Source organism: Micromonospora sp. NPDC049274, from assembly GCF_040678875.1.
Taxonomy (GTDB): domain Bacteria; phylum Actinomycetota; class Actinomycetes; order Mycobacteriales; family Micromonosporaceae; genus Micromonospora.
The window spans coordinates 79,269-135,173 of the sequence record NZ_JBFAQS010000001.1 but is presented as its reverse complement, the minus strand read 5'-3'; the positions used below and the strand labels follow the sequence as shown (position 1 = coordinate 135,173).

Here is a 55,905-nt window from a genome sequence, read left to right as displayed (position 1 = left end):
CCGGCCGGGCTGCGGGCCGGCTCGGAAGGTCTGCCCCTGCACGTCGACCTCGCGCTCCTTGGTGAGCTGCCCGACGCCCCGCGCGGCGGCCAGCGCCGGCACCTCGGGGCCGGGATCGATGCCCAGCGCGGTCCGCGCCGCCCGGATGTACGCCAGTCCCTCCAGCGCGGTCTCCCGAGCGAGCGCGAACTGGTGCGGCGTACGCGCCTGCTCCAACTGCGAACCCGCCGCGTTGTACCGCTCACCGGCGTCGGCCAGCGCCTGGCGGACCGCCGGCTCGTCGCCCTGGAGGGTCAACAGCTGACCACCGAGCCGCTCGTACCAGCGGTGCGCCTCCGCCCGGGCGTCGCCCAGCTCGGTGCGCCGACGGGCGGTGGACTGGGAGCGGATGAGCGCCGCGGCGCCCAGCGCCCCGATCACCACGATGGCGAGGCACAGCACAAGTTCCATGCCATCGAACGTACCCCCGGGTGTCTCGTCGTAGCCGTCTGGCAAGCTCCGGTGATGGACGTCTCGACGTTGCTGGTGGTGATCGTGTGCCTTGGTGCCGGCGGGGCGGTGGGCTGGCTCGCGGCCCGGTCCCGGTCAGCGGCCGACATCGCCCGGCTGGATGCCACCCTGACCGCGACCCGGGAGGGCGAGGGGCGGCTGGAGCAGTCCATGCGGGCGCTGAGCTACGAGGCCACCGCGCAGTCGCAGGAGGCGGTGGCCCGTGCCGTGGCGCCGCTGCACGACAGCCTGCGCCGGTACGAGCAGCGGGTCGCCGAACTGGAGCACGACCGCGTCGACGCGTACGCCGAGCTGCGCGAGCAGGTCCGCTCGATGAACGCGGTCTCCGGGGAGCTGCGCACCGAGACCAAGCAGCTGGTCGCCGCGCTGCGCGCGCCGCAGGTGCGGGGCCGCTGGGGCGAGCACCAACTGCGCCGGATCGTCGAGGCCGCCGGCATGCTGGAGCACTGCGACTTCTCCGAGCAGGTCACCGCCGCCACCGACGACCAGGTCGTCCGCCCGGATCTGGTGGTCCGCCTGCACGGCGGCCGGTCGGTGGTGGTGGACGCGAAGGCGCCCTTCGACGCGTACCTCACCGCCATGGAGGCCCGCGACGAGCGCGGCCGGGACACCCATCTCGATGCGCACGCCCGACACCTGCGGGGGCACGTCGACGCCCTGGCCGCCAAGTCGTACTGGACCGCATTCGACAGCTCGCCCGAGTTCGTCGTCCTGTTCGTGCCCGCCGATCCGTTCCTCGACGTCGCGCTCCAACGCGACCCGACGCTGCTGGAGCACGCGTTCGCCCGCAACGTGGTGCTGGCCACGCCGGCCACCCTGGTCGCCCTGCTCCGTACGGTGGCCTACTCGTGGCGCCAGGAGGCGCTGGCCCGCAACGCGGTGGCGGTGCACACCCTCGCCCGGGAGCTGTACGGCCGGCTCTCCACCCTCGGCGACCACGTGGGCAAGCTCGGCTCGTCGCTGGCCGGCGCGGTGACCGCGTACAACAGGGCGGTCGGCTCCCTGGAGGCGCGGGTGCTGGTCAGCGCCCGCAAGCTGGCCGAGATGGGCGTCTCGGACGACGACCTGGCGACCCCGGCCCAGATCGAGCTGACCCCCCGCCAGCCGCAGGCCCCCGAACTGCTGGACGACGCCGACCGCTGACCGCTGCGGGGCCGCGGAGGTCGTCAGCCGCGGTGGGCGCCCTCCACGACGAAGGGCGTGCCCTGCTGGCAGGTGGTCATCAGGCCCGTCTCCACTCGGCCGGTCACGGTGACCCGAGCGCCGGCGGCCAGCACGTCCCGGGGGCCACCCACCAGCAGGTACCCGTCGAGCAGCAGGCAGTTCGGCTCCACACCGGCGGTGATCGTGCCGCTGAGTTCGGTGGCGCCGACAGGCGGCGGGACGGTGGGCCCGCCCGGCGGCTTGAGCGGCGAGGAGGGCGTGGCCGCCGGGGCGGGGGTGCTCGGCGAGGCCGAGGTGGGCTGCCCGCTCGTTGTCGACGGCGTGTCGGGGGTGGCGGGGCCGTCCGTCCCACCGCAGGCGCTCAGCGCCGCGCAGACGACCAGGGCGGGGACGACGAGCCGAAAGGTCCTCATGCCGCCTTCGACGCACCGGGCCGGCACGGCGTTCCCACCCTGGCGCTCTCAGCCGCGGTTCGCGGCGGCCTTCATGTCGCGCTTCAGCTCCTGGGGCAGCGAGAAGACGAGCCGCTCGTTGGCGGTGGTGATCTCCTCGACGTCGCCGAAACCGCGTGCGGCCAGGTGCGCCAGCACGTCGTGGACCAGGTCCTCCGGGACGCTGGCGCCGGAGGACACCCCGACCGTGCGGGCGTCGGTGAGCCAGGCGTCGTCGATCTCGTGGGCGAAGTCGACCAGGTGACCAGCGCGGGCACCGGCGTCCAGGGCAACCTCGACCAGCCGGACCGAGTTGGAGGAGTTCGTCGAGCCGACGACGATCACCACGTCGCACTCGGGGGCGATCTCCTTGACCACGTGCTGCCGGTTGGACGTGGCGTAGCAGATGTCGTCGCTGGGCGGGGACTGGAGCAGCGGCAGCCGAGTCTTGAGCCGGGCGACTGTCTCCAGCGTCTCGTCCACCGAGAGCGTGGTCTGGGAGAGCCAGACGACCTTCTCCGGGTCACGGACGGTGATCTTGTCGACGCCGTCCGGACCGTCCACGAGCTGGATGTGCGCGGGCGCCTCGCCGGCGGTGCCGATGACCTCCTCGTGCCCCTCGTGGCCGATCAGCAGGATGTCGTAGTCCTCGGCGGCGAAGCGCTTCGCCTCCTGGTGCACCTTGGTGACCAGCGGGCAGGTCGCGTCGATGGCCTTCAACGAGCGTTCCCGGGCCTGCTCGTAGACCTCGGGCGCCACACCGTGGGCGGAGAAGATGACTGTGGCGCCCTCGGGCACCTCCTCGTTCTCCTCCACGAAGATCGCGCCCTGGGCCTCCAGGGTCTGCACGACGTGCTTGTTGTGCACGATCTGCTTGCGGACGTAGATCGGGGCGCCGTAGAGCTTCAGCGCCTCCTCGACGGTCTGCACGGCGCGATCCACACCTGCGCAGTAGCCGCGGGGCTTGGCCAGGAGCACGCGCTTGCCGGTCCGGAGATCAGTCACCCCCCCATCGTACGTGCCGCCTCTCCGACCGCACCCGGCCCAGCGCCCCGCCGAACCCCGTTGATCATGAAGTTGTTGCCGCGACACGCCGCCGCCCAGCGCAATAACTTCATGATCGACGGGGTCTGGTGGGGGTGGTCGTAGGGTGGGCGCGTGAGTGGGGTTGGTGGGAGCAGCAGTAGCGCGGAGGAGCCCTGGCCGGTTCGGGTTGTCTCGCAGAAGGTCGGGGCGTGGATCGCCAAGCTGGGCTGGGTGTGGGTGGACGGTCAGGTGGCGCAGATCAGCCGCCGCCCCGGAGCCACCACCGTCTTCCTGACCCTGCGTGACCCGTCCGCCGACCTGAGCCTGACCGTCACCACCAACCGCGACGTGTTGGACGCCGGCGCGCCCGAGCTGCGTGAGGGCGCCCGCGTGGTGCTGCACGCCAAGCCGGAGTTCTACGCCGCGCGGGGCACGTTGAGCCTGCGGGCCGACGAGATCCGGCAGGTGGGGCTCGGTGAGCTGCTGGCCCGGCTGGAGAAGCTCAAGAAGCTGCTCGCCGCCGAAGGGCTGTTCGACCGGGCTCGCAAGCGGCGACTGCCGTTCCTCCCGGGCCGGATCGGGCTGATCACCGGCCGCGCGTCGGCCGCCGAGCGGGACGTGCTGACCAACGCCCGGCGGCGCTGGCCCGCCGTGGAGTTCCGGACGGTGAACGTCGCCGTGCAGGGCCCGTCCGCCGTGCCGCAGATCATCGACGCGCTCAAGGTGCTGGACGCCGATCCGAGCATCGACGTGATCATCATCGCCCGGGGCGGTGGCGGCATCGAGGACCTGCTGCCCTTCTCCGACGAGGCGCTCTGCCGGGCCGTCTTCGCCTGCCGTACGCCTGTGGTCAGCGCGATCGGCCACGAGACGGACGCGCCGCTCATCGACTACGTCGCCGACCTGCGCGCCTCCACCCCGACCGACGCGGCCAAGCGCGTGGTCCCCGACCTCACCGAGGAGGTACGCCTCATCGGCCAGGCCCGGCACCGCCTCCAACGGGCGGTCCACAACCTCGTCGACCGGGAGTCCCACCGTCTCGACAGCCTGCGATCCCGGCCGGTGCTGGCCCGCCCGCAGGTGATGGTCGAGCACCGCGCGACCGAGCTGACCGCGCTGCGCCAGCGGGCCGGACGCTGCCTGGACCACCGGCTCGCCGGTGCCGACGACGACCTGCGGCACACGGTGGCCCGGCTGCGCGCCCTCTCCCCCGCCGCCACCCTCGACCGGGGGTACGCCATCGTGCAGCGCGCCGACGGGCACGTCGTGCGGGCGGCGGCCGAGGTGGGCAAGGGCGACCCGCTGCGGGTACGCCTCGCCGACGGTGAGCTGGCCGCCACCGTCGACAGCGAAGTGGCGACGCGGTGACCCGGACACGGATGTGCTGAGATGGACGCGATGACTGACGAGACGAAGGCCGGGCCGGACGAACGGCTCAGCTACGAGCAGGCCCGCGCCGAACTGGCCTCGGTGGTCGAGAGGCTGGAGGCCGGCGGCACGTCCCTGGAGGAGTCGCTGGCGCTCTGGGAGCGCGGCGAGGCGCTGGCGGTGATCTGCCAACGCTGGCTGGACGGCGCGCGGGCGCGGATCGACGCCGCCCGCCAGGACCCGGCGTCCTGATCGCCGACGCCCCTACCGATCCCACCCCGGCCGGAACCGTCGGTGGGGCGACCGGAGCCACCCCACCGACGTACGACGATCAGTTGAACAGGCTGTAGAGCTCGGCCGGCGCCTCGACGACCTGGTCCGCCGGCGGCTTCTGCGCGGCGGTGGCGGCGCCGTAGTCGGAGTACGTCATCTTGATCTCCTGGGCGGTGGTCTGCCCGCCGGCCGGGAGCTGCAACACCAACTCGCTGAGCCGGCCCTGCGGGTCGACCTTCGCGGTGAACGGGACGGTCTTCGCCTGGGTGCCAAGCGCCGCGATGGTGGCGGCGTTCAGCGAGCCGGCCTCGGCTGCCTTGGTGACGTCGATGGTGCCGGCGTACGTGCCGGTGCCGGTGCTGCGGACCTCGGTGATGCCCTGGGTCAGCACCGCGCTGCCGGCCGGGTCGACCTTCTCGAAGTCGAAGCCGAGGTTCTTGTTGCCCTTGATGCGGGCCTGGTCGAGGTGCTGGTACTTGCCGAGGTTGAGCTGCTTGATGGCCGGCAGGCTGTCGGCGGTGGGGCCGGTCAGCTCCAGCTTCACCCAGCTGTCCGGCTTGGCGTGGATGACGTCGAGCTTCATGGCGAGGTCGGAGGAGGGGCCGCCGATGGAGAACTTCATCGCGGCGCTCTGGCTCGGCTGGTGCACCTGCCCCTCGGCGGTGGAGCCGGCGCCGGAGAGCGTGAACCGGAAGTTGCCGTTGCTGATCTCCTTGGTGGAGTCGAGCAGCGCCTGCTTGGCATCGCCCGACACCGGTGCACCGCTGGGCGCGCCGGACGCGCTCACCGTCGGGGACGCGGTCGATCCGGCGGTGCCGGTCGTGCCGCCCGCGCAGGCGGCCAGGGCGGGCGTGAACAGGGCGGCGGCTACCAGGCCGGCACCGAGTCGTCGGACAGTCATACGTGTCTCCCAAGGGGGTCACCCGACGACCTGGTCGGCGCCGGAAACCGGGCGACGCGGCAGCCCGTCGGCCACGTCGCGCGATCCGGGCCGAGCAACGCGCCCGAATCACTCCCTCTCTGTTCCCTGTCGACGGGTCGGACAATCACCCGTCTGTCCGGTTGCCGTGGCGACCGATGCCGGAAAGTCAGGACCGGGGCGACCTGAGGCCGCCCCGGTCCGCCGTGACGGCCTACTTGAACAGCTCGTACGTTTCCGCGGGAGCCTCGACGATCTTGTCCGCCGGCGGCTTCTTCGCGCCGGTACCGGCGCCGTAGCCCGCGTAGGCGATCTTGATCTCGTGCGCGGCGGCCTCGCCGGCGGCCGGCACCGGGATGACCAGCTCGGTGAGGCGGCCCTGCGGGTCCAGCTTGGCCGTGAACGGCAGCGCCTTGGCCTGCGCGCCCAGCGCCTTGACGACATCCTCGTCGAGGGCTACCGAATCGGTGGAGGCGCTGATGTCGATCTTGCCGCTGTAGGTGCCCTCGCCGGTCTTCTGCACCTCGGTAACGCCCTTGACCAGGGTCTCGCTGTCGACCGGGTCGAGCGTCTCCGGGTCGAGCTGGAGATCCTTGAGGTCCTTGATCTTGGTCTTGTCCAGGTGCTGGTACTTGCCCTTGTTCTTCGTCCCGCCGGGGATCATGGCGGCTACAGCCCCGCCGAGGTCCATCTTCACCCAGCTCTCCGAGTCGATGTAGATCAGATCCATCTCCATCGACACGTCCTCGGAGGCGTCGCCCAGCTTCATGGTGAGCTGCGCGCTGTTGCTCGGCTTGTGCACCAGGCCGCCGCCGGTCATGTCGGCGCCGGTAACGGTGAAGGTGAAGTCGCCCTTGGCCATCTCCTTGGTGGAGGCGAGCAGTGCCTCCTTCGGATCGGCAGGCACGGCCGGGGCGGACGAGCTCGGGGCGGCGGCCGGCTCGGCAGCGTCGGACGAGCACGCGGCCAGGCCGGGGACGAGCAGGGTGGCGGCGAGGAAGCCGAAGCTCCACCGTCGAATGTTCACTGGGATCTCACTTCATGAAGATGGACATGGCCCGGCCGCGAGCGCGGACCGGACCGAGCCGAGGGAGCCTAACGGATACGTCCGTCAGCGGAGGTCCATCGATGCGAAATCGATCAGTGCAGCGCGCCGGCGAGATCGCGCAGCTCGTTGTCGCGGGCATCGCCGACGACGAGCACCGTGCGGGTCGGCTCCAACAGGACCAGCGCCTGCTGGTTTCCCCGGGCCGTGTAGCGCTGCCAGGTGCGCCCGCCCAGCTCCGTCGGGCCCTGTGGCTGGCTCTGGTCGGTCAGCTCGGCCGGCAGCAACCGCTCCGCCGGCACGTTGCTCTGCAGCAGTTGAACGCCCCGTCCCTCCGGCGTGAGGTAACCGATCCGTAGGTTCGCCCCGCCATCGACGGTCTGGTAGCGGGCGCTGACCGTACGCCAGCCGGAGCCGAGCCCCTGCGGCTCGCTCACCGGGAAGGTGTTCGCCGAGCGCGCCTGCTCGATCGCCGGGGCCGCGTCGACAGTCGTGGCCTGATCGCCGCCGAGGAAGCCCCGGTAGAACGCCAGCAGCAGCGCGATCGGGATCAGCAGCACCAGCAGCGAGATCGCCATGTCCTTGGGCGACCGTTCGGCCTTGGGCGCCGCGGCCGCCACACGCGGCGGCGGCGCGGGCCGCTCACCGGCGGCCGGAGTCGGCTCACCGGCGACACGGGCCGGCTCGCCGGCTGCCGGGGGCGTCGGGCCCGTCGCGGTGGGCTCGGCGCCGGCGGGGAGGCCGGCCGGCGGCTGCCCGTCGGGCGGCGTGCGGTCGGCGGGGACGCGGTCGGCAGGCTGTGCGGGTTCCACCCTGTCATCTTCGCAGCTTCCCGACCGGCGGTATCCGGCCCATCACCGCCCCGCACCGACGCCCGTTCGGCCATCGTGTGAGGATCAGCGACAAAGCCGGCAGCGGGGCGCTCCGCCGCCGGCCGTCCCCGCACCGTCGCGAGGAGGAGCAGCCGTCATGACGAACACCAGGACGCGGATCCCACAGGATCTCGACCGTAACCTGGCCCTCGACCTGGTCCGGGTCACCGAGGCCGCGGCGATGGCCGCCGGCCGCTGGGTCGGCCGGGGCGACAAGGAGGGTGGCGACGGCGCCGCCGTCGACGCCATGCGCAAGCTGATCAACTCGATCCAGATGCGTGGCATCGTCGTGATCGGCGAGGGCGAGAAGGACAACGCCCCGATGCTCTTCAACGGTGAGCACGTCGGCGACGGCACCGGCCCGGAGGTGGACGTCGCGGTCGACCCGGTCGACGGCACCACCCTGATGAGCAAGGGCATGCCGAACGCGGTGGCGGTGCTCGCCGTCTCCGAGCGGGGTGCGATGTTCGATCCGAGCGCGGTCTTCTACATGGAGAAGCTCGCCGTCGGTCCCGCGTACGCCGACGTGATCGACATCAACGCCGGGGTGGCCGAGAACCTGCGCCGGATCGCCAAGGTCAAGGGCACCGACGTGTCCGAGGTGACGGTCTGCGTGCTGGACCGCAGCCGCCACGACGACCTGGTCACCCAGATCCGCCGGACCGGGGCGGGCATCCGGTTCATCTCCGACGGCGACATCGCCGGCACCATCGCGGCGGCCCGCGGCGAGTCGGACGTCGACGTGCTGATGGGCATCGGCGGCACGCCGGAGGGCATCATCTCGGCCTGCGCGCTGAAGTGCATGGGCGGGGCGATGCAGGCCAAGCTCTGGCCGCGCGACGACGAGGAGCGGGAGAAGGCGCTCGCCGCCGGGCACGACCTGGACCGGGTGCTCGGCACCGACGACCTGGTCACCGGGGACAACTGCTTCTTCGTGGCGACCGGGGTCACCTCGGGGGATCTGCTGCGCGGGGTGCGGTACCGGGCCGGCGGCGCGTACACCCAGTCGATCGTGATGCGTTCGAAGAGCGGCACCATCCGGGTGATCGACTCGTACCACCGGTTGGAGAAGCTGGCTCTCTACTCCGCTGTCGACTTCGACGGTCGTCCGCTGGCCGAGCAGGAGTGACAGCCGCCGACACGGCGGCCCCGCAGACCCTGTCGGCCGCCCGCCGCATCCTCGGTGTCGCGCTGGCATCGGTCTCCGGGGTCGCGGTGGCGGTGCAGTCTCGGATCAACGGCGAGCTGGGCGTACGCCTGGCCGACGGGTTCGCCGCCGCGGTGGTCTCGTTCGGCGTGGGTCTGGTGGTGCTGCTGGTGCTGGTACCCGCCACCCCCGGCGGACGACGGGGGCTGAGCGCGCTACGTCGCGCCCTCGCGGCCGGCGCGCTCCGGCCCTGGCAGTGCCTGGGCGGCATGTGCGGCGCGTTCCTGGTGGCCTCCCAGGGCCTCACCATCGGCACGTTGGGCGTGGCGGTCTTCACCGTGGCCGTGGTCGCCGGCCAGTCCGGCAGCAGCCTCGCCGTGGACCGGGCCGGCATCGGTCCGACCGGCCGGCAGCCGGTGACCCGACAACGGCTGGCCGGCGCGGTCCTCACCGTGCTCGCGGTGGGCCTGGCCGTCGGTGACCGGCTCGGCGCTCCGGGCACGCTGGCGCTGGCCCTGCTGCCACTGGTCGCCGGGGTGGGCACGGCCTGGCAACAGGCGGTCAACGGGCGGGTCCGGGGGGCGGCAGACAGCGCGTTGACCGCCACACTCGTCAACTTCGCCGTCGGCACGGTCACCCTGCTCGTGGCGTTCGCCATCGACCTCGCGGTACGAGGTTGGCCGACCGGCCACCTGCCGAGCGAGCCGTGGCTCTATCTGGGCGGACCGATCGGCATCGTGTTCATCGCGATCGCCGCCGCGATCGTCCGGTTCACAGGTGTGCTGCTGCTCGGCCTGGCCACCATCGCCGGCCAGATCGTGGGGGCGGTCCTACTTGACCTGGTGCTGCCCACGGCGGCCTCCCACCCCGGCGTGAACACCCTGCTCGGGGCGGCGCTGACCATGGTGGCCGTACTGATCGCCGCGCTCGCGCCACCCGCCCGCCGCTGACCGGCCGCACACCCCCGAACGCTCAGCGCGGTGGCGGCTGCTGCGGGTAGGGCGGCTCGGGCAGCGTCGGTGGGCCCGGAGGGTAGAACCCGTACGGATAGAGCGGGCGGGGCGCATGCCGGCGGGCGTACGCGCGAGCCGGATCGACCAACCGGGAGATCCGGATCGCCAGCAGGACGCCCGGCACGGTGCCCAACAGGGCGAGCGCCACAGCGAACCGGGTCCGCAACGGCATGCCGTAGAGCCAGCCGATCAGCGGCACCGCGGTCAGCAGAACGGTGAGCGCGAAACCGCCCAGCGCCCAACCGCCCCACCTGGTGGTCGCACCCTGGTAGCGGGCACCGATGAACAGCACGACCGCCGTGACGGCGCCCAAGGGCATGACGATCATCAGGAGCACCGGCACGGTGGCGAAGTCGTCGTCACGGCGCCAGAGCAACACCAGCGGGCCGGCGGCGAACAGCATCGAGGCCCCACCGGCGAGCCCCCACCAGGGCCCGCCGCCACTGCGGCGGACCGCCAGATGAGCGGCGAACACGAGGACTGTGACGCCGAGGGAGAAGGCGAGCACGACGGCGAGCAGCAGGTCCGTCTGGCGTTCGCCGGGGCTGCCGCCGTCGACCCGCGGCGGCTCGTCCCAGTCGATGGCGGAGTTGCCCTGTTCGAAGAGGAACCCGGCACGCCGCCACCCACCGTCGGGCAGCCGGCGCAGGAAGCCGTCCCGCCCGTTGGCGACAAGCACCTCGTGGCCACCGCCGGCGGTGCTGTAGACGATCAGGTCGCGGGACGCGAAGTGCTGGCCGACGTTGCCCGGGTTCGGGGATCTGCGGGCCAGCTCCTCCCGTCGCGCGTCCGACACCTCCCAAGACGCCTGCCAGGTCGCGCCCGCGTCGTCGCTCTGCTCCACCCGCAGGTGACCGGTCACCACCCGGTAGCAGCGTCGAGGGGCGTCGGGTACACACGCCTGCCGTTGCCCGGGACCCTGCTGCGCGAGGCGCGACCCCTCGGTCTCGGTGGCGGGTCGCCAGGTGGTCGCGGCGTCGCCACTTACCGCCCATTCTCCGTCGGACGGCTCGGTCGGCCAGGAGGTGTAGCCGGAACCCACCGAGATCGCGGGCTGCCCGTCGAGCGTCGTGGTGCCCAGCGCGTAGGGGTAGTAGACCGCGCTGGTGGCCGCCACCCCCAACACCGCCGGCGGGAGCACCACCAGCAGCCGGACCAGCCGAGCGGTCCGGTGACGCACCGGCCGCGTCCGGGCCCGCGTCCAACTCCACCAGGCCAGACCGAGCGCCGGCAGCGTGAGGAGGTCGGTCCAATCGGCCCGGACCAGCGACGGCCCCGCCAGCGCGGTCCAGCCCGAGGAGGCCAGCTCGGCGGCGTACCCGCTGGATTTGACGGCCGCGAACCCGGCGCCCACCGCGAACAGGCCGACCAGCGCGGCCATCCGGGCCGGCAGCCGCGGCACCAGCAGCGTCAGCAGCACCGCGACCAGCGGTGGGGCGAGCACCAGGCCCGCGACGTCGCTCAGCTTGCCGGTCAGCGGGCCGGGGAAGGCCGGCTTCAGCACGTGGTCGTTGACCAGCAGCACGGCAAGGGCGAGCAGGGTGACGGGATGACAGAGCCAGGACAACGTCACGGGTGCGCCGTCGTGCGTCTTCTCCGACCCCGTCATTGCCTCAGGATCGACCGGGCGTGTCTCGGTCCGGACACGCATCGGTGTGTGTCCGATACCGACTGTCAACCGGCGTCGGAGGAGTGCCCGGGGAACAGGTGGGCGTCGGGGTCGATGGCCACCGCCGCGTTGTTGACAGCGGTCGCGGCCTCGCCGAAGCCGGTGGCGATGAGCCGGACCTTGCCCGGGTACTCGGTGATGTCGCCGGCCGCGAAGACCCGGGGCAGGTTCGTGGCCATGGCGCTGTCCACCAGGATGTGCCGGCGGTCCAGCCGGAGACCCCACTCGGCGAGCGGGCCCAGGTCGGCGGTGAAGCCGAGGGCGGCGACCACCGTGTCCACCGGCAGTGTCTCGGCCGCGCCGCCGCGCACGGTCACCTCGGCGGCGGTCACCGTGGCGTCCCCGATCAGGCGGGTGACCTCGGCGTTGACCACCACCCGCACCGGCAGCGACAGCACCCGGGCGACGGTCGAGGCGTGCGCCCGGAACTTCTCCCGCCGGTGCACCAGGGTCACCGAGCGGGCCAGCGGTTGCAGGGCCAGCGCCCAGTCGAAGGCGGAGTCGCCGCCGCCGACGATGAGCACGTCCCGGTCGGCCAGCTCGGCCGGGTCGGTGACGAAGTAGACGATGCCGGTGCCGGGGGCGCCGTCCGCGCAGGGCAGTGGGCGTGGGCTGAAGCTGCCGAGCCCGCCGGTGACCACTACCGCGCCGCAGCCGAGCTGCTCGCCGCCGGCCAGGCCGAGCACCGGCCGGTCATCGGTGTACGACAGCTTCTCGGCCCGCGTGCCGAGCAGGTACTGCGGGCCGAACGGCGCTGCCTGGGCGACCAGATTGGCGACCAGGTCGCGGCCCTTCACGGCCGGGAAGCCGGCGACGTCGAGGATGAGCTTCTCCGGGTACATGGCGGTGACCTGGCCGCCCGGTTCCGGAAGCGCGTCGATCACCGCAACCGACAACCCTCGGAATCCGGCGTAGTACGCGGCGAACAGGCCGGCGGGACCGGCCCCGATCACGGCGACATCGACCTCGCGCATGGCGTACCGTCGCTTTCCGCTCACGGATCAACGCGTGCTGATCTCGACGGTAGGCGGGGCGTAGCGGTCGGGCAAGCATGTCCCAGGCGCGCCGAGCAGCGGGTCAGGGCAGGCTGAGGGGGGAACCCGAGTAGTCCGAGCCGTCCACGGTCGGCCGGCGGCGGCGGAACAGGATCGCCGCCACCACGCCACCGAGCAGGCCGAACAGGTGCCCCTGCCAGGAGATCCGCTCGTCGGTGGGGAGGATGCCGACCAACTGCCAGCCGTAGAGCAGACCGACCAGCAGGAAGACGGCGAAGTTCCACCAACTGCGCTCGACGATGCCCCGGGTGAGCAGGATGCCCAGGTAGCCGAAGATGACGCCGCTGGCGCCGACGACTACCGAGTTGGGCGAGCCGGTGAACCAGACCCCGAGCCCGCTGACCAGGATGATGATCAGGGTCGACCAGAGGAACCGGCGGGCGCCGGCGGCCAGCACGAAGGTGCCCAGCAGGATCAGCGGGATGCTGTTGCTGTAGAGGTGGTCGAAGCCGTGGTGCAGGAACGGCGAGAAGAAGACCCCGTCCAGGCCGTCGATACGGTGCGGGATGATGCCGGCGGTCGCGTCCAGGCCGAACGCGAGCCCCTGGTCGACCGCCTCGATGAGGAAGAGGAACGGGACCACCGCGCACATGGCGACGAAGGCCCGGCCGAGCGCGGCGTAGAACGCCTCGGTGCCGAACCGGTAGGGGTCGCCGCTTGGCGGCTGCAGGCTCACCCCCCAACTGCTATCAGCAAAAGGGGCCTACCGCCACTCACGTCCCGCTCGATCGCCGGTACGCGCGACGGCGGGGCGGGTGGTCGTCCACCCGCCCCGCCGTCGACGGACTCAGTAGTTGCCGTTGTTCTGGAAGTTGCTCCAGGCGCCACAGGGCGTCTTGTACCTGCCCTTGATGTAGCCCAGCCCCCACTTGATCTGGGTGGCCGGGTTCGTCCGCCAGTCGTCGGCGATCGAGCCCATCTTGCTGCCCGGCAGCGACTGCGGAATGCCGTACGCGCCGGAGGAGGAGTTGCTGGCCTTGTGGTTCCAGCCGCTCTCCTTGTTCCACAGCTTGTCCAGGCAGGGGAACTGGTCGATGGCGAAACCCGCCTCGAGCATCAGCGCACAGCCGATCTTGCGATTGCCGCTGTACTCCGAGCACGACGCCGGGATCGGCCCCTCGTACGGCTTGGCGACCTCCTTGGCAGCGGCCTCGCGCTCGCGCTTGCGCGACGCCGCGGCGGCCTCGGCCCTGCGGGCCCGCTCGGCGGCCTCCTTGGCGACCTGCGCCGCCCGCAGCTTCGCCTGGTATTCGGCGGCCCGCTGCCGCGCGAACGCGACCTGGTGGCTGGCCTGGCGCTCGCGCTGGTAGGCGAAGTCGATCCGGTCGACCTCGACGCTTGCCTGCGCGGTCAGGCCCTGTTGCTGGGTTTCCCGATCTTCGCCCAGGTAGAAACCACCGGCAACGCCCACGGAGAGCAGCGCGACAGCGGCCGTACGGGCGCTCAACCGGCTCCACAGCCGACTCACGAAGTGTCCCTTCGTCGGGGGCATGGACACGGCGCGGCGCAGGCCACGTGGGCCCTCAGCCGTGCCGTGAGCGCCCCGACCGGTGAGCCGGTCGCGCCGACGCACCGACCGTCACCGATGCCGCCCAGACCTCGGACGAACGATCACCAACGATGCCTGTGGTGCGTGGGCGCTCGTGGGACACGATCGCGCACAGTGAGGCTGATGGGAAACCAACCGGCACGTTTGTGATTTGCGCCACGTCGAAAAGGTAGCCGAAAGCCTACAAAAGCCCCATCACAGCGGGATGTCCTCCAGAAGGTCGGTCACCATCGCGGCGATCGGCGACCGCTCGGACCGGCTGAGCGTGACGTGGGCGAAGAGAGGATGCCCCTTCAACGCCTCGATCACCGCCGTCACGCCGTCGTGCCGGCCGACCCGCAGATTGTCCCGCTGGGCGACGTCGTGAGTGAGCACCACCCGGGAGCCCTGCCCGATCCGGGAGAGCACGGTCAGCAGCACGCCGCGCTCCAGCGACTGGGCCTCGTCCACGATCACGAAGGCGTCGTGCAGGCTGCGCCCCCGGATGTGGGTCAGCGGCAGCACCTCGAGGATGCCGCGCGAGGTGACCTCCTCCAGGACGTTCTCGTGCACCACCGCGCCGAGCGTGTCGAAGACCGCCTGCGCCCACGGCGACATCTTCTCCGACTCCGACCCGGGCAGATAGCCCAGCTCCTGACCGCCGACGGCGTACAGGGGACGGAAGACGATCACCTTCTTGTGCCGGCGACGCTCCATCACCGCCTCCAGGCCGGCGCAGAGCGCCAACGCCGACTTGCCGGTGCCGGCCCGCCCACCCAGCGAGACGATCCCGATCGTCTCGTCGAGCAGCAGGTCGAGGGCGACCCGCTGCTCGGCCGAGCGGCCGTGCAGACCGAACGCCTCCCGGTCGCCCCGGACCAGCCGGACGGACTTGTCCGGCAGCACCCGACCCAGCGCGGAACCGCGCCCCGAGTGCAGCACCAGGCCGGTGTGGCAGGACAGACCCGCCGCCTCGTCGAGGTCGAGCGTGTCGCCGGCGTACAGCGCGGAGATCTGCTCCTCGCTCAGATCCAGCTCGGACATGCCCGTCCAGGTGGGGTCACCGGCCTGACCGTGCCGGTACTCGTCGGCGCGCAGACCCACCGAGGCGGCCTTGACCCGCAGCGGCATGTCCTTGCTGACAAGCGTGACGTCCCGGCCCTCGGCGGCGAGGTTGAGCGCCACGGAGAGGATCCGGGCGTCGTTGCTCTCGGTGCGGAACCCGGGCGGCAGCACACCGTCGTCGGTGTGGTTCAGCTCGACCCGCAGCGTGCCGCCCGCGTCGTTGGCGGGCACCGGCGTGTCCAGTCGACCGTGCTGGATCCGCAGTTCGTCGAGCATCCGCAGCGACTGTCGGGCGAACCAGCCCAGCTCCGGATGGTGCCGCTTGCCCTCCAACTCGGTGATGACCACCAGCGGCAGCACCACCTCGTGCTCGGCGAAGCGGTGGAACGCCGCCGGGTCGGACAGCAGCACTGACGTGTCCAGAACGAACGCCTGGCCCGCTGGTCGCGGCTCCTTGGGGTCGGCCGGCGCGGTTGCCGCAGTACGGCGGCTCCGGGGGGCACGGCGGGTCGTGGCAGTCGCGGCCGGGTTCTGGTCGGCACCGGCGGTGGTACGGCGAGTCGTCACAGGCCTGCTCCGACGGATGGGCACCCGGCCACCCGTGTTCCGCCTCGTCCGGTGCCCGGGGACACGGGGTCGGATGCGGAACCCCGTGTGCGAGGTCGCAGATCCGGGCGGGCCGGCTGGCTCGGGAGAACCCCGTGCCATGCCTAGACGCTAGCGGCGGCGGACCGTCCCGGCTAGGGGCGATCGTGGATCTCCGGGAACGGCCGCGTGAACACCGCCCGGTCGGATGACCCGGCAGATCGTCACCACGGCCGATCCGGCGCCTGGACGGCACGACACCGGCGACCGCGACCCGCGGAGCCGGCGACGCGGCGAGCCGGCCGGGATGCATGCCCCCTGCGCGCATCCCGGCCGGCGGGGCCACCGTCACCGGTCTGACGTGGCCCCGACGGTGCGTGTCCGCCGCGGACGACGCACCGCGTTTCTCCGCGCCGGTCGGCGGGACCGCCCGCGGCGGCCCGCCGGCCGGCTCAGCCGGTCCGTCGAACGAGCGTGCCGGTCGGGTGCCGCCCGGTGATCGGGGCGGCCGGCGCGGTGAACGACGAGCCGGTGTACGTGGTGCCGGGGCGGGCCACCGTGCCGGTGGAGCGGACGGCCCCCGCCGAGGAGACCGACAGGGCGGAGGCGATCGCCGCCTGGGCGTCGCGTCGACGCCGGTTCCAGGCGCCCCGGTCACCGTCGAAGTAGCCCTGCCGATAGCCGAAGCGGTAGCCGATGCGGTAGCTGAGCTGCCCGTGCAGGCGACCGGCCGCGTAGCTGGTGGCACCCAGCACCAGGACGAGGAAGACCACGAGGAACGGGCTCATCGGGCGGCCCCGGCCCGACCCGGATGCCGGATCATCGTTCCTCCGGCTCGACAGTGGTGGGGTCGGCGGTGGGATCCGCGACCAGCAGCCGGTCCAGGTCGTCGGTGCTGACCTCCTCGACCAGCTCGACGCTGATCCGGCAGCCGTCCAGCACGACCTCGGCCACGGAGGACCGGCGGATCTCCCCGCCGGCGTCGTAGACCCGGACGCTCAACTCGGGGCAGCCGAGATGGGTACGCCAGGCGTTCCACTCGGTGCGGTCGCCCACGCTCAGCGACAGGTATCGGCAGCCTCGGGCGAGGTAGAGGCGCCAGGGGGCGCTCAGCCCCGCGGCCACTCCCTCGGCGATCAGCCCGAAGGCCTGGGCTCGGGTGGCGAGCTCGGTCACCACACCCCCTCGGCACCGGGGGCGTGACGCATGTGAGCACCAATCGTCTCATGCACGTGACACACCGTAGATTGTCCCATGAGCGTGACAGTATCAGCTTTTCGTCCGCTTACATTCGCCACTACGGGCATCTATTCTGCCCGGGTGACACCCCTCCAGAGCGGCACTGGATCGTTTACCGCAAATCCGAGAGTGCCGTCACGTCCGCGTGACAGCAGCGCGCCTGGGCATACACCCGGGCCCGGCTGGCCGTACCGTCACGGGGTGACCGAGACGGCCAATGCGCGAAAAATCGCCTTCGCCACCTTCGTCCGGCGCGCCCTCGACGAGGCGCGAGCGACGCGGGCCTGGAGCGGCACCGAGGTGTCCCGGCGCACCGGCGTCTCGCGGCAGACGATCAATCGGTGGGTCCGCGGGGACTGGGCCAGCGATCCCGAGGCCGAACGCGTCGTCGCCTTCTGTGAGGGTCTGGGCCTGAACCCCGCCGCCGCCTTCGCCGCGCTCGGCTGGGACCGCACCGCCAGCGGCCCCCGCGCCGGCCAGCCGGCCCCGCCGATGGACCCGGACGTGGAGGCTCTACTGCGCCGCCTGGTCGACCCGAACGTGTCGGACGCGGAGAAGTTCCACATCCGCGAAACCATTAGATACCTCGCATATCGCCCAACGTTGCCGGTCGATGTCCGAAATAGAGGTAATCAAGCGGGGTAGTTCCTCAGATGGCGAAAGAACGCCTGGTCAGGTTCATTCGTTTCGCTCCGGGGCCACAACGGGCACGCTAGCGTCCCTACTCGTACTGCTTGGGCTCGTCATCGGCGGGGGGACGGGACAAGGCCGAACCCAGCCCTGCGGGACAAAAGGAGGGGTCTGTCCATGACCCTGAAGTGGTGGGCAGTCGTGGTCGCCACGGTGTCAATGACACTGTGGGCGACCGGCAACGTGGTGACCCTCGCGGTCAACGGTGGGCAGCTGCCGCTGCTCGTCAACCTTCTCGCGCTCACCAGCGCCGGTACGGCGGTCATCCTGGCCGTCGTCGCCGAGCTGCACGAGCGACTCGACGACCGGATCAGCGCCCTGACCGAGTTCCTGGTGGCACGGCTCAACGAGATCGAGACCCACACCGGGGACCGCAACACCGGCTTCGTGGAGGGCTACCTGCTCAGCCACGGTCAGGACGCGGCGGTGGTGCCATTCGGACGCCGCGGACGAGGAGCCGCCGAACGCTGACCGTGCGCCGCCGAGCGGTGGTGCTCGGCCAGGAATGAGCCCTCAACGCCGGGGTACGCTGACGCGCGTGCCGCCGTTGAATCTGGGCAACCACCAGCCGAGAACCCCGTTGAACGCCGACCAGGCATGGCAGGTCACTGCCGGCCGGGCGGGCGGAACCGTGCTCTTCTTCGACTTCGACGGCACACTCGCGCCCGTCGACGACGACCCGACGGCGGTGCGCCCCGCGCCGAACGCCCTGGCCGCGATCGAGGCGCTGGCTCCGGTGGTGCAGCGGATCGCGATTGTCTCCGCGCGGCCCGTGGAGTTCCTCCGGGATCGCCTCGGCGAGCTGAGCGGCGTCGACCTCTACGGTCTCTACGGGCTGGAGCACAGCCACTCCGGTGGGGAGACCGTCACCGAGCCCACCGCCCTGCCGTGGGTGCCCACCATGGCCGAGCTGGCCGACCTGGCCCGGGCGGAGCTGCCACCGGGCACGCTCGTCGAGTACAAGCGGCTCTCGGTCGCGTTGCACTGGCGTACCGCGCCGCAGCTCGGCGGCATCGTGCAGCAGTGGGGGCAGGCGCAGGCCGACCGGCTGGGGCTGCGGGTGCAGGCCGGCCGGATGGTGCTGGAGCTCAAGCCGCCCGTCGACCGGGACAAGGGCATGGTGATCGGCGAGGTGGTCCAGGGCGCTACCGGCGCCTGGTACTTCGGCGACGACGTGTCCGACATCAAGGCGTTCGCCGCGCTGCGCGCCCGCGCCGCGGCCGACCCGGACTTCTTCGGCGTCTGCGTGGCCGTCGCCAACCCGGAGACCGGTCAGGAGGTGGCCAACGCCGCCGACCTGACCATCGAGTCCCCGGCCGCACTGGGTGACTTCCTCACCCGGGCCCTGACCCGGCTGCCCTGACCCCGCCTGGCTCCCGCCCCGGCGGGGCTCACGCCCCGTAGCGGCGCTGACGTGTCGCGTACGAGCGCAGCGCGCGCAGGAAGTCGATGTGCCGGAAATCCGGCCAGTTGAGCTCGCAGAAGTAGAACTCCGAGTGCGCGGACTGCCAGAGCATGAAGCCGGACAGCCGCTGCTCCCCGCTGGTGCGGATGACCAGGTCGGGGTCGGGCTGGCCGCGAGTGTAGAGGTGCTCGGCGATGTGCTCGACGTCCAGCACCTCGGCCAGCTCCTCGATGGTGCCACCGGAGGCGGCGTGCTCCAGCAGCAGCGAACGGACCGCGTCGGTGATCTCCCGCCGGCCGCCATAGCCGACGGCGATGTTGACCTCAGCGCCGCCGCTGCGGTCCCGGGTGCGCTCCTCGGCGCCCTTGAGCGCCGCCGCCGTCTGCGCGGGCAGCAGGTCCAGTGCGCCGACGATGCGCAGCCGCCAGGGGTTGCCCTCCTCGGCCAGCTCCACCACCAGGTCCTCGATGATCTGCAGCAGCGGATCCAGCTCGCTGGCCGGGCGGCGCAGATTGTCGGTGGCCAGCAGGTAGAGGGTCACGTGGCCGATGCCGGCCTGGTCACACCAGCCGAGGACGTGCTTGATCTTCGCCGCGCCGACCCGGTGCCCGTCGTTGGGGTCGACGTAGCCCATCTCCCTCGCCCACCGGCGGTTTCCGTCGCACATCACCCCGACGTGTCGGGGCACCGGCTTGCCCGCGAGCTTCGCCGTGAGCCGGCGCTCGTACACGGAGTAGATAAGGTTCCGCAGCGTCATCACCTAGCAGCGTAGCGACCCGCCGGCAGGATCACCCCTTCGGAGGGCGATCCCCGCCGGACAGTTCGATTCCGATCATGCCCAGCGTGCGGGCCGTGAGCCGCCCGTCGCCGAGCCCCAGCTCGACCACATCGTCGAAGACGCGGTCGTCTCGGCGGGCCGCCCGGACGGCCGCGTCGACCACTCGCCGCCGTCGCGCCAGCCACGCGGCCACCGAGCTGTGCCGCAGGTGGGTGCCGAGACGACGACGCAGACCCACGGCGTAGCGACGTGCGGCCGCCTCGGGCGAACGGGCCGCCGCGGCCCCGGCCAGCGCACCGGAGAGCAGCGCGTAGAAGATGCCCTCCCCGGTGAACGGGTTGATCAGCGACAGGGCGTCGCCGGCCAGCAGGGTGCGGTCCCGACCCGGCGCCGGGCGGTGCGTGGACAGCGGCAGGTGGTGGGCACGCAGCGCGGTCACCGTCGACAGGTCGGTGCCGGGCAGCAACGCGGCCAGCCGATCCAGCAGGTACGCCCGGCTCAGCGGCTCGCCGCGCAGGACCTCCCCGTACCCGACGTTCGCCCGCCCGTCGCCGATCGGGAACGACCAGGCGTACGCCGGCCAGCGCGCCTTCGACGTGACGATGAGCTGCTCGGGCGGGCCGGGCAGCGCCGGAGCGTACCCCCGGATGGCAAGCGCCAGGTGCCGGTCGGGGTTCACCTCGTGGCCGAGGGCGCGGCGCACCACCGACCCGGCGCCGTCCGCGCCCACCACCACCCGCCCGGACAGCTCCCCGTCGAGCACCACCCGGTCGGCGCGCGGCTGGACCCGGCGGACGTTGTGCCGCCGCAACTGCGCCCCGGCGGCCACCGCCGCCGCCACCAGCCGCGCGTCGAAGACCTCCCGAGGCACTGTGTACGCGGGCCGGGGCAGCGCCCGAGCGACCGCCTGGCCGCCCGGCGACACCATCCGCAGCGCGGGCAGCGGGGCGTACCCGGCGACCGCCTCGGTGACGCCCAGCTCGGCGAGCACGTCCACCGAGTGCGCGGCGATCCCGTCGCCGCAGGCCTTGTCCCGGGGGAAGTCGGCCCGGTCCAGCAGCAACACGCTGGCGCCCGCCCGCCGGGCCGTGAGCGCGGCAGCCGCCCCGGCCGGTCCCGCTCCCACCACCACCACGTCGAACTCGTCGCTCACGGCGCGCCTCCCTCCGTTCGGTGGGCGGCCCGCTCCTGCCCCGCCCGGCGGTCCGCCCGCGTCGCCGACGTCAGCCGCTGTGACCGACGCCATCCGCCATCCTGCCCCCTGCCGGCGCTGCCGGACCGATGCCGCACGGCCGAGCCGCGCCGAAGCGCGACCTGCGCGGGGGCCGGAGGACCGGGGAGCGCCTGTCGAGCTGCCCCACAACCGGGGCACCGGCGCGGACGGGCACAGCTTTCGCGGGGGGAGGTCGACGCCGGATCTGGAGAGAGCGAACGGTGGTTTCCCGCGCGGCGGAAGCCGCCCCACGACTGGGGCAGCTCTACAGCATCCGCGAAGGGCCCGACCCACTCGCCTCAGGGCACGGTCGGACGCCCTGCGCGACCCTCAGACCGGGGCGGCTGCGTCCGGGGCGCGGGCCGCGCGGCGCAGGCCGTACAGGGCCAGGCCGGCGGCGGCGACCAGAGGGGCGCCGTCGCGCACCAGGCCGTCCAGGCCCAGCAGCCACCAGCACAGCGGCAGGTCCACGGCGAGGACGGCGAGCGTGACGACGACCAGCAGGCCACGCGCCCAGTGCTTGCCGCGCATCAGGAACGCGGTGCAGAACAGCACCGCGTAGCTGGCCGCGATGCCCGCGCCGAACCAGAACAGCACGGCAGGTACGGCGGACAGACGATCGTCCAGGATGGCGCCTGTCGCCACCAGGGCCGGCACCAGCATCAGCGGGCTGTAGGTGAACGCGGCCACCCGGCTGGTCAGCAGCCAACCGCTGGCCTGCGGTCGGCGCGGCGGGGTCTCCCGCCAGGAGATGCCGGCCTTGTCGATGACCAGCCGGGGTCGGTGCCGGACGAGATGTCCGGCGAGCGCCGACGAGCGGTAGAGCAGCCAGACCACAGTCACACAGAGCGCGGTCAGGACGGCGAAGCCGAGCAGTCCGGGCAGCGGCGGCACCCCCTGCCGGGGCACGATCAGCCGGCCGACGGCGAAGATCGTGGTGACCGCGAGGATCAACCCGAACGGGCGGGCCACCGTGCGGCCCCGGCGGACGTGCCCGATCAGCAGCAGGAAACCGAACGAGCGCAGCATCGCCCAGCCGGTGCGAACGGCCAGTCCGAAACCCTGCTCCGGGGCGTACCACCAGTTGAGGAGCTCGACCACGACGGTGGCCGCCGCCGTCGTCGCGAGCAGGAAGGTGAGCACCCGGACGGCGGACGGCCGCCGGACCTCGGTCTCGGCGGCCGTCCTCATGGGATCCGTTGTTGCCCGCGGTGGGCGCTCTTCACACCTGGCGCGTCGGTGCGGCGTCCAGGCGGGCGCGCAGCGCGTCCAACTCGGCCCAGAGCACGCCGGGCAGCTTGTCACCGAACTTCTCGAACCACTCGGTGATCATCGGCAGTTCGTTGCGCCACTCGTCCGGGTCGACCTTCAGCGCGATCCGCACGTCCTCCGGGGTCATGTCCAGGCCCTCGACGTCCAGCGAGTCGGGCGTCGGCACCATGCCCACCGGGGTCTCGACCGCGTCGGCCGTGCCCTCGATCCGCTCGACGACCCACTTGAGCACCCGGGAGTTCTCCCCGAAGCCAGGCCACAGGAACGAGCCGTCCGGGTCCTTACGGAACCAGTTCACGTAGTAGATCTTCGGCAGCTTGGCCTCGTCGCCGTCGGTGCCCTTGCCCATCTCGATCCAGTGCCGGAAGTAGTCACCCGCGTGGTAGCCGATGAACGGCAGCATCGCCATCGGGTCGCGGCGGACCACGCCCACCGCACCGGACGCGGCGGCGGTGGTCTCCGAGGAGAGCGTCGCGCCCATGTAGACGCCGTGCACCCAGTCGCGAGCCTCGGTGACCAGCGGGATGGTGTCCTTGCGGCGACCACCGAAGAGGATCGCGTCGATCGGCACGCCGTTCGGGTCGAAGTACTCGTCGGCGAGGATCGGGCACTGGGTGATCGGGGTGCAGAACCGGCTGTTCGCGTGCGAGGAGAGGCCGTCGCTCTCCGGCGTCCAGTCGTTGCCCTTCCAGTCGATCAGGTGCGCCGGGGGCTCGCCCATGCCCTCCCACCAGACGTCACCGTCGTCGGTGAGGCCGACGTTCGTGAAGACGGAGTTGCCCCGGTCCAGCGTCCGCATGGCGTTGGCGTTGGTCTTCCAGTCGGTGCCGGGCGCCACGCCGAAGAGGCCGTACTCCGGGTTGACCGCGTAGAGCCGGCCGTCCGGGCCGAACCGCATCCAGGCGATGTCGTCGCCGATCGTCTCGACCTTCCACCCCGGGATGGTCGGCTCCACCATCGCCAGGTTGGTCTTGCCGCAGGCGGACGGGAAGGCGCCGGCGATGTGGTGGACCTTGCCCTCCGGCGAGGTGATCTTGAGGATGAGCATGTGCTCGGCGAGCCAGCCCTCGTCCCGGCCCATCACGCTGGCGATCCGCAGCGAGTAGCACTTCTTGCCGAGCAGCGAGTTGCCGCCGTACCCGGACCCGTACGACCAGATCTCCCGGGTCTCCGGGAAGTGCGAGATGTACTTGGTCTCGTTGCACGGCCACGCCACGTCCTGCTGGCCCGGGGCGAGCGGGGCGCCGATCGAGTGCAGCGCGTGCACGAAGTCGGCGTCGTCGCCCATCGCCTCGAGGACGCGCGTGCCCATCCGGGTCATGATGCGCATCGAGGCGACCACGTACGGGCTGTCGGTGATCTCGACACCGAACATGGGGCTCGCGGCCTCGACCGGGCCCATCACGAACGGGATGACGTACATGGTGCGACCGCGCATCGAACCGCGGTAAAGCTCGGTCATCGTCCGCTTCATCTCGGCCGGCGCCATCCAGTTGTTGGTGGGGCCGGCGTCCGCCTCGTCGACGGAGCAGATGTAGGTGCGCTCCTCGACCCGGGCGACATCCGTCGGGTCGGTGCGCGCGTAGAACGAGTTCGGCTTCTTCTCCGGGTTCAGCCGGATGAGGGTGCCGGCCTCGACCAGCTCATCGGTGAGGCGACGCCACTCCTCGTCCGACCCGTCCACCCACACGACCCGGTCGGGGGTGGTCAGTTCCGCGACCTCACGGACCCAGGCAAGCAGTTTCGGATGGGACGTCGGGGCCTGATCGATACCCCGCACTACAGCCGGAGCAACCATGACACATCTCCTTGTGGTCGACGCTGACCGATCTATGGGATGCACGAGTCTCAGCGACGCCGCGCGCCGCCTTCGTGGAAACCTGGGATTGGCCTCAGCGTAAACCGGGCAGCCTTCCTAGACAGTGGGACGGGTTGTGAAGAACTGCACAAGATACGGCCACGCTGCGGCATCACGATCTGATACCCGCTTTCCTGCGCAGTTTCACGCAAATCTTGTTGTGCACCCCGGTCGACGCGCGTTCCGGTCGGACCGTCAACCCCCCGGCCGACCGGTGCGGGGATTCCCGTTCCGAGGCGCATCAGTCCTCCCCTGTGGTTACGCTGCGTTCAACTGCGGCGTACTGGACGAAAGGGCCGGCACGAGCGACGATGTCCGGTCGCCGTTGCTACCCCGCCGACTGGCCGACAGCCGGTAGGCTCGCCCCGTGGCCGCCACGATGACCGGGGAGCAACCGGGTCCCCGGCAGACCCGCCCGGGTCTGATCCGCGGACTCTTCGACCGTTTCGGTCACCTCGTACGCGAGCTGAGCAAGTTCGCCACCGTGGGCGGGATCGCCTTCCTCATCGACTTCGCGCTCTTCAACTACCTGACGACCGCGCGGGGCATGGAACAGGTCACCGCGAAGACGATCTCGACAGTGATCGCGGCGACCTTCGCCTTCATCGGCAACCGGTTCTGGACCTGGCGGCACCGCCAGCGCAGCAACCCCGCGCGGGAGTACGCGCTGTTCTTCTTCTTCAACGCCGTCGGCCTCGGCATCGCGGTGGCCTGTCTCGCGATCAGCCGCTACGGGCTCGGCAGCATCTGGCCGGCCGTGTTCCAGACGCAGCTCGCCGACAACATCGCCAGCTTCATCGTCGGCACGGGCCTCGGGACGCTGTTCCGATTCTGGTCCTACCGGCGGTTCGTCTTTGTCGAAGCGGGAACTCCGATCGTTCCGCAGGTGGAGCACGACCGGGATCACGGGGCGTGACCTGCCGCCCACCTCGTCCGGCCGGTGATCGCCGGCTTCACCGACTGCCCTAAGGTGTTTCGCATGCGTCTTGTCCGTCTGCTACCTGAGCGCTGGCAGAAGTTCATCCACGAGGCGCTCAAATTCGGCATCGTCGGCGGCGTCAACACCGTCATCAATTACGCGGTGTTCAATGCCCTTGCACTTACCGTTTTCGTCAACGGCCAGTTGAAGGCGAACGTGATCGCGACACTCGTCGCAACGATCACGTCGTACCTGATGAATCGTCATTGGACGTACCGGGATCGTCCGAAATCGGCGCTTCGTCGGGAATACCTCCTATTCTTCCTTTTCAACGGGGCCGGACTGCTCATCGAACTGGGCGCCGTGGCTGCGGCAAAGTACGGGCTCGGCGTGCACGGCCTGCTGGCGCTGAACGTGGCGAAGACCGCAGGCGTCCTGCTGGGCACGCTGTTCCGGTTCTGGTCGTACCGGACCTTCGTCTTCCAACCCGTCTCGCCGGCCGAGGACAAGACGAAGGCCGAGCCGACCTGGCACGACATCCCGCGCGACGAGTGGGACACCCTCGCCGAGATGGACCCGGTCGCCGAGCTGGCCGAATCCGTCTCCGAGCTGGAAGAGGCGCAGTCGGGTGACCGACCCGACCCGACCGGCGCTGCTCCCACCCAGCAACGGCCCACACCGATGACCGCCGGCCTCCACGCCGACCTGGACGCGGAACTCGCCGCGGAGCTGCACGCCGGCACCCGTCGCGCGCCCCGCCGGTGACGCCTCCCGCCACCCGCTCCGGCACCGGAGCGCCCGCCGAGCTGTTCTTCGAGGATCTCGTCCCGGGGCTCACCGTCGACCTCGGGACGGTAACCGTGGACGGCGACGAGATGTTGGCCTTCGCCCGTCGCTTCGACCCGCAGTGGTATCACCTCGACCCGCAGCTGGCCGAGGCCAGTAGGCACGGCGGCGTGATCGCCAGCGGCTTCTACACGGTCAGCCTGTTCATGCGGGCGTACGTCGATCACCTGCTGTCGCGCGCGGCGGCGGACGCCTCCCCCGGTCTGGAGGAGTTGCGGTGGCTCGCCCCGGTACGCGCCGGTGACCGCCTCGCCGTCCGGGTGGACGTGATGGGTGCCCGCCCGTCGGCCGCCCGCCCCGGGCTCGGCACCGTCATCCTCACCGGCACCATGCTCCGCCTCGGCCCGGACAACCGTCCCGAGCAGGAGGTGCTGCGGACCCGCTTCCGTGGCTGGTTCGCGCTCCGCCCGGTCGAGACGAATCCGGACGCCGCACCGACCGAGGGCGACTCACAGGCAGAGGGCGGCCCGCCTGAGGCCGGACCAGCCGAGACCAGCTCGTCGGAGAGCGGCCCCGCCGGAACCGGACCGTCGGAGAGCGACCCCGCCGAGAGCGGGCCGCCCGGGGCCGGGGCGCAGCCCACGCCGCCCGAGGCCGCGGTGCCCGAGGCCGAACAGCGCGCCTGACCGTCCCGCCCGGCGCTCGGGCCGGGACGGTCAGGGATCGCGATCAGCTCGTCGTGTCGCGCAGCGGCTTGCCCTCGCGCATGTCGGCGAGGATGTCGCGCATCTCCCCGTCGCCGAGCGAGTGCTTGTCGTGCTGCGCCTCGACCAACTCGTAGAGGGTGGTCTGCACCCGGCTGACACCCGGCACGTCGGCGAGCACCGACTGGCCGCGCTCGCCTGCGGACTCGATCGTGAGGGTGCCGCAGCCGAGCAGCCGCTCGAGGAAGTGCTGGTTCATCGAGTGGTCGTTGATCCGGGTGAGCGGAAGGTCCCGCCGGTCCCGCGAGAAGACACCCTGCTGCAACAGCACGCGCTCGTTGGTGAACAGGTAGTGGGTGGTACGCCAGACCAGGAACGGCCACAGACCGAGCCAGAGGACGGCGATCAGGGCGATCGCTCCGATCACGGCCAGCGCGATCGAACCACCGCTGCTCTCGGGCAGCAGGAGCACGCCGACCACCACCGCGGCGATGGCCAGCACCAGCACCGCGATCGGCCGGATCAGCGCCTTCCAGTGCGGGTGCAGGTGCAGCACGACGTGCTCGTCCTTCGTGAGCACGTCTTCGGGAAACGCCACGACAACCTCCAACGCCAGTTACTCGACGCGCCGACCGTAAACCCCCCGAGCCCCGCCCCGACATCCGCCACGCGGCCCCACCCGCTGTCCGTGATCTTGCACTTGTGCGGCGTCAGCGCAGATGCAGGACGTCGCCGGCGGCCAGGGCACGCTCACCCGTTGCGGTGGTGACCAGGAGTTGGCCGTCGGGGTCCACGCCGGTGGCGGTGCCGGTCAGGTCGTCGCCGCCGGGAAGCAGGACACGCACCTCGCGGCCGACAGTCGCGCAGGCCGCCAGGTAGGCGTCGCGCAGGCCGCTGGCCACGGCGTCCCCACCGGCGGAACGCCAGCGGTCGTACCACTCGGCGAGGGCCCGCAGCAGGGCCCGCAGCAGCGGGTCCCGGTCGGTGGCCGCCGCACCGGCCAGTTGCAGCGAGGTGGCCGGCAGCCCGGTCGGGTTGACCGGCAACTCGTCGGCGCGCAGGGTCACGTTGAGCCCGATGCCGAGGACGATGGCCGGCGGTTGTGCCGGGGAGCGGCCGGGCACCGCCTCGGCCAGCACGCCGGCGCACTTGGCGTCGCCGATGAGCAGGTCGTTGGGCCACTTGAGGGTGGCCTCCAACTCGGCCAACCGGGCGACCGCCTCGACCAGCGCGACACCGGCGAGCAGGGGCAACCAGCCGTACCCGGTGGGGGGCACCGCCGGCCAGTCGCGGTCCGGCGCGGCCTCGCCGGGCCGGAGCAGGACGCTTGTGGTGATTCCCGCCCGCGGCGGCGACTGCCACACCCGACCGCGCCGGCCACGGCCGGCGGCCTGCCGCTCGGCCACCACGACCAGGCCCTCCGGCTCACCGGCCGCGGCGGCCTCGGCCACGTCCGCGTTTGTCGAGCCGGTCTCGGCGTACAGCTCCAGGCGGGCCCACGGCCCGTTCGGCGCGACAAGCGCGCGCCGCAGCCGGGCCGCCGACAGCGGCGGTCGGTCGAGATCGGTGTACGGGGAGCCCGGCATCCTGTCAGCCTACGGCGGTGATCGTGGGAGGCACTGAGGCGTACTGCACAGACGCGCCGACCTGAACCATCGTTATATTCCCTGGGTGACTACCGAGACCGGGACCAACATCCACAGCACCGCGGGCAAGCTGGCGGACCTGGAGCGCAGGGTCGACGAGGCGGTGCACGCCGGGTCGGCGCGGGCGGTCGAGAAGCAGCACGCGCGGGGCAAGAAGACCGCTCGCGAGCGGATCGAGATGCTGCTCGACGAGGGCTCCTTCGTCGAGCTGGACGAGCTGGCCCGGCACCGGTCCACGGCCTTCGGGCTGGAGCGCAACCGCCCGTACGGCGACGGCGTGGTGACCGGCTACGGCACGGTGGACGGCCGGCAGGTGTGCGTGTTCGCGCAGGACTTCACGGTCTTCGGTGGCTCGCTCGGCGAGGTCTTCGGCGAGAAGATCGTCAAGGTGATGGACCTCGCCATGAAGATCGGCTGCCCGGTGGTCGGTATCAACGACTCCGGCGGCGCGCGCATCCAGGAGGGCGTCGTCTCGCTCGGCCTCTACGGGGAGATCTTCTTCCGCAACGTCCGGGCCTCCGGGGTCATCCCGCAGATCTCGCTGGTGATGGGCCCCTGCGCCGGCGGCGCGGTCTACTCCCCGGCGGTCACCGACTTCACGGTGATGGTCGACCAGACCTCGCACATGTTCATCACCGGCCCCGACGTGATCAAGACGGTGACCGGCGAGGACGTCGGCATGGAGGAGCTGGGCGGGGCCCGCACGCACAACACACGCAGCGGCAACGCGCACTACCTCGCCAGCGACGAGGACGACGCGGTCGACTACGTCAAGGCCCTGCTGTCGTACCTGCCGTCGAACAACCTCGACGAGCCTGTCGTCTTCGACGCCCCCGCGGACCTGACCATCACCGACGAGGACCGCGAGCTGGACACGCTGGTCCCGGACTCGGCGAACCAGCCGTACGACATCCACACCGTCATCGAGCACGTCCTCGACGACGGGGAGTTCCTCGAGGTCCAGCCGCTCTACGCGCAGAACATCGTGGTCGGCTACGGCCGGGTGGAGGGCCGGCCGGTCGGTGTGGTGGCCAACCAGCCCATGCACTTCGCCGGCACGCTGGACATCGCCGCCTCCGAGAAGGCGGCCCGGTTCGTGCGCACCTGCGACGCGTTCAACATCCCGGTGCTGACCTTCGTGGACGTGCCCGGCTTCCTGCCCGGCACCGGCCAGGAGTGGGACGGCATCATCCGCCGGGGCGCGAAGCTCATCTACGCGTACGCCGAGGCGACGGTCCCGAAGGTCACCGTGATCACCCGCAAGGCGTACGGCGGAGCGTACGACGTGATGGGTTCCAAGCACCTCGGCGCGGACCTGAACTTCGCCTGGCCGACCGCACAGATCGCCGTGATGGGCGCGCAGGGCGCGGTGAACATCCTCTACCGCTCCGAGCTGGCCGGCGCCGAGGACCCGGCCGCGGTCCGGGCCGAGAAGATCGCCGAGTACGAGGACACCCTGGCCAACCCGTACGTGGCGGCCGAGCGCGGGTACGTCGACTCGGTGATCCCGCCGCACGAGACGCGCACCCAGATCGTCCGGGCTCTGCGCGTCCTGCGCACCAAGCGCGAGACCCTGCCCCCGAAGAAGCACGGCAACATCCCGCTCTGATCTCGCGGGCCCCCAGATCCGCGCAACCTCGGGGAAAGTGCTTCTTCCCGGCACCGGGAGGCAGCAAAATCCCCGATGGTGCGCGGACCAGGGAGGGTCAGCAGGGCGAGTGGGCGGCGGGGCACAGTCGCCGGGCGGCCGCGCGGCCCAGCGCTTCAAGGTCGCCGTACCCCAGGCTGGATCCGGTGCCGTCGGCCCGGTCCCTGGCGACGCCTGGGCCGGGTACCAGCACCGTGACCAGGTCGCCCACCCGGACAACGACGGACATCTCGGCCGGTACGGCGGACCCCGACGCCCGTCCGTCGCCCGAGCCGGGCGTCGTGCTCGATTCGTGGCGCACGACCATCGACTCGTCGCCCGCGAAGTTGGTCGCCGGCACCGCCCAGGAATGCACGGTCTCGAGCGGCACCGACTCGCGGGATGCGACGGTGGTGTCGAGGTCCCGCCACTCACGGCAGGCGTCGAGCACCATCCTGAGCTGACCGACGAACTGCCTGCCCACCGCCGGGTCGACCCGGTAGACGTCCTGACTGAGCACCGCCGTCACCGAGGTGCGGCCGGCGTCGGCTGGCGACAGCAGGGTCAACGACCGGCTGTAGCGGGAATACGAGTCGACCACCGGCAGGCCCCGCTCGCCGCCACACCTTCGTAGCAGCGGGTCCAATGGCATGACCTCGCCGAGACCAGCATCGCCGAGCTGGACACCGCTCTTCACCGGCACGTCGGTGGCCCTCAGTAGGGAGTCCAATGGGATATCCGCTCGGGCGGGGCTGGCGTCGACCGGCACCCGCGTGGCCGCCGTGGGCGGAGGTTCCGGCCGGTCCTTCATGGCGTACGCCGGGCCGGTCATCGCCGCGAGCACCGCGATCGCCGCAAACGTGGCCGTGCGACGCCGACGCCTGCGGGCCATCGCCCGGATCTCCCCCGGCTCCGGCCATGTGACGTCGCGCAGGTCCCGGTGGACCCGTTCGACGAATGCCAGATCGTCCTCACGCATCGGTGGCCTCCTCCAGGTCAGAGACGGCGAGCAGGCCGGCGAGCGCCGTCCGCCCGCGGGAGAGCCGGGCCTTGACCGTGCCCACCGGGGCGGCGGTCTCCCGCGCCACCTCGGCGACAGGCATGCCCATCAGGTAGTACAGGGCGATGGCGGTGCGCTGCTCCTCGGGCAGTCGGCGCAGCGCGGCCACCACCTCGACCGTGTCGGTGCCCGGCCCGGGAACGGTCTCGGTGACCCCGTGCCGCAGGTACGCGCGGGCGCGACTGCGCAGGCTGCGCCAGCGGCTGACCGCGATCCGGCTGGCAACCACCCGCACCCACGCCTCCGGGTCGTCGTACCCGCTGATCGTCGACCAGCGCTGCCAGGCACGGATGTACGCCTCCTGCACCGCGTCCTGGGCCTCGACCCGGTCGCCGGTGAGGGCGTAGACGAAACCGAGCAGCCGCTGTCGGCTCCCCCGGTAGAACTCGTCGAACCCGTCGACGTCCGGCACCCGCTACCTCCCCGTGTCGGTCGCAGGGAACACGCGCCGGGCGGGGCCGTCGGTTGCCCGGTCAGGCGATCATCTTCTCCAGCTCGGCGAGCGGGAACGCGCCGGCCGCCATCCGTTCCCGGACCGCCCGGCGTACCGCCCGCTGCACGGCCACGTTTGCCGGTGTCGGTACGCCGTGCAGCCGCCCGAGCAGCGCGACCTCGCCGTTGAGGTGGTCGACCTCGGTCGAGCCGGTGCCCCGGGCGAGGCTCTGCCAGGTGGAGCCGCCGGAACGGTCGGCGCCGTCGACCGGGCGCTGCTGGACCAGATCGCCGCGTTCGGCCGCCTCCTCCTCCGGGGAGGTGTGCGGGATGCCCGCGGCGGCGAGCGCGGCGAGACCCTCGGCGCGTACCCGCTCGGCCAGCGCGTCCGGGATGTCCCGCCCGAGCAGCGCCTGGAGGCCGTTGCCGAGGTTGCTGAGCAGCTTGCCGTACTTCCAGCGCAGCACGTCCTCCCGTACCGGCGCGACGAAGCCGGCGGCGGTCAGGTCGGCGGCGATCGCCCGGTCGGTGTCGTCGGCGCCGCCCGGGTAGCGGCCGACGTGGAGCATCCCGGGGTGCGGATGCCCGTTGGCCACCACCACGCCCGGGTCCAGGTGGGTGGCGGGCAGCCAGACGCAGACCGCGTGCACGTCGGCGAAGAGCCGCAGTGCGGCCCGCTCGTTCGCCACCCCGTTCTGCGCGGTCACCAGCGGCAGCCGTTCGCCGGCAGTGCCACCACCGGCGACCGGCGCGTCCACCCACGTCGCCAACGCGGCCTCGGTGTCCTGCGACTTGACGGTGAGCACCAGCACCGTGTCGGCCGGCAGCGGCCGGTTGCCCGGACCGTCCACGGCGGCGAGCCGGGCGGTCACGTCACCGTCGGGCTGTCGCAGCGTCAGGCCACGATCCCGGATCGCGTCCAGGTGCGCGCCGCGCGCCGCCACTGTCACGTCCCGGTCGGCCTCCGCCAGTCGTACGCCGATGGTTCCGCCGACCGCGCCCGCGCCGATGATCACGTATCGCATGACCTCATTGTGCCCGCCTCGGCCGTTGTCGACCCGCGGCCGTGCCCGGCCCGCCCGGCCCGGTCGGCGCGGTCGGCCCGCCCGGCCCGCTCCGCGCGGTCAGAGCGTCAGGCCGGCGTCGGTGAGGATCGAGCCGGTGAGGAGAAGCGCGCCGGCGACCAGGGCGGCCAGGTTGACCAGGGCGAAGAGGACCACCCAGAAGAACGCCGGGAACGGGGTCAGCCCGGCGAGCTGGTCGGCGTCGGAGGCGGGCATCCGGCCGCGTGAGCGCAGCCGTTGCAGCTCCACCACCGGTCGCACCCCGCCCAGCAGCAGGAACCACACTCCGGCGTACGCGAAGGCCGCCTGCACCTGCGGCGTGGCGTACCACGAGACGGCGAGCACCACCGCCCCGGTCACCAGCAGCGACACCACGCCGAAGGCATTGCGGATCATGACGAGCATGGCGAGCAGCAGCACCACCGCCACCCAGAGCAGCAGCGTGATCCGGTTGCCGCCGAGCAGCCAGGCGCCGGCCAACCCGACCAGCGGCGGGGCGACGTAGCCGGCGAGCAGCGTGAGGATCATGCCCGGTCCGGTGGGCCGACCGGCGGAGAGCGTCAGCCCGGAGGTGTCCGAGTGCAGCCGGATGCCGCGCAGCTTGCGGCCGGTGAGCAGGGCGACCAGGGCGTGCCCGCCCTCGTGCGCGATGGTGATGGCATTACGGGCGATCCGCCACGGCAGCCGGGTGGACACCACCACCAGCGCGACTGCTGCGGTTATCAGCACCAGCAGCGGGGGCGGGTCCGGCTGCGCGCCGAACAGCGTGTCCCACTTCTCGCCCAGCCCGTCGATCGACATCATGGGGCGCGAGCCTACCGGCGGCGTTCCGTGTCGCTCCCGAGGCACCGGCACGCGACCCGTGAGACTGAGCGGGAACTGAGGTGATGGCAGATGAGACCGGTTCCTCTGGAACACCACATCGGCCCCTGGACCGAGGCCGACTACTTCGCTCTCGGTGAGACGCCGGACCGGATCGAACTGCTCGACGGGAGCCTGCTCCTCAGCCCGGTCCCGAGCAAGCGGCATCAGTTGGTGTCGGGCCGCCTGGCCGACCACGTCGAGCGTGCCGCAGGCGGCTTCGCGGTGTTCAGAGCGGTAAACGTACGGCTCGGGGTGGATCGGATCGCGATTCCGGACCTGGTCGTCGCGGAGACCGACGACGAGGGCACGGTGGTGGAGGCTGCCGAGGCGACGCTTGTCGGTGAGGTCGTCTCCCCTGGCAATGCTGCCGCCGACCGACTGGTCAAGATGCAGCTCTACGCCATCGCGCGGATCCCCTGGTACCTGCTGGTCGAGCAGGACGGCGACGGTCACTCGCTGCGGCTGTTCCGGCTGGACGGCGAGCACTACGTCGAGGACCAGGTGGCCAAGCCCGGCGAGACGCTGACCGTGGTCGAACCCTTCCGCTGGCAGCTCGACCCGGCCACCCTGCGCTGACTGTTCCGGCCCCGGTCACCGGGATGAATGACGCCCGTCGATGAAACTTTCTTCAACAACTCTTGTGATCTAGGGCAGTTACCTCCAAAGATGGTCGTCAATAGACCGCTTCTCTGGAGGCACTCATGGCCCGTACCGGATCATCGCTGCGTCGCGTGCTCGCGGCCGGCCTCACCGTCCTCGCCACCGCGGCGGCGACACTGGTCGCGACCGCCGGCCCGGCGGCGGCCGCCACCACGCCCGGCGTCGACGTCTCCCACTACCAGGGCACCATCAACTGGACGAGCGTCCGCAACGCTGGCATCCAGTTCGCCTTCATCAAGGCGACCGAGGGCACAAGCGTCAAGGACTCCGCCTTCAACGCGAACTACGTCAACTCGTACAACGCCGGGGTCATCCGCGGCGCGTACCACTTCGCCCGGCCCAACATCTCCGCCGGCTCGACCCAGGCCAACTATCTGGCGTCCAACGGCGGCGCCTGGTCGGCCGACAGCCGCACCCTCCCGGCCGCGCTGGACATCGAGGCCAACCCGTACAGCGGGGGTTACTGCTACGGGTTGAGCACCACCGGGATGCGCAACTGGGTGCAGGACTTCCTGAACACCTACCGCTCCCGCACCGGCCGGTACGCGGTCATCTACACCACGACGAGCTGGTGGAACCAGTGCACGGGCAGCTGGACCGGCCCGTGGGCCAACCACCCGCTCTGGCTGGCCCGCTGGTCGAGCACGCCTGGCGCCCTGCCCGCCGGCGCGTCGGTGTACAGCTTCTGGCAGTACACGAGCAGCGGCGCCGTCTCGGGGATCAGCGGCAATGTGGACCGCAACTACTGGAACGGCGACCGCACCCGGCTGATCGCGTTGGCCAACAACACCTGATCGGGCGGTTGGCGGCAGCGGGATCGACGGTCACCACAACTGTCGACAATCGGTCCGGCTGCCGCCACGCCACCGTGTACGGGTCAGGCCCGCCGTCGGCTCATCGCCGGCACCATCACCGGAACATCCTCGCGGACCAGCGCGTCCCGCCGGCTGAGCCGCCGGACGCCCACCGCGCCAACGGTGATGGCAACGACGCCAAACAGCGCGACGAGTACCGGAAGCCCAACGCTGATCAGCAGCAGTGCCACATCGCCCAGTGCGACGAGCATCCACAGTGCCAGCCGGGGCCGGGCGTTCCTGTATCGGTAGCTCATGTCGCACCTCCCTCCGTCGTTGGAGATCAGGTACCCCGAACGACGCAAGAACATGCGAATGAATCTCGCGGTGGCGCTCAGTTCCTGCGGTCGGGCACGAAGCCCTTGACGACCTGGTCGAAGTTGGCGAGGTTGGCCTGCCAGTCCTTCTCCGCGATCTCCCACCGGATGGCGAAACCCCGGTTGGTGGCGGTTACGAAGCCCCTGTTGCGCACGTGGATGCGGGTGTTGTCCCGGGTCTCCAACCACTCCCAGTCAGCGCAGGTCCGGTACCAGTCGCAGGCCTTGATGCTGCCCACCAACTGGTAGTTGGTGACCAGATTCCGGCGGTACGGTTCCTTGCTCTTCCAGTCGGCGACCGCGTCCTTCTTCGGGGTGGAGATCCACTGGACCAGCATCTTGCCTGGCCCGTTGGACTGGTTGAAGATGGCCGTGTCCGAGCTGGTCTGACGGCCGCTCCAGCCGGGTGGCAGCGGGATGGAGAAGGTCGGCCCCCTGTACAGCTTCCAACCCGCCGGCAGCGCGTTCGGGTCGGCCGACGGCGTGGCCGACGGCGTCGCACTCGGTGCGCCCGTGGTGGGTGAGGCCGCCGGAGCAGAGGATTGCGCCGGGGCTGACGACGCGGCCGCGCCGGTCGTCGGGGCGACCTGCGGCGTCTCGTTGTCGTCGCCCTTGGTCAGCATCGGCACGATCACCACGAGGCCGACCAGCAGCAGGGCCACCAGGGCCCCGATCAGCACGTTGCGGCGGGTGTTGCTCGGCTTCGTACCGTCGAACTCCGGCACCGCCGCGCGCCCGGCCGGACTCACCGGGGGCATCACCGACGTGGGAGTCGAGGGTTTGCGCTGCTCCGGTGCCACCGGCGGTCCGTCGACGGCCGTCGGCTCGTCGTCGTCGGCTTGGGTCGTACCGTCATCGGGTTTGTCGTCGGCGGCCGCCACCGCCGCGGTCGGCTCGGCCTCGGACGGGCGGTCGATCTTCGCGGTCGGCTCGGCCGGCACCGCCGCCGTCGGGTCGGCGTCAGCCGGCACGACCTCCGTCGGCGTGGCGTCGACAGCGGGCGTCGCGGCAGCGGCGGCAACCGGCGGCGGGGTACGCGGCGCAGGCGGCGACACCGGACGGGCCGCGCTCTCCTCGGCGGGGCGCGGCGCCGGCACGAGCGGCGGGCGCGGCTCCCGTGGACCGTTCGGCCCCGGCCGGCGTACGCCATCGAGCAGCGAGATCCCCCGCGCCCGCTTGCCCCCGGCGCGGCGCAGCAGCCGCTCGGCCACCTCGGCGGTGATCCGCTCGTTCGGGTCCTTCTGGAGCAGCCCGGTCAGCACCGGCTTGAGCGGGCCGGCGTTCTTCGGCGGCGGCATCGGCTCGGTCGCCAGCGCGGCCAGCGTGGCGATCGCGGACGGCCGCGCGTACGGCGACTTGCCCTCGACCGCCGCGTAGAGCGTCGCGCCCAGCGACCACAGGTCGGCCTCCGGGCCGGCGGTGCCCTCCCGGGCCCGCTCCGGCGAGATGTACGCGGGCGAACCGAGCACCATCCCGGTGCGTGTCACGTTGGGGTCGCCCGGGATCGTGGCGAGACCGAAATCGGTCAACACCACGCGGCCGTCGTCGCCGAGCAGCACATTGCCGGGCTTGACGTCGCGGTGCATGACGCCGGCCTTGTGCGCCGCGTTGAGAGCGCCCAGCACGCCGAGGCCGATCTCGATGGTCCGGGCCACCGACACCGGCCCGTCCTCGGCGAGGGTGTCCTGCAACGACTTCGACGCCACGTACTCCATGACGATCCACGGATCGCCGTCGGTGCGGAGCACGTCGAAGATGCGGACCACGTTGATGTGGTTGAGCCGGGCGATGGCTCGCGCCTCGCGCAGCGAACGCTCCCGCATCTCGCGGCGTTCCTCGTCGGTGAGGCCGGGCGGCGGCACCAACTCCTTGATGGCGACGTCCCGGTGCAACACCTCGTCGCGCGCCTTCCACACCCGACCCATGCCACCCTGGCCGAGCGGCGACAGAAGCCGGTATCGGTCAGCGACAAGTTGGGGAAGCGCGTTCGACATCGCTGAGACGGTACCCGGACCCGCCGACGCTCACACCGCCGGCACGCCACTGTGCGCCTCAGACGACTTCGGGCCGCGTACGCTGGCGGCATGTCTGCCGAAGAGCCCCTCTTCCGGGTCGTTCGCGGCGTGCCCACCGCCGAGGAGTTGGCCGCTCTGGTCGGTGCGCTCATCGTGCGATCCCGCCGGGCCGCCGCCCCCGCTCCGGCGAGCACGTCCGCGTGGGCCCGCAGCGGCCGGCCGGCCGGGCGCGACACCTGGCGGGCCTCCGGCCTTCCCCGCTGACCGACCCGCCGGGCGGGGGCTGCCAGAGTGGCGTCCAGCCGTTAACCTCACTCAGGGAAACGGTGTCGTGACGGATAGGGAGGATCGATGATCCCCGAAGAGGACCAGCCGGCCCCCTGGCTGCGCGGCTACGGCGGCATCGAGGCCGACATCCGCCAGCTCCGCGAGTTCGCCGACCGGCTCGCCGCCGAGGTCGAGAGCAACTACGCGCCCCACCTGTCGTACATCGCCGACGACATGTCCGCGCAGGTGCCCAACCCCTGCGACGCATTCATCGAGCTGGTCACCTTCCTGCACGCCCACCACGAGACGCAGCAGGCCACCACCGACATGGTGTACGCCGTCCGGGGCGCCACCGGCCACCTCGCCGCCGCCGCCGACCGGGTAGCCACCCAGTACGCCGACAGCGACGCCTTCTCCGCCGCCCGCGCCGTGGACGTCCAACGGGCCCTCGCCGACCCGGGAGCCGTCCTGCCCGGCGGCCGGACGCCGATGCTGACCGACCCCACCGGCCCCGAGAGCCCGAGGCCGGTGGTCCTGCCATGATCGAACGGGGCAACGGCCGCACAGGCGACCAGACCAACTGGCATCTGATGGACGTCAACAGCATGTGGGCGTGCCTCCAGGACCACGACACCACCAACCACTGGAAACAGGTCGCCGGCTGGCGCAAGGTCTGCGACCTGGCCCAGATCCACCTCGGTCGACTCCAGGAGTACCGGCGCGGGCTCGCCGAAGCGTGGCCCCCGGAAACCAGCGCCGCCTCCGGCACGTACCTCGCCCAACTCGACGACCTGATCGCCAAGGTGCGACACACCCACGACGCCGCCGCCGCCAACTACGCCGCGCTGTCCGCCGCCACCCAGGCCATCGGCAGCACCCGGGCCGAGCTTCGCAAAATCCACGAGGAGTACGCGACCAAGCTCCACCAGAAGCAGGCGTACGACGCCACAGCCGCCGACCCGAAAGCGATCATGGGCAACCGGGTCGTCGAGTCACCGGTGACGGACGGCGATCTGGAACGGCTGAATGTTCAGGCGCGGTCCATGATGTTCAACCTCAGCGGCGAACTCCAACAAGCCCAAGCCACCCTCCAAAAGCCCCCACCCCCGCCGCGACGAGCAGGCCACCAACCCAACGACCCGGATGCTTACGGCACCAGCACTCAAGGCCCGGTCATTCCGCCCATCGTCGCTATTCCCATGACGCCGACCGTCGTCCGGAAGTCGGCGGTAGGGAATCCGCCTTCGCCCGGACTTACACCTGTTCAGGCTCCTTCGGGAGTGGGGCCGGTGCTCGGCGGGACAAGTTCGACCCTGATGCCGGGCTCGACGAGTATCAACTTGCCGAGCGCCGGAACTCCCCCATTAGCGTCAGCCCCAGCATCTCCGGGCCTGCCATCCGGCATCCCTGTCGGGCCGATCGGCGACCTCACGCCACGACGCTCTGCAGGCACCGGGCCCCAAATCGGAACCGAAGATCTTGCAAAGCGCCCGACGCCGACCACCAGCCCGACGCCGACCACCGGTCGACCCATGTCACCAGGCGGCGTCATTGGGGGGATGCCCGGCATGGGCATAGGTCAATCCAGCCCAGCCCAAAACCCGCCCCGACGCGTCAATCCAGTCGGCGGTGTCATCGGCGGTGGCGGAGCTGGTACAGCGCCGAGTGGGGGCGCGGGTTCTCGACCTGGATCAGGTCGCGGCCCTTCAGCAACGTTAGGCATCTCACCGATGAACAGCGGGCATGGAATATCGACTCCCCCCGGAGTTCAATCGACCAATCTTCGGCCCAACGATCGAAGGCAAGCAGACCAGAACACCGCCCTCCCCTGGGATCCCGATCACCCATGGGAGACCGACAATGGCGTAGCTCCGGTGGTCCGCCCACCGAGCGATGAAGGGCCTATCGATCCGGGGCCAGCCATCGGCCTCAACCGATAATGCTAGTTATTACCCAGATCATGGCAGTGACACTGGCCCTACTTATTGGATTCATTCCGGAACATAATGCAGGCCACATTCACACCGCTCCAACGCCCGCTAACGCCGGGCGAATTCGAAACGACCAGTGGCATCTCACATTCTTAAAGGTTGCCGAAGCGCATAAGATCAGCACAGGCGACGGGGTCGTAGTTGCAGTGGCCGACACTGGCGTTGACCCTCACCCCGACCTTAGCAAAAATCTGCTAATAGGGACTGACACTGTCGCTGGCGGTTCCGGAGATGGCCGCACTGATTCGAACAGTCACGGCACGAGCATGGCAGGACTGATAGCAGCGCACGGCAGGGCTGGAGATGCGGGTGCACTCGGAATCGCCCCTCAATCCAAAATCCTGCCGATAAGAGCCTCAACCTCCGACAATTTGGGGGAAGCAGACGATCTCGCCGCAGCTATCGAATACGCCATATCGAAGAGGGCTCAAGTCATCAACATCTCGAGCGGAGGGGCTTCGACACCCCGACTCGTTCGGGCAATAGAGGCCGCACTCGCAGCAAACATCATAGTCGTAGCAGCTGCTGGGAATGTGCCTCATCAACCGGTCTCATACCCGGCCAGCGAGGAAGACGTGATCACTGTAGGCGGCGTTGACCGGGAAGGACACCATGCCGCCGTTTCGGTGACTGGCCCAGAGATCGACGTGGTCGCGCCAGCGGTTGATATCTACAGCACCAGCTACGGCGGCAAATATTCGAAGGGCACCGGCACTTCGAGCGCCACGGCGATTGTGGCTGGGGCGGCGGCGTTGATCAGGTCGAAGTACCCCTACCTGCCGGCGCAGGAGGTGGCGCACCGGCTCACGGCCACGGCCATCGACAAGGGTCCGCCTGGTCGGGACGACGAGTACGGGTACGGCGTGATCGATCTTGTCGCGGCGCTGACGGCGGACGTACCCCCGTTGGGGTTTGAGTCGGTCAGCGCTCCGGCCGGCGCTGGCCCCACCGCGACGGACGACGTTCGGCCTGAAGGGGGCGATGATGGCGCTCAAGTCCGCGGCCTTGCCACCCTCGCTGCGATCGCGGCTATTGGCGCCGGATGGGCGCTCGTGGCCCGCCGCCGTCGGCGCAGTGATGATCCACCACCCAGAATCAGTCGCTGATCGGGCCGGCGGGCCTTGATCGACTCGGGTTTCTTGATATCGGGGTGTCCGGGTGAGCGGGATACCGCGATTTCCAGGAAGTCGAGTGGATCACGGTGGGGAGAGTGGGCTGATCAGCTCCATCTCGGCGATATGGGGCTTTCGTTGGTGATTGATGGGCCGATATCGGCGATGTGGAGTGGATCAAGGGCATGGCGTCGCGCGGGCAGCAAGGGCATGGCGTCGCGCTGAATCAAGGGCATGGCGTCGCGCGGGCAGCAAGGGCATGGCGTCGCGCTGAATCAAGGGCATGGCGTCCTGCGGGCAGGAGGAGCGCGCGGGGCGGCTGGGTGGAACGGTGTGGTGGGTGGTGAGCCGGTAACGTCGGGCGGGTGTCTGACTCTCTGCCGCTCCGCCTCGTGCTCGCCTCGGCCAGCCCCGCTCGTCGCAAGTCTCTTCAGGCCGCTGGCATCGAGCCGGACGTGCTGGTCAGCGGGGTGGACGAATCCGTAGTCGTGGCCGATCGGGCCGAGGATCTGTGCCTGGAACTGGCCCGACTCAAGGCGCAGGCCGTGCTGGCCCGACTGAGTCCGGCCGCCGGTGCTAGCGCAGAAACCGGGACCGGAAACACCGCCAGCACCACCAACACGGCCAGCGCCGGCAACGCAACCACCGCCAGCAGCAACCACACGGCCAGCAATGGGAGCACGACCAGCGCCGGCAGCGAAACCACCGCCAGCACCGGGACCGGGCAGCGGACGCTGATCATCGGCTGCGACTCGGTGCTCGCGTTCGACGGGGAGATCCTCGGCAAACCGGCGGATCCGGCGGACGCCACCCGGCGCTGGCTGCGGATGCGGGGGCGCAGTGGCGTGCTGCACAGTGGGCACTGCCTGATCGACGGTGCCACCGGGCGGCGCGCGGAGGCGGTCGCCTCGACGACAGTCCATTTTGCGGACATCAGCAACGACGAGATCGCCGCGTACGTTGCCACCGGCGAGCCGCTGGCGGTGGCCGGCGCGTTCACGATCGATGGGTTGGGCGGGCCGTTCGTGGAACGGATCGAGGGTGACCCGGGGACTGTCGTCGGGCTGTCGATGCCGCTGCTGCGGCGACTCCTCGCCGAACTGGGTCTGCAGATCACCGACCTGTGGACAACTGTCGCGCCTGGCGGCCAATCGGTCGAGCCGCTCGGTAACGTCCGTTCATGACCACCAAGTCGATCCCGCTCACCGACGAGTTGCATGCCTACCTGGTCGCGCACGGCGCCCCACCGGACGAGATCATTCGGGATCTGGCCGAGGAGACCCGGTCGGTGCTGCCGGAGCACGCCACCATGCAGGTCGCGCCGGAACAGGCCGCGTTCCTGACGTTCCTGACCCGGCTGCTGAACGTACGGCAGGCCGTCGAGGTGGGCACGTTCACCGGATTGTCGGCGCTGGCCATCGCCCGGGGGTTGCCCGAGGGCGGGCGGCTGACCTGCTTCGACATCTCCGAGGAGTTCACCGGCATCGCCAGGCGGTACTGGGCCCGTGCGGGCGTGCAGGATCGCATCGACCTGCGCATCGGCCCGGCCGGCGAGACGCTGCGAGAGTTGCCGCACGAGCGTCACCTGGACTTCGCGTTCATCGACGCGGACAAGACCGGGTACCCGGTCTACTGGGCCGAGCTGGTGCCCCGGATGCGACCGGGCGGGGTGATCGCCGTCGACAACGTGCTGCGCGGCGGACGGGTGCTCGCCCCGCGGGACGCCAACGACCGGGCGATCGCCGCCTTCAACGACGAGGTGCTCGCCGACGTGCGGGTCGACCCGGTGATGCTGCCGATCGCCGACGGCCTCACCCTCGCCCGAGTGCACTGACCGCCGCGACCACCCCGCACCGCCCCGCATCGCGCAGCACTGCCCGGCACCTCGCAGCACCGCCCAGCACCGCCCAACAGCGCCTAGCACCGCCCGGCACCGCCCAGCACCGAGAGGCCGCGCGGACCGCCACGGAGCGAGCGCCGACGGCCGGACAGCACGAAATCGGGGTGCCCCCGGACGAGGGGCACCCCGATGTTCAAAGACGTCAGCGGACGCTGCGGGCGAACTGGCGGGCGGCCCAGAAGACCCCCAGCGCGGCGAGGACCGCGGTGATGCTGAGGCCCTGCCAGACCTTGTCGCTGCCCAGGTCGCCGGCGAAGAGCGCGCGGGTGCCGTCGACCGCCCAGGAGAACGGATTCCAGTCGGCGATGCCCTGCAACCAGCCCGGTGCGAAGGTCAGCGGGAGCAGGATGCCGGAGAGCAGCAGCACCGGCTGCGCCACGGTGTTCATCAGTGGGGCCAGCGCGTCCTCGCTCTTGACCTTGAGTGCGACGCCGTACGAGACGGCCGAGGTCATGAGCGCGATGAGGGCGAGCATGAGGTACGCGAGCAGCAGGTCACCGATGAACACCCGCAGGTCGAACAGGAGCGCCAGCAGGGTGATGATGACCGCCTGCACGATGAGCGAGACCACGTCGCGCAACGAGCGGCCGAGCAGTAGCGCGAGCCGGCTGATCGGGGTGACGCGAGAGCGTTCGATCACACCGGCGCGCAGTTCGGCGATCAGGCCGAAGCCCTGGAACAGGCCGCCGAAGATGGCCAGCAGCACCAGCAGACCCGGTACGAAGATCTTGTAGGCGGCGGCCTGGGTCGGCGCGTTCAGGGCGGGCTTGAGCAGCGGGGCGAAGAGCAGCAGGTACATCACCGGCTGGAACACGCCGACGAAGACCCAGACCGGGTTGCGCAGCAGGAGCTGGATCTGCCGCTGGAAGATCAGCCACGTGTCACGGGCGAATTTCATGAGTCGTCTCTCCGGTGGTCAGGACTCGCGCAGCGAGCGGCCGGTCTTGGTGAGGAAGACGTCGTCCAGGCTGGGGCGGTGCAGCTCGATCGAGCGCAGCTCCAGCCCGGCGTGGTCGAGTCGGCGCAGCACCTGGGGAATGGCGGTGGCGCCCTCGTCGACGTAGAGGCGCAGGCCGCCCTCGTCGGCGGTCTCCAGCTTGTTGACGTACGGCTCGCCGTCGAGCGCCTGGGCGGCCTGCGGGGTGGCGGCCAGATCGAGACCGACGAGCACGACGTCGCCGGAGATCTCCCGCTTGAGCTCGGCTGGGGTGCCCTCGGCGACGACCTCGCCGTTGTCCATGATCGCGATCCGGTCGCAGAGAGCGTCGGCCTCGTCGAGGTAGTGCGTGGTGATGAAGACGGTCATGCCGTCGCTGCGCAGTCGCCGGATCTCGTCCCACATGTGGGCGCGGCTCTGCGGGTCGAGGCCTGTGGTCGGCTCGTCCAGGAAGACGATCTTCGGCTCGTGGATGATGCCGAGCGCGATCTCGACGCGTCGGCGCTGACCGCCGGAGTAGGTCTTGCACTTGCGGTCGGCGTACTCGGTGAGCTGGAAGGCGTCCAGCGCGCGAGCCGCGCGCTGCTGCGCGTCGGCCTTGCCGATGCCGTACATACGGGCGTGCAGGACCAGCTCCTCGCGGGCGGTGGACTCGTCCCACGTGCTGCCGCCCTGCGGGACGTACCCGATGCGACGCCGCACCTCCGCCGGATCCTTGCGGAGGTCGGCCCCGGCGATGGTGGCCTCGCCGCCGTCCGGCTCGATGAGCGTGGCGAGCATCCGCAGCGTGGTGGTCTTGCCGGCGCCGTTGGGGCCGAGGAAGCCGAAGATCTCGCCCTCGGCGACCTGGAGGTTGACGCCCCGCACGGCGTCAACCGTCTTCGTCTCTCGACCCGCGCGGGAGCGGAACGACTTCCGCAGCCCCCTGGTCTCGATCATTTCTGCTCCTGGTCGGTCGGGCCGGCGGTGCCGGCCGTCGAGTGGGACGACGCCGAACGGCGCACTCCCCCGCTGTGCCGCCAGCAGGCTAACGCGATATAACTTCTTTAGTCAACGTTGATTATTCAGCATTGGCCGACGGTGTCGACGCGGGACCGTCCTTCCACCCCGACCAGCCCTCGACGTCCTCCAGCTCAGCAGGCAGGTACGACACTCCGGAGTCGATCCGCTCCGCGATCCGCTCGCACCACCCCATCTCGGCCTCGGCCCGCACCGCCCACAGCTCGAACATCCAACCCACGTGCACCGGCTTGCGGTTACGCACCCAGTCCGACTCGAGGGAGGCACGCATCGACTCGATGCCGGCGCGCAGCAGGTTGGCCCGGTTACGCAGGGCTGCGGCGGCCTCGGCCCGCGGGAGGGCGGGCAGGAAGGAGAACGCCGCCGCGAACGGGTCGGACGGCTCGCTGAGGTTCCACCACAGGTTGCGCAGCAGCGTCTCGAACTCGTCCTCGCCCTTGGGGGTCACCTCGTACGTGGTCCGGGCCGGACGGGCACCGACCTGCTCGGTGGCGACGGCGCGGAGCAGGCCCTCCTCGGTGAGCTTGCGCAACGCGTGGTAGATCGAGCCGGGCTGCACGTTCGCCCACTTGTCGGCGCTCCAGCTCAACAGCTCGCGGCGCACGTCGTACCCGTGCACGGGCTGCATCCACCGCACCAGGCCGAGAATCATCATCCGAGTCGCAGACACCCAGCAAGCGTAATAGGCAAGTTTGACTAAACTCAGTGCCCCATCCCACACTGAGCGATCGTTAGGGCCACGACACGTGGCCGATACACTCCCCGTCAGTAACCTGCCGGGAGGAGCCACGAAGGTGCGCAAGGTACTCATCGCCAACCGCGGCGAGATCGCCGTCCGGGTCATCCGCGCCTGCCGTGACGCCGGCCTGGGCAGCGTCGCCGTGTACGCGGACTCCGACCGGGACGCCCTGCACGCGACGCTCGCGGACGAGGCGTACGCGCTCGGCGGGGACAGCGCGACCGAGACCTACCTGCGCATCGACAAGCTGCTCGACGTCGCCTCCCGGGCCGGCGCCGACGCCGTACACCCGGGTTATGGCTTCCTCAGCGAGAACGCCGACTTCGCCCAGGCGGTCATCGACGCCGGGCTGACCTGGATCGGCCCCACCCCGCAGGCGATCCGCGACCTGGGCGACAAGGTGACCGCCCGGCACATCGCCCAGCGCGCCGGCGCCCCGCTGGTCCCCGGCACCCCGGACCCGGTGGGCAGCCCGGACGAGGTGATGGCGTTCGCCGTCGACCACGGGCTGCCGGTCGCCATCAAGGCCGCGTTCGGCGGTGGCGGGCGCGGTCTCAAGGTCGCCCGGACCATGGAGGAGATCCCCCAGCTCTTCGAGTCGGCCACCCGCGAGGCGGTCGCGGCGTTCGGCCGGGGCGAGTGCTTCGTCGAGCGCTACCTGGACCAGCCCCGGCACGTCGAGGCGCAGGTCCTCGCCGACCAGCACGGCAACGTGATCGTGGTGGGCACCCGGGACTGCTCCCTGCAGCGCCGGCACCAGAAGCTCGTGGAGGAGGCGCCCGCGCCGTTCCTCACCGACGCCCAGCGTGCCCAGATCCACGACAGCGCCAAGGCGATCTGCCGGGAGGCCGGCTACCACGGCGCCGGCACGGTGGAGTACCTGGTCGGCAAGGACGGCACGATCTCCTTCCTGGAGGTCAACACCCGGCTCCAGGTCGAGCACCCGGTCACCGAGGAGACCGCAGGCATCGACCTGGTCCGCGAGCAGTTCCGGATCGCCGACGGCGACAAGCTGCGGATCACCGAGGACCCGACGCCGCGCGGGCACGCCATCGAGTTCCGCATCAACGGCGAGGACCCGGGCCGCAACTTCCTGCCCGCGCCGGGCACCGTCACCACGTTGCGCCTGCCCAGCGGCCCGGGCGTCCGGGTGGACACCGGCATCTCGGCCGGCGACGTGATCGGCGGCAACTTCGACTCGCTGCTGGCCAAGGTGATCATCGTGGGTGAGACGCGGACCGAGGCGTTGGAGCGCGCCCGCCGCGCGCTGGACGAGATGGTCGTCGACGGGATGGCCACCGCGCTGCCGTTCCACCGGCTGGTCGTGCGGGACGAGGCGTTCACCGCCGAACCGTTCACCGTGCACACCAGGTGGATCGAGACCGAGTTCCACAACACCGTGTCGCCGTTCGCCGCCGCCGCCGGCGCCGCCGGGGCACCGGCGGAACGCGACACCGTCGTGGTCGAGGTCGGCGGCAAGCGCATCGAGGTCAGCCTCCCCGCCGGCTTCGGCGGGAGTACGACCACCGCGGCACCCACCTCCCGTAGGCCGACCCGGCGCGGGGGCGGGGCCACGGCGGGCGCACCTGTCGGCGGCGACGCGCTCACGTCGCCCATGCAGGGCACCATCGTCAAGATCGCGGTCGCCGAGGGCGACGCGGTGGCCGAGGGCGACCTCGTGGTGGTGCTGGAGGCGATGAAGATGGAGCAGCCGCTGCACGCCCACAAGGCGGGTACGGTCAGCGGGCTCACCGCCGAGGTCGGCGCCGTGATCACCGCCGGGGCGCCCATCTGCACCATCTCCTGAGGCCTTTGCCCCAGACCCGCACACTTCGTCCCGCCATCGGGAGTGCGGCGGGGGTGGTTTGCGGCACCGAGGCGGGCGCGGGCGGCCGGAGCCGGGAATGATGGCCGGGTGCGGTTCCTTCACGGCGCGGCCCCCGCGCACGACCTGACCTATACCGACGTCTTCATGGCGCCGGCCCGCTCCGACCTCGGCTCCCGGCTGGACGTGGACCTGTCCACCGGCGACGGCACCGGCACCACCATCCCGCTGGTGGTGTCGAACATGACGGCGGTCGCCGGGCGGCGGATGGCCGAGACGGTGGCCCGGCGCGGTGCGATCGCCGTGATCCCGCAGGACATCCCGATCGAGGTCGTCGCGAACGTCGTCGCCTGGGTCAAGCAGCGGCACCTGGTCTACGACACGCCCATCACCCTGGGCCCCACCGAGACCGTCGGCGACGCCATCCACCTGCTGCCGAAGCGGTCGCACGGCGCGGTGATAGTGGTCGACGAGGTCGGTCGGCCGGTGGGTGTGGTCACCGAGGCGGACACCCTGGGCGTGGACCGGTTCGCCCAACTGCGGCACGTGATGTCCACCGAGCTGCACACCGTGCCGGCGGACGCGGATCCGCGTACCGGCTTCGACCTGCTCTCCGCCGGTCGACGCCGGCTCGCCCCGGTGGTGGACGCGGACGGCCGGCTGGTCGGGGTGCTGACCCGACAGGGCGCGCTACGGGCCACCCTCTACACGCCGGCCGTGGACGACCGGGGTCGGCTGCGCATCGCGGCTGCGGTCGGGATCAACGGCGACGTCACCGGCAAGGCCGCCGCGCTGCTGGAGGCGGGCGTGGACACGCTTGTCGTGGACACCGCGCACGGTCACCAGGAGCGGATGATCTCGGCGTTGCGGGCGGTCCGCAAGCTGGACCCGGGCGTACCGGTGGCGGCCGGCAACGTGGTCACCGCCGAGGGCGTCCGCGACCTGGTCGATGCGGGCGCCGACATCATCAAGGTGGGTGTCGGGCCGGGCGCGATGTGCACCACCCGGATGATGACCGGGGTGGGTCGGCCGCAGTTCTCCGCAGTGCTCGACTGCTCGACGGCGGCCCGTGAGCTGGGTCGGCACGTCTGGGCCGACGGCGGCGTCCGGCACCCCCGCGACGTGGCGCTCGCGCTCGCCGCCGGCGCGTCGAACGTGATGATCGGCTCCTGGTTCGCCGGCACCTACGAGTCCCCCGGCGACCTCTACACCGAGCCGGACGGCCGGCGGTACAAGGAGAGCTTCGGGATGGCCTCGGCGCGCGCGGTAAGCGCCCGTACCGCCGACGACAGCCCGTACGACCGGGCCCGCAAGGCGGTTTTCGAGGAGGGCATCTCCTCGGCCCGGATGTATCTGGACCCCACCCGGCCCGGCGTCGAGGACCTGATCGACGAGATCATCGCCGGGGTACGCAGCGCGTTCACCTACGCCGGCGCACGCAACCTGACGCAGTTCCACGAACGGGCGATCGTCGGCGTGCAGAGCGCCGCCGGTTTCACCGAGGGAATGCCCCTGCCCACGAGCTGGTGACCCCCGGCCCCGCCCGCCCGCCCGCCCGCCTGCTCACCCGCCCAAGTTGATCATGAAGTTATTGCCCCTCGCATCGGCGTGTCGGCGCAATAACTTCATGATCAACGCGGGTGGGGTGTGGGGGGTGGGGGCTTGGGGGTGGGGGTTAGGTTGCTAGGCGGCGCAGGACAGCGCGGGCTGCCTCGCGGGGGTTGTCCCCGACCCGGTCCGGCAGGGCGTTGGCCAGCCAGAGTGTCGCGAAGCCGTGCGCGATCGACCAGGCCGCCAGCGCGTCCCGGTCGGTGTCGGTAGGCGTCCCGCTGGTGGGCAACGTGGCCACCCCGGCACGCAGCGCGGCTCTGGCCCGGCCCCGCGCGGCGATCAGCTCGGGGTCGTCGGCCCGGTACAGCTCGGGCCGGAACATCACCTCGAAGTGCGCGCGGTGCGCTACCGCGAAGTCGACGTACGCGATGCCGGCGGCCAGCAGGTCGGCGCCCGCCGCGGCCAGCGCCTGGGCCAGCAGGTCGAAGCCCTCAATGGCGAGCGCCGTACGCAGGCCGGCCTTGTCGCCGAAGTGGTGGGCGGGCGCGGCGTGCGAGACGCCGGCCCGCCGAGCCAGGTCGCGCAGGCTGAGCACGGCCGACCCGTCCTCCTCGATGGCGTCGAGCGCCGCCGCGAGCAGCGTGCGACGGAGGTCCCCGTGATGGTATCCGCGCGTCTCGGTCATGCCCGGAATCCTATCTTGCCATTGACAAGATGCCACTCCGACGGGCAATCTTGCCAGCGTCAAGTTTCCCCGAGGAGGATTTCGATGGCACCCCTGATCGCCCTGATTGTCGGCACCACCCTGGCCCGCCTGGCCGGCCTGGCCGGCGTCGACGCCCTCGACGGCTGGCACGCCGCCCTGCGGGTCGGACTGGCGCTGCTGTTCGTGGTCACCGGTCTCGCGCACTTCGCCGGTCGACGCCGCGCCGGCCTGATCGCGATGGTCCCGCCCGGCCTGCCGCGACCGGACCTGCTGGTCACCCTCACCGGCGTGCTGGAACTGGCGGGCGCCGTCGGGCTGCTGATCCCGGCGACCGCCCGACCGGCAGCGGCCGGGCTCGCCCTGCTCCTGCTCGCGATGTTCCCCGCCAACGTCTCGGCCGCTCGCCGGAAGCTGACCCTCGCCGGACGCCCGGTGACCCCGCTTCCGCAGCGCACGATCCTGCAGATCGTGTTCGTGGCCACGGCTGCGGCTATTTCGTTTGGTCCCTGACTATCAGGGAGCTAAGGTACGCCTCGTGGAACTCGTGACCCTCCAGGACGCGCCGCTCGGCCGGCTGCTGCTGGTGGCCGGGCACCTCGTCGAGCAGCGGTGGAACCGGTACCTCGCCGAGGAGCACGGCCTCACCCATGCCGGCATGGTGACCCTGATAACGCTCGCCCGACACGGTGAGCTGCCGCACCGCGAGGTCGCCGAGATGGGCTTCGTCCGCCCGGCGACCCTGACCGGCATCGTGGACACGCTGGCCCGCGACGGGCTTGTCGAGCGGCAGCGCGACGACAACGACAGGCGCAGCATCCGACTCGCCATCACCCCCGCCGGGCGGGAGCGGGTGGCGAGACTCACCTCCATGATCCACTCCGGGCGCCCCATCACCTCGGTCGACGCCGACCCGGCGAAGGCCCAGGTGATCCGGGAGTTCCTGCTCGAGGTCATCGCCAGCGGGGACGACCCGCGGATGACCGGACGACCCACCGACGCGAAGGAACCGTCGTGCTGATCCGACTGTTGCGCGGTCAACTGCGCACCTACAAACGACCGCTGCTGGCGGTGGTGCTGCTCCAGTTCGTGGGCACCATGGCCTCGCTCTACCTGCCCAGCCTCAACGCGGACATCATCGACAAGGGCGTGGCCCGGGGCGACACCGGCTACATCGTGCACACCGGCGGCTGGATGCTGCTGGTCAGCCTGGTCCAGATCATCTGCTCGATCGCCGCCGTCTATCTCGGCGCGCGAACGGCGATGGGCTTCGGCCGGGACGTCCGCGCCCGGCTGTTCGGGCACGTCAACCGCTTCTCCGCCCGCGAGGTGGCCCGGTTCGGCGCACCGTCGCTCATCACCCGCAACACCAACGACGTGCAACAGGTGCAGATGCTCGTGCTGATGAGCTGCACCATGCTGGTCGCCGCACCGATCATGAGCGTCGGCGGAGTGTTCATGGCGCTGCGCGAGGACATCGGGCTCTCCTGGCTGATGCTCGTCAGCGTGCCGGTGCTGGCGGTCGCGCTGAGCGCGATCATCAGGCGGATGGTGCCGGGCTTCCGGCTGATGCAGACCCGGATCGACACGGTCAACCGGGTGCTGCGGGAGCAGATCACCGGGATCCGGGTGGTCCGCGCGTTCGTCCGCGAGCCGTACGAGACGGCCCGATTCGGTGTCGCCAACGCCGACCTGACCGCCACCGCCCTGCGTACCGGACGGTTGATGGCGTTGATCTTCCCGGTGGTCATGCTGGTGCTGAACGTGTCCAGCGTGGCGGTGCTCTGGTTCGGCGCGCAGCGGGTCGACGCCGGTGCGATCGAGATCGGCGCGCTCACCGCGTTCCTGCAGTACCTGATGCAGATCCTGATGGCCGTGATGATGGCCACCTTCATGCTGATGATGGTGCCCCGGGCTGCGGTCTGCGCCGAGCGGATCGTCGAGGTGCTGGACACCGACTCCTCGGTGGTCCCCGCCGCCACCCCGGTCAGCGACCTGCCCACCCGGGCCGAGTTGGAGCTGCGCGGGGTGCGCTTCCAGTACCCGGGCGCGGTCGAGCCGGTGCTGCGCGACATCTCCTTCACCGCCACCCCAGGCACCACCACGGCGATCATCGGCAGCACCGGCGCGGGCAAGACGACGCTACTGTCGCTCATTCCCCGCCTGGTCGACGTCACCGACGGCGCGGTGCTTGTCGACGGGGTGGACGTCCGCGAGCTGGAACCCGACGAGCTGTGGCGGCGCATCGGCCTGGTGCCGCAGCGGCCGTACCTGTTCACCGGCACGGTTGCCAGCAACCTGCGCTACGGCAACCCGGACGCCACCGACGAGGAGCTGTGGGCGGCGTTGGAGATCGCCCAGGCCCGCGACTTCGTGGCGCAGATGCCCGGCGGCCTGGACGCGCCGATCGCCCAGGGCGGCAGCACCGTCTCCGGTGGCCAGCGGCAGCGCCTGGCCATCGCCCGGGCACTGGTCCGGCAGCCGGAGATCTACCTCTTCGACGACTCGTTCTCCGCGCTGGACCTCGGCACCGATGCACGGCTGCGGGCGGCGTTGCGGCCGGTCACCGCGCAGTCGGCGGTGGTGATCGTGGCCCAGCGGGTGTCCACGATCGTCGACGCCGACCAGATCATCGTGCTCGAGAACGGAGGGGTCGTCGGAGTGGGACGACATGCGGAGTTGTTGGAGACCTGCCCGACGTACGCCGAGATCGTGGCTTCCCAGCAGACGGCGGAGGTGGCGGCATGAGCGAGCCGGACGAGTCGCGGACCGCGACCGTACCCAGTCAGAAGCCGGGCGGCGACGCGCAGCAACCCGGCGCCGGCGCTCCGACGCCAAAGCGGCTGCCTGCCGGCCGCCCGGGCGGCGGCCCGCCCTGGATGAGCGCCGGGATGCCCGCCGAGAAGTCGATGAACTTCGGGCCGTCGGCCCGCCGGTTGCTCGGTCGGCTGCGCCCGCACCGGCTGCACCTGAGCGCGATCATCACCCTCGCCGTGGTGAGCGTCGGGTTCAGCGTGGCCGGCCCGAAGATCCTCGGCCACGCCACCGACCTGATCTTCAGTGGGGTGATCGGTCGGCGACTCGCCCCGGGCACGACCACCGAGCAGGCGGTCGCGGCGGCGCGGGCCAGCGGCAACGACAGCTTCGCCGACATGCTGGCCCGGATGGACGTGGTGCCCGGCGTGGGCATCGACTTCGACGCGCTGCGCCGGGTGCTGCTGCTGGCGCTCGGGCTCTACCTGGCGGCGAGCGTGCTGTCGTGGTGGCAGGGCTGGCTGCTCAACGGCGTGGTCCAGCGCACCGTGCTGCGGCTGCGCGCCGAGGTGGAGGAGAAGCTCAACCGGCTGCCGCTGCCCTACTTCGACAGGCAGCCGCGCGGTGAGCTGCTCAGCCGGGTCACGAACGACATCGACAACATCTCGACGAGCCTCCAGCAGACCCTGAGCCAGCTGCTCACCTCGCTGCTGACCGTGGTCGGCGTGCTTGTCGTGATGTTCTGGATCTCACCGCTGCTGGCCCTGGTGGCCCTGGTCGCCGTACCGCTGTCGGTGCTTGTCACCCAGCGCATCGCCAAGCGCTCCCAGCAGCAGTTCATCGCCCAGTGGAAGCACACAGGCGAGCTGAACGGCCAGATCGAGGAGGCGTACACCGGTCACGAGCTGGTCAAGGTCTTCGGCCGGCAGCGCGAGGTGGAAGCCGAGTTCCACGCGAAGAACGACGAGCTGTTCCGGGCCAGCTTCGGCGCGCAGTTCGTCTCCGGGATCATCATGCCGTCGATGATGTTCATCGGAAACCTGAGCTACGTCGCGATCGCCGTGGTCGGTGGGCTGCGGGTGGCCTCCGGGACGATGAGCCTCGGCGACGTGCAGGCGTTCATCCAGTACTCCCGCCAGTTCACCCAGCCGCTGACCCAGCTCGCCTCGATGGCCAACCTGCTCCAGTCCGGGGTGGCGTCGGCCGAGCGCGTCTTCGCGGTGCTCGACGCCGACGAGCAGAGCCCCGACCCGGTCGAACCGGCCCAGGTCGTCGACCCGCACGGGCGGGTCGAGTTCGAGCACGTCTCCTTCCGGTACACGCCGGACAAGCCGCTGATCGACGACCTGTCGCTGGTCGCCGAGCCGGGGCACACGGTGGCCATCGTCGGCCCGACAGGCGCCGGCAAGACGACCCTGGTCAACCTGGTCATGCGGTTCTACGAGCTGGACGCCGGCCGGATCACGCTCGACGGCGTGGACATCACCACGATGCGCCGCGACGACCTGCGTGGCCGCATCGGCATGGTGCTCCAGGACACGTGGCTCTTCGGCGGCACCATCCGCGACAACATCGCGTACGGCCGGCCGGACGCGACCGAGGAGGAGATCGTCGCCGCGGCCCGGGCCACGTTCGTGGACCGCTTCGTGCGCAGCCTCCCGGACGGCTACGACACGGTCATCGACGAGGAGGGCAGCAACGTCAGCGCCGGCGAGAAGCAGCTCATCACCATCGCCCGGGCGTTCCTGGCCGAACCGTCCCTGCTGATCCTGGACGAGGCCACCAGCTCGGTGGACACCCGCACCGAGGTGCTGCTCCAGCGGGCGATGGCCGCGCTGCGCTCGGACCGGACCAGCTTCGTCATCGCGCACCGGCTCTCCACCATCCGTGACGCCGACCTGATCCTGATGATGGAGGACGGCCGGATCGTCGAGCAGGGCACCCACGAGCAGTTGCTCGCCGCCCAGGGTGCGTACCACCGGCTCTACCGCTCGCAGTTCACAGGCGCCGCGGTCGACGAGGAACCGGCCGCGCCCGCCGGGGCCCAGCCGGCGTCGGTCTGAGGGCGGACCGCCGTGCGCGCCACACGATCGACGACGGTCCGCCCCGGGCCGGTGGGCGGGTCAGTCCGCCGGCAGCAGGTCGGCCGCGCGGGCGACGACCTGCCCGCGGATCAGGGCGAGCGCGGCGGCGGCGGGCATCGGGTCCAGGGCGCGGCCGCCACGCAGGCGCAGCGCGAGGCGTCCGTCGGCCGCCTCCCGGGCACCCAGCACCCCGAGGTACGGGACGCGGCGACGGGCCGCGTCCCGGACCCGGGCGCCCAGCGAGCCGGCGGTGTCGACCTCGACCCGCAGGCCGGCGTCGACGGCCCGCCGGGCCAGCTCGGCCGCCGCGCCGGCCTGCCCGTCGTCCACCGGCAGCAGCACCAACTGCACCGGCGCGTACCAGGCCGGGAACGCGCCCTCGTGCACCTCGATGAGGTACGCGAACAGCCGCTCCATGCTGCCGACCAGGCTGCGGTGCAGCATGACCGGCCGACGCCTGCTGCCGTCGGAATCGGTGTACGACAGGTCGAACCGCTCCGGCTTGTCGAAGTCCACCTGGATGGTGGAGATGGTCGACTCGCGGCCGGCCGCGTCCACGATCTGAATGTCGATCTTCGGTCCGTAGAAGGCGGCCTCCCCGGGCGCCTCGACGTAGTCCACCCCGTCCAGCGCTCCCCGGAGCAGGTCCTCCGCGCGGGCCCACTGCGTGTCGTCGCCGAGGTACTTCCCGCCCGGTCCCCGCAACGACAGTCGGAGCCCGGCCGGACGGACGCCGAGCGCGGCGTGCGCCTCGCGGATCAGCCGGAGGATCTCGACGACCTCCGCACCCACCTGCCCGGGAGCGCAGAAGGTGTGCGCGTCGTTGAGCGAGATGGCACGTACCCGGGACAGCCCGCCGAGCACGCCGGAGCGCTCCGAGCGGTACATCCCGCCCAGCTCCGCGATTCGCAGCGGCAGCTCCCGGTAGGAGCGGCCCCGAGCCCGGAACACCAGCGCGTGGTGCGGGCAGAGCGCCGGGCGGAGCACGAACTCGTCGTCGGCGCTGAGCCGCATCGGCGGGAACATGTCGTCGGCGAAGTAGCCGAGATGGCCGGAGAGTTCGAAGAGCTCGCGCTTGCCCAGCGGCGGCGAGTAGACGTGCTGGTGGCCGGAGCGGCGCTCCAACTCCCGCACGTACTCCTCGACGGCATGCCGGGCGGCGGCGCCGGCCGGCAGCCAGATCGGCAGGCCGGCGCCGGCCAGCGGATCGGAGACGAAGAGGTCCAGCTCACGGCCGAGCCTACGGTGGTCGATCATGTCGGGCTCCTGGATCGGGGACGACCCGGAGGCGACCTGGACACCGAACGCCGCGCGGCCCTCGGGGGCGGATCGCCCCGGGGCCTGGTCGACTGTGGTTACGTCAGAGCGGCGCGCCGGGGACACCCGGCGTCGTGGTCACCACTACCGCGCTGCGCATGTCGCGAGGCTACCCGTCGGGCGGTCGAGGACGCACCCGGATTCGCGACGGTGGGAGAGGGGGCGGGCCGCCGGCGCGGGACCCGCCGGCGGCCCTGGGCGAGCCCAATCGTCAGGAACGGGGGACCCGACGGGCTGGGCCGCGTCGACAACGGTACGCCGACGGACGCCGATCCGCCGACCGCCTCGGGCCGCTGTGGGACGCTCGCCGACCCGTCACCCGAGGGGTGTTCGCCTCGTTGGACCGGGGTGGCCCAGTGGTGTCGGCGGTCACGACGGGACGGGGCTGTCCACGGTGATGCCGGCCACGCCGTCAGGCTCAAGACACCCAATCGGCCGCATCCGGCGAGGTGGCAGGCGTGCCCGAACTACTGACTGACGTCGCGTCGCCGACGTGGGCGTACCTGGTGCTGCTCGGCCTCCTGGTCGCGGACGCCTTCGTTCCGGTGATACCCACCCAGATCGTCATGATCACCAGTGGCGCGCTGACCGTCTACGGCGGCCTCAGCCTGCCGGTCACCATCGCCGTCGGC

Annotated in this window: 56 protein-coding genes and 1 pseudogene (2 of these 57 running past the window's edge); 27 read left to right on the top strand and 30 right to left on the bottom strand. The window is 71.2% G+C overall.

The window, feature by feature from the left end; genetic code table 11:
* Positions 1 to 450 carry the 5' portion of a hypothetical protein gene (locus tag AB0K10_RS00665; protein ID WP_363678531.1) on the bottom strand. 438 nt of this gene lie to the left of the window's left edge, so the window shows 450 of its 888 coding nt (coding positions 1-450); its start codon is at positions 448 to 450; its stop codon lies beyond the left edge, outside the window.
* A 54-nt stretch (positions 451 to 504) separates the two neighbouring features.
* On the opposite strand from AB0K10_RS00665, the gene AB0K10_RS00660 reads away from it, so the two are divergent.
* Entirely contained in the window at positions 505 to 1,653 is a 1,149-nt protein-coding gene (locus AB0K10_RS00660) for a DNA recombination protein RmuC (protein ID WP_363678529.1), read from the top strand.
* Between the two features lie 23 nt (positions 1,654 to 1,676).
* Here AB0K10_RS00660 and AB0K10_RS00655 read toward each other — a convergent pair whose 3' ends face one another.
* Together AB0K10_RS00655 and AB0K10_RS00650 are read right to left on the bottom strand one after the other, a co-directional pair.
* Positions 1,677 to 2,087 carry a hypothetical protein gene (locus AB0K10_RS00655; protein ID WP_363678527.1) on the bottom strand — a complete coding sequence of 137 codons (411 nt, stop codon included), beginning with the start codon at positions 2,085 to 2,087 and terminating at the stop codon, positions 1,677 to 1,679.
* Between the two features lie 48 nt (positions 2,088 to 2,135).
* Positions 2,136 to 3,110, bottom strand: a complete 975-nt coding sequence (locus AB0K10_RS00650) for a 4-hydroxy-3-methylbut-2-enyl diphosphate reductase (protein WP_363678525.1) — start codon at positions 3,108 to 3,110, stop codon at positions 2,136 to 2,138.
* A gap of 153 nt (positions 3,111 to 3,263) precedes the next feature.
* Here AB0K10_RS00650 and xseA point away from each other — a divergent pair, with 153 nt between their 5' ends.
* A complete protein-coding gene (gene xseA / locus AB0K10_RS00645) occupies positions 3,264 to 4,499 on the top strand; it encodes an exodeoxyribonuclease VII large subunit (RefSeq protein WP_363678523.1) in 1,236 nt (411 codons plus the stop codon).
* A 30-nt stretch (positions 4,500 to 4,529) separates the two neighbouring features.
* On the top strand, positions 4,530 to 4,751 hold the full coding sequence (locus tag AB0K10_RS00640) for an exodeoxyribonuclease VII small subunit (protein ID WP_363678521.1): 222 nt from the start codon (positions 4,530 to 4,532) through the stop codon (positions 4,749 to 4,751).
* Between the two features lie 79 nt (positions 4,752 to 4,830).
* On the opposite strand, the gene AB0K10_RS00635 is transcribed toward AB0K10_RS00640, so the two are convergent.
* The 3 genes from AB0K10_RS00635 to AB0K10_RS00625 all read right to left on the bottom strand — a co-directional run bounded on the left by AB0K10_RS00635 (position 4,831) and on the right by AB0K10_RS00625 (position 7,548).
* Complete coding sequence (locus tag AB0K10_RS00635; protein ID WP_363678519.1) at positions 4,831 to 5,673, bottom strand: hypothetical protein; 843 nt, start codon at positions 5,671 to 5,673, stop codon at positions 4,831 to 4,833.
* Between the two features lie 232 nt (positions 5,674 to 5,905).
* The gene (locus AB0K10_RS00630; RefSeq protein ID WP_363678517.1) at positions 5,906 to 6,718 is read right to left on the bottom strand and encodes a hypothetical protein; all 813 of its coding nucleotides are present in this window, start codon (positions 6,716 to 6,718) and stop codon (positions 5,906 to 5,908) included.
* Positions 6,719 to 6,831: 113 nt separating this feature from the next.
* Positions 6,832 to 7,548, bottom strand: coding sequence for a DUF4245 domain-containing protein (locus tag AB0K10_RS00625; RefSeq protein WP_363678515.1), 717 nt, complete (start codon positions 7,546 to 7,548; stop codon positions 6,832 to 6,834).
* A gap of 157 nt (positions 7,549 to 7,705) precedes the next feature.
* Between AB0K10_RS00625 and glpX the strand changes: the two genes are divergently transcribed.
* Complete coding sequence (gene glpX, locus AB0K10_RS00620) at positions 7,706 to 8,737, top strand: class II fructose-bisphosphatase (protein ID WP_363678513.1); 1,032 nt, start codon at positions 7,706 to 7,708, stop codon at positions 8,735 to 8,737.
* A complete protein-coding gene (locus tag AB0K10_RS00615; RefSeq protein ID WP_363678511.1) occupies positions 8,734 to 9,705 on the top strand; it encodes a DMT family transporter in 972 nt (323 codons plus the stop codon). Before glpX ends, AB0K10_RS00615 begins: the two co-directional genes overlap by 4 nt.
* A 22-nt stretch (positions 9,706 to 9,727) precedes the next feature.
* On the opposite strand, the gene AB0K10_RS00610 is transcribed toward AB0K10_RS00615, so the two are convergent.
* The 7 genes from AB0K10_RS00610 to AB0K10_RS00580 form a co-directional block, all read right to left on the bottom strand.
* Positions 9,728 to 11,377, bottom strand: coding sequence for a hypothetical protein (locus tag AB0K10_RS00610; protein ID WP_363678509.1), 1,650 nt, complete (start codon positions 11,375 to 11,377; stop codon positions 9,728 to 9,730).
* A 65-nt stretch (positions 11,378 to 11,442) separates the two neighbouring features.
* Entirely contained in the window at positions 11,443 to 12,411 is a 969-nt protein-coding gene (locus AB0K10_RS00605) for an NAD(P)/FAD-dependent oxidoreductase (protein WP_363679540.1), read from the bottom strand.
* Between the two features lie 103 nt (positions 12,412 to 12,514).
* Positions 12,515 to 13,168, bottom strand: a complete 654-nt coding sequence (locus tag AB0K10_RS00600) for a rhomboid family intramembrane serine protease (protein WP_363678507.1) — start codon at positions 13,166 to 13,168, stop codon at positions 12,515 to 12,517.
* 111 nt (positions 13,169 to 13,279) lie between these two features.
* Positions 13,280 to 13,960: a lytic transglycosylase domain-containing protein gene (locus AB0K10_RS00595; protein WP_363678505.1), complete on the bottom strand. Its 681-nt coding sequence runs from the start codon at positions 13,958 to 13,960 to the stop codon at positions 13,280 to 13,282.
* 276 nt (positions 13,961 to 14,236) lie between these two features.
* On the bottom strand, positions 14,237 to 15,652 hold the full coding sequence (locus tag AB0K10_RS00590) for a PhoH family protein (protein ID WP_363678503.1): 1,416 nt from the start codon (positions 15,650 to 15,652) through the stop codon (positions 14,237 to 14,239).
* A gap of 470 nt (positions 15,653 to 16,122) precedes the next feature.
* A complete protein-coding gene (locus tag AB0K10_RS00585; protein ID WP_363678501.1) occupies positions 16,123 to 16,458 on the bottom strand; it encodes a hypothetical protein in 336 nt (111 codons plus the stop codon).
* A gap of 31 nt (positions 16,459 to 16,489) precedes the next feature.
* Complete coding sequence (locus tag AB0K10_RS00580; protein ID WP_039907344.1) at positions 16,490 to 16,846, bottom strand: hypothetical protein; 357 nt, start codon at positions 16,844 to 16,846, stop codon at positions 16,490 to 16,492.
* Positions 16,847 to 17,110: 264 nt separating this feature from the next.
* Between AB0K10_RS00580 and AB0K10_RS00575 the strand changes: the two genes are divergently transcribed.
* The 3 genes from AB0K10_RS00575 to otsB all read left to right on the top strand — a co-directional run bounded on the left by AB0K10_RS00575 (position 17,111) and on the right by otsB (position 18,962).
* Positions 17,111 to 17,554, top strand: a complete 444-nt coding sequence (locus tag AB0K10_RS00575) for an XRE family transcriptional regulator (protein ID WP_266248891.1) — start codon at positions 17,111 to 17,113, stop codon at positions 17,552 to 17,554.
* Between the two features lie 162 nt (positions 17,555 to 17,716).
* A complete protein-coding gene (locus tag AB0K10_RS00570) occupies positions 17,717 to 18,070 on the top strand; it encodes a hypothetical protein (RefSeq protein WP_363678499.1) in 354 nt (117 codons plus the stop codon).
* Positions 18,071 to 18,137: 67 nt separating this feature from the next.
* Positions 18,138 to 18,962, top strand: coding sequence for a trehalose-phosphatase (otsB, locus tag AB0K10_RS00565; protein ID WP_363678497.1), 825 nt, complete (start codon positions 18,138 to 18,140; stop codon positions 18,960 to 18,962).
* A 28-nt stretch (positions 18,963 to 18,990) separates the two neighbouring features.
* Here otsB and AB0K10_RS00560 read toward each other — a convergent pair whose 3' ends face one another.
* From AB0K10_RS00560 to AB0K10_RS00545, 4 genes are all read right to left on the bottom strand, one after another.
* Positions 18,991 to 19,761: an isoprenyl transferase gene (locus AB0K10_RS00560; RefSeq protein WP_363678495.1), complete on the bottom strand. Its 771-nt coding sequence runs from the start codon at positions 19,759 to 19,761 to the stop codon at positions 18,991 to 18,993.
* 31 nt (positions 19,762 to 19,792) lie between these two features.
* Positions 19,793 to 21,028, bottom strand: a complete 1,236-nt coding sequence (locus tag AB0K10_RS00555; protein WP_363678493.1) for a geranylgeranyl reductase family protein — start codon at positions 21,026 to 21,028, stop codon at positions 19,793 to 19,795.
* A gap of 297 nt (positions 21,029 to 21,325) precedes the next feature.
* Positions 21,326 to 22,186, bottom strand: a complete 861-nt coding sequence (locus AB0K10_RS00550) for a hypothetical protein (protein ID WP_363678491.1) — start codon at positions 22,184 to 22,186, stop codon at positions 21,326 to 21,328.
* A gap of 31 nt (positions 22,187 to 22,217) precedes the next feature.
* Entirely contained in the window at positions 22,218 to 24,065 is a 1,848-nt protein-coding gene (locus tag AB0K10_RS00545; RefSeq protein ID WP_363678489.1) for a phosphoenolpyruvate carboxykinase (GTP), read from the bottom strand.
* A 136-nt stretch (positions 24,066 to 24,201) separates the two neighbouring features.
* Between AB0K10_RS00545 and AB0K10_RS00540 the strand changes: the two are divergent.
* The 3 genes and pseudogenes from AB0K10_RS00540 to AB0K10_RS00530 all read left to right on the top strand — a co-directional run bounded on the left by AB0K10_RS00540 (position 24,202) and on the right by AB0K10_RS00530 (position 26,516).
* Positions 24,202 to 25,041 (top strand): annotated as a pseudogene (locus AB0K10_RS00540) (GtrA family protein).
* Between the two features lie 63 nt (positions 25,042 to 25,104).
* Positions 25,105 to 25,809 (top strand): GtrA family protein, encoded by a 705-nt coding sequence (locus tag AB0K10_RS00535; protein ID WP_363679538.1) that lies wholly within the window; start codon positions 25,105 to 25,107, stop codon positions 25,807 to 25,809.
* The gene (locus AB0K10_RS00530; protein WP_363678487.1) at positions 25,806 to 26,516 is read left to right on the top strand and encodes a MaoC/PaaZ C-terminal domain-containing protein; all 711 of its coding nucleotides are present in this window, start codon (positions 25,806 to 25,808) and stop codon (positions 26,514 to 26,516) included. The genes AB0K10_RS00535 and AB0K10_RS00530 overlap by 4 nt, the downstream gene beginning before the upstream one ends.
* Before the next feature lie 43 nt (positions 26,517 to 26,559).
* Here the strand turns inward: AB0K10_RS00530 and AB0K10_RS00525 are convergent, their stop codons facing one another.
* Together AB0K10_RS00525 and AB0K10_RS00520 are read right to left on the bottom strand one after the other, a co-directional pair.
* A complete protein-coding gene (locus tag AB0K10_RS00525; protein WP_363678485.1) occupies positions 26,560 to 27,132 on the bottom strand; it encodes a PH domain-containing protein in 573 nt (190 codons plus the stop codon).
* 112 nt (positions 27,133 to 27,244) lie between these two features.
* Positions 27,245 to 28,120, bottom strand: a complete 876-nt coding sequence (locus tag AB0K10_RS00520) for a biotin--[acetyl-CoA-carboxylase] ligase (RefSeq protein WP_363678483.1) — start codon at positions 28,118 to 28,120, stop codon at positions 27,245 to 27,247.
* A gap of 85 nt (positions 28,121 to 28,205) precedes the next feature.
* Here AB0K10_RS00520 and AB0K10_RS00515 point away from each other — a divergent pair, with 85 nt between their 5' ends.
* Positions 28,206 to 29,789, top strand: coding sequence for an acyl-CoA carboxylase subunit beta (locus tag AB0K10_RS00515; RefSeq protein ID WP_363678481.1), 1,584 nt, complete (start codon positions 28,206 to 28,208; stop codon positions 29,787 to 29,789).
* 97 nt (positions 29,790 to 29,886) lie between these two features.
* Here the strand turns inward: AB0K10_RS00515 and AB0K10_RS00510 are convergent, their stop codons facing one another.
* The 4 genes from AB0K10_RS00510 to AB0K10_RS00495 all read right to left on the bottom strand — a co-directional run bounded on the left by AB0K10_RS00510 (position 29,887) and on the right by AB0K10_RS00495 (position 33,167).
* Positions 29,887 to 30,786 (bottom strand): hypothetical protein, encoded by a 900-nt coding sequence (locus AB0K10_RS00510; protein ID WP_363678479.1) that lies wholly within the window; start codon positions 30,784 to 30,786, stop codon positions 29,887 to 29,889.
* A complete protein-coding gene (locus AB0K10_RS00505) occupies positions 30,779 to 31,279 on the bottom strand; it encodes a SigE family RNA polymerase sigma factor (protein WP_363678477.1) in 501 nt (166 codons plus the stop codon). The genes AB0K10_RS00510 and AB0K10_RS00505 overlap by 8 nt, the downstream gene beginning before the upstream one ends.
* Positions 31,280 to 31,340: 61 nt before the next feature.
* Complete coding sequence (locus AB0K10_RS00500; RefSeq protein WP_363678475.1) at positions 31,341 to 32,324, bottom strand: 2-dehydropantoate 2-reductase N-terminal domain-containing protein; 984 nt, start codon at positions 32,322 to 32,324, stop codon at positions 31,341 to 31,343.
* 99 nt (positions 32,325 to 32,423) lie between these two features.
* Positions 32,424 to 33,167: a M50 family metallopeptidase gene (locus AB0K10_RS00495; RefSeq protein ID WP_363678473.1), complete on the bottom strand. Its 744-nt coding sequence runs from the start codon at positions 33,165 to 33,167 to the stop codon at positions 32,424 to 32,426.
* Between the two features lie 90 nt (positions 33,168 to 33,257).
* Between AB0K10_RS00495 and AB0K10_RS00490 the strand changes: the two genes are divergently transcribed.
* Positions 33,258 to 33,803: a Uma2 family endonuclease gene (locus AB0K10_RS00490; RefSeq protein WP_363678471.1), complete on the top strand. Its 546-nt coding sequence runs from the start codon at positions 33,258 to 33,260 to the stop codon at positions 33,801 to 33,803.
* Between the two features lie 125 nt (positions 33,804 to 33,928).
* Positions 33,929 to 34,681, top strand: a complete 753-nt coding sequence (locus AB0K10_RS00485; protein ID WP_363678469.1) for a GH25 family lysozyme — start codon at positions 33,929 to 33,931, stop codon at positions 34,679 to 34,681.
* A gap of 83 nt (positions 34,682 to 34,764) precedes the next feature.
* Here AB0K10_RS00485 and AB0K10_RS00480 read toward each other — a convergent pair whose 3' ends face one another.
* Both AB0K10_RS00480 and AB0K10_RS00475 read right to left on the bottom strand, forming a co-directional pair.
* Complete coding sequence (locus tag AB0K10_RS00480) at positions 34,765 to 34,998, bottom strand: hypothetical protein (RefSeq protein ID WP_363678467.1); 234 nt, start codon at positions 34,996 to 34,998, stop codon at positions 34,765 to 34,767.
* 77 nt (positions 34,999 to 35,075) lie between these two features.
* The gene (locus AB0K10_RS00475; protein ID WP_363678465.1) at positions 35,076 to 37,052 is read right to left on the bottom strand and encodes a protein kinase; all 1,977 of its coding nucleotides are present in this window, start codon (positions 37,050 to 37,052) and stop codon (positions 35,076 to 35,078) included.
* A 90-nt stretch (positions 37,053 to 37,142) separates the two neighbouring features.
* On the opposite strand from AB0K10_RS00475, the gene AB0K10_RS00470 reads away from it, so the two are divergent.
* The 6 genes from AB0K10_RS00470 to AB0K10_RS00445 all read left to right on the top strand — a co-directional run bounded on the left by AB0K10_RS00470 (position 37,143) and on the right by AB0K10_RS00445 (position 42,277).
* Positions 37,143 to 37,337, top strand: coding sequence for an acyl-CoA carboxylase subunit epsilon (locus AB0K10_RS00470; protein ID WP_363678463.1), 195 nt, complete (start codon positions 37,143 to 37,145; stop codon positions 37,335 to 37,337).
* A gap of 87 nt (positions 37,338 to 37,424) precedes the next feature.
* Positions 37,425 to 37,883, top strand: a complete 459-nt coding sequence (locus AB0K10_RS00465; RefSeq protein WP_363678461.1) for a hypothetical protein — start codon at positions 37,425 to 37,427, stop codon at positions 37,881 to 37,883.
* Positions 37,880 to 39,280: a hypothetical protein gene (locus tag AB0K10_RS00460; RefSeq protein WP_363678459.1), complete on the top strand. Its 1,401-nt coding sequence runs from the start codon at positions 37,880 to 37,882 to the stop codon at positions 39,278 to 39,280. Before AB0K10_RS00465 ends, AB0K10_RS00460 begins: the two co-directional genes overlap by 4 nt.
* Before the next feature lie 20 nt (positions 39,281 to 39,300).
* On the top strand, positions 39,301 to 40,437 hold the full coding sequence (locus tag AB0K10_RS00455) for a S8 family serine peptidase (protein ID WP_363678457.1): 1,137 nt from the start codon (positions 39,301 to 39,303) through the stop codon (positions 40,435 to 40,437).
* Between the two features lie 371 nt (positions 40,438 to 40,808).
* On the top strand, positions 40,809 to 41,627 hold the full coding sequence (locus tag AB0K10_RS00450) for a Maf family protein (RefSeq protein WP_363678454.1): 819 nt from the start codon (positions 40,809 to 40,811) through the stop codon (positions 41,625 to 41,627).
* A complete protein-coding gene (locus AB0K10_RS00445) occupies positions 41,624 to 42,277 on the top strand; it encodes an O-methyltransferase (RefSeq protein ID WP_363678451.1) in 654 nt (217 codons plus the stop codon). The genes AB0K10_RS00450 and AB0K10_RS00445 overlap by 4 nt, the downstream gene beginning before the upstream one ends.
* A gap of 208 nt (positions 42,278 to 42,485) precedes the next feature.
* Here AB0K10_RS00445 and AB0K10_RS00440 read toward each other — a convergent pair whose 3' ends face one another.
* The 3 genes from AB0K10_RS00440 to AB0K10_RS00430 form a co-directional block, all read right to left on the bottom strand.
* The gene (locus AB0K10_RS00440) at positions 42,486 to 43,241 is read right to left on the bottom strand and encodes an ABC transporter permease (protein ID WP_363678449.1); all 756 of its coding nucleotides are present in this window, start codon (positions 43,239 to 43,241) and stop codon (positions 42,486 to 42,488) included.
* An 18-nt stretch (positions 43,242 to 43,259) separates the two neighbouring features.
* Entirely contained in the window at positions 43,260 to 44,219 is a 960-nt protein-coding gene (locus AB0K10_RS00435) for an ATP-binding cassette domain-containing protein (protein WP_355062909.1), read from the bottom strand.
* 121 nt (positions 44,220 to 44,340) lie between these two features.
* Positions 44,341 to 44,955, bottom strand: a complete 615-nt coding sequence (locus tag AB0K10_RS00430) for a PadR family transcriptional regulator (RefSeq protein ID WP_363679536.1) — start codon at positions 44,953 to 44,955, stop codon at positions 44,341 to 44,343.
* Positions 44,956 to 45,094: 139 nt separating this feature from the next.
* Here AB0K10_RS00430 and AB0K10_RS00425 point away from each other — a divergent pair, with 139 nt between their 5' ends.
* Both AB0K10_RS00425 and AB0K10_RS00420 read left to right on the top strand, forming a co-directional pair.
* Positions 45,095 to 46,846 (top strand): biotin carboxylase N-terminal domain-containing protein, encoded by a 1,752-nt coding sequence (locus AB0K10_RS00425; RefSeq protein ID WP_363678447.1) that lies wholly within the window; start codon positions 45,095 to 45,097, stop codon positions 46,844 to 46,846.
* 108 nt (positions 46,847 to 46,954) lie between these two features.
* A complete protein-coding gene (locus AB0K10_RS00420) occupies positions 46,955 to 48,394 on the top strand; it encodes a GuaB1 family IMP dehydrogenase-related protein (protein WP_363678445.1) in 1,440 nt (479 codons plus the stop codon).
* A gap of 145 nt (positions 48,395 to 48,539) precedes the next feature.
* Here AB0K10_RS00420 and AB0K10_RS00415 read toward each other — a convergent pair whose 3' ends face one another.
* A complete protein-coding gene (locus tag AB0K10_RS00415; protein WP_363678443.1) occupies positions 48,540 to 49,100 on the bottom strand; it encodes a TetR/AcrR family transcriptional regulator in 561 nt (186 codons plus the stop codon).
* An 84-nt stretch (positions 49,101 to 49,184) separates the two neighbouring features.
* On the opposite strand from AB0K10_RS00415, the gene AB0K10_RS00410 reads away from it, so the two are divergent.
* From AB0K10_RS00410 to AB0K10_RS00395, 4 genes are all read left to right on the top strand, one after another.
* A complete protein-coding gene (locus tag AB0K10_RS00410) occupies positions 49,185 to 49,631 on the top strand; it encodes a DoxX family membrane protein (RefSeq protein WP_363678441.1) in 447 nt (148 codons plus the stop codon).
* A 25-nt stretch (positions 49,632 to 49,656) separates the two neighbouring features.
* A complete protein-coding gene (locus tag AB0K10_RS00405) occupies positions 49,657 to 50,139 on the top strand; it encodes a MarR family transcriptional regulator (protein ID WP_363678439.1) in 483 nt (160 codons plus the stop codon).
* A complete protein-coding gene (locus AB0K10_RS00400) occupies positions 50,133 to 51,866 on the top strand; it encodes an ABC transporter ATP-binding protein (RefSeq protein WP_363678437.1) in 1,734 nt (577 codons plus the stop codon). Before AB0K10_RS00405 ends, AB0K10_RS00400 begins: the two co-directional genes overlap by 7 nt.
* Before the next feature lie 143 nt (positions 51,867 to 52,009).
* Positions 52,010 to 53,935, top strand: coding sequence for an ABC transporter ATP-binding protein (locus AB0K10_RS00395; protein ID WP_363679534.1), 1,926 nt, complete (start codon positions 52,010 to 52,012; stop codon positions 53,933 to 53,935).
* Positions 53,936 to 53,995: 60 nt separating this feature from the next.
* Here the strand turns inward: AB0K10_RS00395 and thrS are convergent, their stop codons facing one another.
* Positions 53,996 to 55,213, bottom strand: coding sequence for a threonine--tRNA ligase (gene thrS, locus AB0K10_RS00390; protein ID WP_363678435.1), 1,218 nt, complete (start codon positions 55,211 to 55,213; stop codon positions 53,996 to 53,998).
* A gap of 518 nt (positions 55,214 to 55,731) precedes the next feature.
* Here thrS and AB0K10_RS00385 point away from each other — a divergent pair.
* Positions 55,732 to 55,905: the 5' end (the start) of a DedA family protein gene (locus AB0K10_RS00385; RefSeq protein ID WP_363678433.1), read on the top strand. Its footprint extends 447 nt past the window's final position; only the first 174 of its 621 coding nucleotides appear in the window; its start codon is at positions 55,732 to 55,734; its stop codon lies off the right edge, out of view.

Coding starts and splice junctions, on each gene's coding strand:
- AB0K10_RS00660 (WP_363678529.1), top strand. CDS start 505: ATGGACGTCTCGACGTTGCTGGTGGTGATCGTGTGCCTTGGTGCCGGC.
- AB0K10_RS00655 (WP_363678527.1), bottom strand. CDS start 2,087: ATGAGGACCTTTCGGCTCGTCGTCCCCGCCCTGGTCGTCTGCGCGGCG.
- AB0K10_RS00640 (WP_363678521.1), top strand. CDS start 4,530: ATGACTGACGAGACGAAGGCCGGGCCGGACGAACGGCTCAGCTACGAG.
- AB0K10_RS00635 (WP_363678519.1), bottom strand. CDS start 5,673: ATGACTGTCCGACGACTCGGTGCCGGCCTGGTAGCCGCCGCCCTGTTC.
- glpX (WP_363678513.1), top strand. CDS start 7,706: ATGACGAACACCAGGACGCGGATCCCACAGGATCTCGACCGTAACCTG.
- AB0K10_RS00610 (WP_363678509.1), bottom strand. CDS start 11,377: ATGACGGGGTCGGAGAAGACGCACGACGGCGCACCCGTGACGTTGTCC.
- AB0K10_RS00605 (WP_363679540.1), bottom strand. CDS start 12,411: ATGCGCGAGGTCGATGTCGCCGTGATCGGGGCCGGTCCCGCCGGCCTG.
- AB0K10_RS00585 (WP_363678501.1), bottom strand. CDS start 16,458: ATGAGCCCGTTCCTCGTGGTCTTCCTCGTCCTGGTGCTGGGTGCCACC.
- AB0K10_RS00570 (WP_363678499.1), top strand. CDS start 17,717: ATGACCCTGAAGTGGTGGGCAGTCGTGGTCGCCACGGTGTCAATGACA.
- AB0K10_RS00560 (WP_363678495.1), bottom strand. CDS start 19,761: ATGACGCTGCGGAACCTTATCTACTCCGTGTACGAGCGCCGGCTCACG.
- AB0K10_RS00555 (WP_363678493.1), bottom strand. CDS start 21,028: ATGGCGTCGGTCACAGCGGCTGACGTCGGCGACGCGGGCGGACCGCCG.
- AB0K10_RS00550 (WP_363678491.1), bottom strand. CDS start 22,186: ATGAGGACGGCCGCCGAGACCGAGGTCCGGCGGCCGTCCGCCGTCCGG.
- AB0K10_RS00545 (WP_363678489.1), bottom strand. CDS start 24,065: ATGGTTGCTCCGGCTGTAGTGCGGGGTATCGATCAGGCCCCGACGTCC.
- AB0K10_RS00535 (WP_363679538.1), top strand. CDS start 25,105: ATGCGTCTTGTCCGTCTGCTACCTGAGCGCTGGCAGAAGTTCATCCAC.
- AB0K10_RS00520 (WP_363678483.1), bottom strand. CDS start 28,120: ATGCCGGGCTCCCCGTACACCGATCTCGACCGACCGCCGCTGTCGGCG.
- AB0K10_RS00510 (WP_363678479.1), bottom strand. CDS start 30,786: ATGCGTGAGGACGATCTGGCATTCGTCGAACGGGTCCACCGGGACCTG.
- AB0K10_RS00500 (WP_363678475.1), bottom strand. CDS start 32,324: ATGCGATACGTGATCATCGGCGCGGGCGCGGTCGGCGGAACCATCGGC.
- AB0K10_RS00495 (WP_363678473.1), bottom strand. CDS start 33,167: ATGATGTCGATCGACGGGCTGGGCGAGAAGTGGGACACGCTGTTCGGC.
- AB0K10_RS00490 (WP_363678471.1), top strand. CDS start 33,258: ATGAGACCGGTTCCTCTGGAACACCACATCGGCCCCTGGACCGAGGCC.
- AB0K10_RS00485 (WP_363678469.1), top strand. CDS start 33,929: ATGGCCCGTACCGGATCATCGCTGCGTCGCGTGCTCGCGGCCGGCCTC.
- AB0K10_RS00480 (WP_363678467.1), bottom strand. CDS start 34,998: ATGAGCTACCGATACAGGAACGCCCGGCCCCGGCTGGCACTGTGGATG.
- AB0K10_RS00475 (WP_363678465.1), bottom strand. CDS start 37,052: ATGTCGAACGCGCTTCCCCAACTTGTCGCTGACCGATACCGGCTTCTG.
- AB0K10_RS00470 (WP_363678463.1), top strand. CDS start 37,143: ATGTCTGCCGAAGAGCCCCTCTTCCGGGTCGTTCGCGGCGTGCCCACC.
- AB0K10_RS00465 (WP_363678461.1), top strand. CDS start 37,425: ATGATCCCCGAAGAGGACCAGCCGGCCCCCTGGCTGCGCGGCTACGGC.
- AB0K10_RS00460 (WP_363678459.1), top strand. CDS start 37,880: ATGATCGAACGGGGCAACGGCCGCACAGGCGACCAGACCAACTGGCAT.
- AB0K10_RS00455 (WP_363678457.1), top strand. CDS start 39,301: ATGGCAGTGACACTGGCCCTACTTATTGGATTCATTCCGGAACATAAT.
- AB0K10_RS00445 (WP_363678451.1), top strand. CDS start 41,624: ATGACCACCAAGTCGATCCCGCTCACCGACGAGTTGCATGCCTACCTG.
- AB0K10_RS00440 (WP_363678449.1), bottom strand. CDS start 43,241: ATGAAATTCGCCCGTGACACGTGGCTGATCTTCCAGCGGCAGATCCAG.
- AB0K10_RS00435 (WP_355062909.1), bottom strand. CDS start 44,219: ATGATCGAGACCAGGGGGCTGCGGAAGTCGTTCCGCTCCCGCGCGGGT.
- AB0K10_RS00430 (WP_363679536.1), bottom strand. CDS start 44,955: ATGATGATTCTCGGCCTGGTGCGGTGGATGCAGCCCGTGCACGGGTAC.
- AB0K10_RS00415 (WP_363678443.1), bottom strand. CDS start 49,100: ATGACCGAGACGCGCGGATACCATCACGGGGACCTCCGTCGCACGCTG.
- AB0K10_RS00410 (WP_363678441.1), top strand. CDS start 49,185: ATGGCACCCCTGATCGCCCTGATTGTCGGCACCACCCTGGCCCGCCTG.
- AB0K10_RS00395 (WP_363679534.1), top strand. CDS start 52,010: ATGCCCGCCGAGAAGTCGATGAACTTCGGGCCGTCGGCCCGCCGGTTG.
- thrS (WP_363678435.1), bottom strand. CDS start 55,213: ATGATCGACCACCGTAGGCTCGGCCGTGAGCTGGACCTCTTCGTCTCC.